Origin of the sequence: Comamonas sp. A7-5, assembly GCF_039581385.1 — a bacterium.
GTDB lineage: Bacteria > Pseudomonadota > Gammaproteobacteria > Burkholderiales > Burkholderiaceae_C > Comamonas > Comamonas thiooxydans.
The window spans coordinates 391666-446673 of sequence record NZ_JBCPWO010000005.1 but is presented as its reverse complement, the minus strand read 5'-3'; the positions used below and the strand labels follow the sequence as shown (position 1 = coordinate 446673).

55 protein-coding genes and 1 pseudogene (2 of these 56 cut by a window edge) are annotated in these 55008 nt (G+C 62.7%); 28 read left to right on the top strand and 28 right to left on the bottom strand.

The annotated features are described in order from the left end of the window. The 3 genes from AAIL67_RS12440 to AAIL67_RS12430 form a co-directional block, all read right to left on the bottom strand. Window positions 1-732 carry the 5' portion of an aspartyl/asparaginyl beta-hydroxylase domain-containing protein gene (locus tag AAIL67_RS12440; protein WP_080746150.1) on the bottom strand. 189 nt of this gene lie to the left of the window's left edge, so 732 of the gene's 921 nt are visible here — the first part of the coding sequence; it begins with the start codon at window positions 730-732; its stop codon lies beyond the left edge, outside the window. Window positions 733-865: 133 nt separating this feature from the next. Then, entirely contained in the window at window positions 866-2098 is a 1233-nt protein-coding gene (locus AAIL67_RS12435) for a DUF711 family protein (protein ID WP_034355228.1), read from the bottom strand. A 57-nt stretch (window positions 2099-2155) separates the two neighbouring features. Next, a complete protein-coding gene (locus tag AAIL67_RS12430) occupies window positions 2156-2494 on the bottom strand; it encodes a tRNA-binding protein (RefSeq protein WP_003068205.1) in 339 nt (112 codons plus the stop codon). A gap of 179 nt (window positions 2495-2673) precedes the next feature. On the opposite strand from AAIL67_RS12430, the gene AAIL67_RS12425 reads away from it, so the two are divergent. Continuing rightward, complete coding sequence (locus tag AAIL67_RS12425) at window positions 2674-3972, top strand: THUMP domain-containing protein (protein ID WP_343484126.1); 1299 nt, start codon at window positions 2674-2676, stop codon at window positions 3970-3972. Beyond that, entirely contained in the window at window positions 3969-4460 is a 492-nt protein-coding gene (locus AAIL67_RS12420; RefSeq protein WP_063663457.1) for a PIN domain-containing protein, read from the top strand. The genes AAIL67_RS12425 and AAIL67_RS12420 overlap by 4 nt, the downstream gene beginning before the upstream one ends. 122 nt (window positions 4461-4582) lie before the next feature. Here the strand turns inward: AAIL67_RS12420 and fos are convergent, their stop codons facing one another. Together fos and AAIL67_RS12410 are read right to left on the bottom strand one after the other, a co-directional pair. Continuing rightward, on the bottom strand, window positions 4583-4993 hold the full coding sequence (gene fos / locus AAIL67_RS12415; protein ID WP_063663907.1) for a fosfomycin resistance glutathione transferase: 411 nt from the start codon (window positions 4991-4993) through the stop codon (window positions 4583-4585). A 52-nt stretch (window positions 4994-5045) separates the two neighbouring features. After that, on the bottom strand, window positions 5046-5849 hold the full coding sequence (locus AAIL67_RS12410) for an SDR family oxidoreductase (protein WP_063663460.1): 804 nt from the start codon (window positions 5847-5849) through the stop codon (window positions 5046-5048). 240 nt (window positions 5850-6089) lie between these two features. Between AAIL67_RS12410 and AAIL67_RS12405 the strand changes: the two genes are divergently transcribed. Next, window positions 6090-6407, top strand: a complete 318-nt coding sequence (locus AAIL67_RS12405; RefSeq protein WP_034355212.1) for a multidrug efflux SMR transporter — start codon at window positions 6090-6092, stop codon at window positions 6405-6407. A gap of 68 nt (window positions 6408-6475) precedes the next feature. Continuing rightward, entirely contained in the window at window positions 6476-7612 is a 1137-nt protein-coding gene (locus AAIL67_RS12400) for a 3-deoxy-7-phosphoheptulonate synthase (RefSeq protein WP_034355209.1), read from the top strand. A gap of 112 nt (window positions 7613-7724) precedes the next feature. On the opposite strand, the gene AAIL67_RS12395 is transcribed toward AAIL67_RS12400, so the two are convergent. The 5 genes and pseudogenes from AAIL67_RS12395 to ureE form a co-directional block, all read right to left on the bottom strand. Further along, window positions 7725-8240, bottom strand: coding sequence for a GNAT family N-acetyltransferase (locus AAIL67_RS12395; protein ID WP_034395953.1), 516 nt, complete (start codon window positions 8238-8240; stop codon window positions 7725-7727). A 624-nt stretch (window positions 8241-8864) separates the two neighbouring features. Then, complete coding sequence (gene ureG, locus AAIL67_RS12390; RefSeq protein WP_003068221.1) at window positions 8865-9524, bottom strand: urease accessory protein UreG; 660 nt, start codon at window positions 9522-9524, stop codon at window positions 8865-8867. A gap of 32 nt (window positions 9525-9556) precedes the next feature. Beyond that, the gene (locus AAIL67_RS12385; RefSeq protein WP_343484134.1) at window positions 9557-9889 is read right to left on the bottom strand and encodes an antibiotic biosynthesis monooxygenase; all 333 of its coding nucleotides are present in this window, start codon (window positions 9887-9889) and stop codon (window positions 9557-9559) included. Between the two features lie 13 nt (window positions 9890-9902). Beyond that, on the bottom strand, window positions 9903-10619 hold the full coding sequence (locus AAIL67_RS12380) for an urease accessory UreF family protein (protein ID WP_059440625.1): 717 nt from the start codon (window positions 10617-10619) through the stop codon (window positions 9903-9905). After that, window positions 10606-11124 (bottom strand): annotated as a pseudogene (gene ureE / locus AAIL67_RS12375) (urease accessory protein UreE); the annotation flags it as partial. The gene AAIL67_RS12380 and the pseudogene ureE, both read right to left, overlap by 14 nt. Before the next feature lie 109 nt (window positions 11125-11233). On the opposite strand from ureE, the gene AAIL67_RS12370 reads away from it, so the two are divergent. Further along, window positions 11234-11740, top strand: a complete 507-nt coding sequence (locus AAIL67_RS12370; protein ID WP_034355195.1) for a gamma-glutamylcyclotransferase family protein — start codon at window positions 11234-11236, stop codon at window positions 11738-11740. Here AAIL67_RS12370 and ureC read toward each other — a convergent pair. From ureC to AAIL67_RS12345, 5 genes are all read right to left on the bottom strand, one after another. Then, on the bottom strand, window positions 11725-13467 hold the full coding sequence (ureC, locus tag AAIL67_RS12365) for an urease subunit alpha (protein WP_224649192.1): 1743 nt from the start codon (window positions 13465-13467) through the stop codon (window positions 11725-11727). The two genes, AAIL67_RS12370 and ureC, sit on opposite strands and share 16 nt — an antisense overlap. Window positions 13468-13490: 23 nt before the next feature. Continuing rightward, window positions 13491-14162 carry a LysE family transporter gene (locus AAIL67_RS12360; protein ID WP_034404636.1) on the bottom strand — a complete coding sequence of 224 codons (672 nt, stop codon included), beginning with the start codon at window positions 14160-14162 and terminating at the stop codon, window positions 13491-13493. Between the two features lie 6 nt (window positions 14163-14168). Beyond that, window positions 14169-14492, bottom strand: a complete 324-nt coding sequence (locus AAIL67_RS12355) for an urease subunit beta (RefSeq protein WP_034355186.1) — start codon at window positions 14490-14492, stop codon at window positions 14169-14171. 54 nt (window positions 14493-14546) lie between these two features. Then, a complete protein-coding gene (locus AAIL67_RS12350) occupies window positions 14547-15164 on the bottom strand; it encodes a HupE/UreJ family protein (RefSeq protein WP_059440608.1) in 618 nt (205 codons plus the stop codon). A 64-nt stretch (window positions 15165-15228) separates the two neighbouring features. Further along, entirely contained in the window at window positions 15229-15531 is a 303-nt protein-coding gene (locus tag AAIL67_RS12345) for an urease subunit gamma (RefSeq protein ID WP_003068240.1), read from the bottom strand. A 246-nt stretch (window positions 15532-15777) separates the two neighbouring features. On the opposite strand from AAIL67_RS12345, the gene AAIL67_RS12340 reads away from it, so the two are divergent. The 7 genes from AAIL67_RS12340 (at window position 15778) to urtE (ending at window position 25255) form a co-directional block, all read left to right on the top strand. Beyond that, window positions 15778-17889 carry a TonB-dependent receptor gene (locus tag AAIL67_RS12340; protein WP_343484125.1) on the top strand — a complete coding sequence of 704 codons (2112 nt, stop codon included), beginning with the start codon at window positions 15778-15780 and terminating at the stop codon, window positions 17887-17889. 14 nt (window positions 17890-17903) lie between these two features. Next, entirely contained in the window at window positions 17904-18635 is a 732-nt protein-coding gene (locus tag AAIL67_RS12335; RefSeq protein ID WP_343484124.1) for a DUF4198 domain-containing protein, read from the top strand. 480 nt (window positions 18636-19115) lie between these two features. Then, a complete protein-coding gene (urtA, locus tag AAIL67_RS12330) occupies window positions 19116-20384 on the top strand; it encodes an urea ABC transporter substrate-binding protein (RefSeq protein ID WP_063663486.1) in 1269 nt (422 codons plus the stop codon). Window positions 20385-20490: 106 nt separating this feature from the next. Further along, window positions 20491-22104, top strand: coding sequence for an urea ABC transporter permease subunit UrtB (gene urtB, locus AAIL67_RS12325; RefSeq protein WP_063663489.1), 1614 nt, complete (start codon window positions 20491-20493; stop codon window positions 22102-22104). Between the two features lie 166 nt (window positions 22105-22270). Continuing rightward, on the top strand, window positions 22271-23479 hold the full coding sequence (urtC, locus tag AAIL67_RS12320) for an urea ABC transporter permease subunit UrtC (RefSeq protein WP_063663492.1): 1209 nt from the start codon (window positions 22271-22273) through the stop codon (window positions 23477-23479). Next, window positions 23476-24351: an urea ABC transporter ATP-binding protein UrtD gene (urtD, locus tag AAIL67_RS12315; RefSeq protein ID WP_034355169.1), complete on the top strand. Its 876-nt coding sequence runs from the start codon at window positions 23476-23478 to the stop codon at window positions 24349-24351. Before urtC ends, urtD begins: the two co-directional genes overlap by 4 nt. A 211-nt stretch (window positions 24352-24562) precedes the next feature. Next, window positions 24563-25255, top strand: a complete 693-nt coding sequence (urtE, locus tag AAIL67_RS12310) for an urea ABC transporter ATP-binding subunit UrtE (protein ID WP_034377378.1) — start codon at window positions 24563-24565, stop codon at window positions 25253-25255. Between the two features lie 77 nt (window positions 25256-25332). Here urtE and AAIL67_RS12305 read toward each other — a convergent pair whose 3' ends face one another. Next, window positions 25333-26322 carry a TauD/TfdA family dioxygenase gene (locus tag AAIL67_RS12305; RefSeq protein ID WP_082877355.1) on the bottom strand — a complete coding sequence of 330 codons (990 nt, stop codon included), beginning with the start codon at window positions 26320-26322 and terminating at the stop codon, window positions 25333-25335. Window positions 26323-26349: 27 nt separating this feature from the next. Further along, window positions 26350-27417, bottom strand: a complete 1068-nt coding sequence (locus AAIL67_RS12300; protein WP_231905880.1) for a tripartite tricarboxylate transporter substrate binding protein — start codon at window positions 27415-27417, stop codon at window positions 26350-26352. A 166-nt stretch (window positions 27418-27583) separates the two neighbouring features. On the opposite strand from AAIL67_RS12300, the gene AAIL67_RS12295 reads away from it, so the two are divergent. Continuing rightward, window positions 27584-28414 (top strand): urease accessory protein UreD, encoded by an 831-nt coding sequence (locus AAIL67_RS12295; RefSeq protein WP_343484123.1) that lies wholly within the window; start codon window positions 27584-27586, stop codon window positions 28412-28414. Between the two features lie 28 nt (window positions 28415-28442). Here the strand turns inward: AAIL67_RS12295 and AAIL67_RS12290 are convergent, their stop codons facing one another. From AAIL67_RS12290 to AAIL67_RS12280, 3 genes are all read right to left on the bottom strand, one after another. Further along, a complete protein-coding gene (locus tag AAIL67_RS12290) occupies window positions 28443-29687 on the bottom strand; it encodes a hypothetical protein (RefSeq protein ID WP_231905881.1) in 1245 nt (414 codons plus the stop codon). 180 nt (window positions 29688-29867) lie between these two features. Beyond that, the gene (locus AAIL67_RS12285) at window positions 29868-32219 is read right to left on the bottom strand and encodes a cytochrome P450/oxidoreductase (protein ID WP_063663504.1); all 2352 of its coding nucleotides are present in this window, start codon (window positions 32217-32219) and stop codon (window positions 29868-29870) included. A 103-nt stretch (window positions 32220-32322) separates the two neighbouring features. After that, a complete protein-coding gene (locus tag AAIL67_RS12280) occupies window positions 32323-33309 on the bottom strand; it encodes a tripartite tricarboxylate transporter substrate binding protein (protein WP_063663506.1) in 987 nt (328 codons plus the stop codon). A 230-nt stretch (window positions 33310-33539) separates the two neighbouring features. On the opposite strand from AAIL67_RS12280, the gene AAIL67_RS12275 reads away from it, so the two are divergent. After that, a complete protein-coding gene (locus tag AAIL67_RS12275) occupies window positions 33540-34382 on the top strand; it encodes an IclR family transcriptional regulator (RefSeq protein ID WP_034355361.1) in 843 nt (280 codons plus the stop codon). A gap of 3 nt (window positions 34383-34385) precedes the next feature. Here the strand turns inward: AAIL67_RS12275 and AAIL67_RS12270 are convergent, their stop codons facing one another. Next, on the bottom strand, window positions 34386-35213 hold the full coding sequence (locus tag AAIL67_RS12270) for an IclR family transcriptional regulator (protein WP_063663509.1): 828 nt from the start codon (window positions 35211-35213) through the stop codon (window positions 34386-34388). A 147-nt stretch (window positions 35214-35360) separates the two neighbouring features. Here AAIL67_RS12270 and AAIL67_RS12265 point away from each other — a divergent pair, with 147 nt between their 5' ends. Then, on the top strand, window positions 35361-36317 hold the full coding sequence (locus tag AAIL67_RS12265; protein WP_034395925.1) for an MBL fold metallo-hydrolase: 957 nt from the start codon (window positions 35361-35363) through the stop codon (window positions 36315-36317). 102 nt (window positions 36318-36419) lie between these two features. Here the strand turns inward: AAIL67_RS12265 and AAIL67_RS12260 are convergent, their stop codons facing one another. Next, window positions 36420-36572, bottom strand: a complete 153-nt coding sequence (locus AAIL67_RS12260; RefSeq protein WP_165570837.1) for a hypothetical protein — start codon at window positions 36570-36572, stop codon at window positions 36420-36422. Between AAIL67_RS12260 and AAIL67_RS12255 the strand changes: the two genes are divergently transcribed. The 4 genes from AAIL67_RS12255 to AAIL67_RS12240 all read left to right on the top strand — a co-directional run bounded on the left by AAIL67_RS12255 (window position 36571) and on the right by AAIL67_RS12240 (window position 40486). Next, entirely contained in the window at window positions 36571-38241 is a 1671-nt protein-coding gene (locus AAIL67_RS12255; protein WP_343484122.1) for an FAD-dependent oxidoreductase, read from the top strand. The genes AAIL67_RS12260 and AAIL67_RS12255 overlap by 2 nt on opposite strands. A 164-nt stretch (window positions 38242-38405) precedes the next feature. Beyond that, the gene (locus tag AAIL67_RS12250) at window positions 38406-38669 is read left to right on the top strand and encodes a DUF2783 domain-containing protein (RefSeq protein ID WP_063663511.1); all 264 of its coding nucleotides are present in this window, start codon (window positions 38406-38408) and stop codon (window positions 38667-38669) included. A 96-nt stretch (window positions 38670-38765) separates the two neighbouring features. Then, complete coding sequence (locus AAIL67_RS12245; RefSeq protein ID WP_229227758.1) at window positions 38766-39740, top strand: tripartite tricarboxylate transporter substrate binding protein; 975 nt, start codon at window positions 38766-38768, stop codon at window positions 39738-39740. 107 nt (window positions 39741-39847) lie between these two features. Then, window positions 39848-40486, top strand: a complete 639-nt coding sequence (locus tag AAIL67_RS12240) for a response regulator transcription factor (protein ID WP_343484121.1) — start codon at window positions 39848-39850, stop codon at window positions 40484-40486. Window positions 40487-40612: 126 nt separating this feature from the next. Here the strand turns inward: AAIL67_RS12240 and AAIL67_RS12235 are convergent, their stop codons facing one another. From AAIL67_RS12235 to AAIL67_RS12220, 4 genes are all read right to left on the bottom strand, one after another. Beyond that, window positions 40613-41047: a GFA family protein gene (locus AAIL67_RS12235; RefSeq protein WP_231905882.1), complete on the bottom strand. Its 435-nt coding sequence runs from the start codon at window positions 41045-41047 to the stop codon at window positions 40613-40615. 7 nt (window positions 41048-41054) lie between these two features. Further along, a complete protein-coding gene (locus tag AAIL67_RS12230; protein ID WP_231905883.1) occupies window positions 41055-41468 on the bottom strand; it encodes a hypothetical protein in 414 nt (137 codons plus the stop codon). 112 nt (window positions 41469-41580) lie between these two features. Continuing rightward, complete coding sequence (locus AAIL67_RS12225) at window positions 41581-42117, bottom strand: DUF2867 domain-containing protein (protein ID WP_063663517.1); 537 nt, start codon at window positions 42115-42117, stop codon at window positions 41581-41583. Window positions 42118-42295: 178 nt separating this feature from the next. After that, the gene (locus AAIL67_RS12220; protein ID WP_343484120.1) at window positions 42296-44959 is read right to left on the bottom strand and encodes a PAS-domain containing protein; all 2664 of its coding nucleotides are present in this window, start codon (window positions 44957-44959) and stop codon (window positions 42296-42298) included. Window positions 44960-45174: 215 nt separating this feature from the next. On the opposite strand from AAIL67_RS12220, the gene AAIL67_RS12215 reads away from it, so the two are divergent. Further along, window positions 45175-46491, top strand: coding sequence for a dicarboxylate/amino acid:cation symporter (locus tag AAIL67_RS12215; RefSeq protein WP_003068289.1), 1317 nt, complete (start codon window positions 45175-45177; stop codon window positions 46489-46491). A 117-nt stretch (window positions 46492-46608) separates the two neighbouring features. Here the strand turns inward: AAIL67_RS12215 and AAIL67_RS12210 are convergent, their stop codons facing one another. Together AAIL67_RS12210 and AAIL67_RS12205 are read right to left on the bottom strand one after the other, a co-directional pair. Continuing rightward, the gene (locus AAIL67_RS12210; RefSeq protein ID WP_343484119.1) at window positions 46609-47427 is read right to left on the bottom strand and encodes an RIO1 family regulatory kinase/ATPase; all 819 of its coding nucleotides are present in this window, start codon (window positions 47425-47427) and stop codon (window positions 46609-46611) included. Between the two features lie 68 nt (window positions 47428-47495). Then, window positions 47496-49244 (bottom strand): FMN-binding glutamate synthase family protein, encoded by a 1749-nt coding sequence (locus AAIL67_RS12205; protein WP_343484118.1) that lies wholly within the window; start codon window positions 49242-49244, stop codon window positions 47496-47498. 194 nt (window positions 49245-49438) lie between these two features. Here AAIL67_RS12205 and AAIL67_RS12200 point away from each other — a divergent pair, with 194 nt between their 5' ends. The 8 genes from AAIL67_RS12200 to AAIL67_RS12165 all read left to right on the top strand — a co-directional run. Further along, entirely contained in the window at window positions 49439-50236 is a 798-nt protein-coding gene (locus tag AAIL67_RS12200; RefSeq protein ID WP_003076152.1) for a YecA family protein, read from the top strand. Between the two features lie 181 nt (window positions 50237-50417). Further along, window positions 50418-50732: a helix-turn-helix transcriptional regulator gene (locus AAIL67_RS12195; protein WP_034355129.1), complete on the top strand. Its 315-nt coding sequence runs from the start codon at window positions 50418-50420 to the stop codon at window positions 50730-50732. A gap of 419 nt (window positions 50733-51151) precedes the next feature. After that, window positions 51152-51358, top strand: coding sequence for a Flp family type IVb pilin (locus AAIL67_RS12190; protein WP_034404597.1), 207 nt, complete (start codon window positions 51152-51154; stop codon window positions 51356-51358). A gap of 13 nt (window positions 51359-51371) precedes the next feature. Beyond that, window positions 51372-51836: an A24 family peptidase gene (locus AAIL67_RS12185; protein ID WP_131394466.1), complete on the top strand. Its 465-nt coding sequence runs from the start codon at window positions 51372-51374 to the stop codon at window positions 51834-51836. Window positions 51837-51858: 22 nt separating this feature from the next. Next, entirely contained in the window at window positions 51859-52395 is a 537-nt protein-coding gene (locus tag AAIL67_RS12180; RefSeq protein ID WP_034404595.1) for a TadE family protein, read from the top strand. 48 nt (window positions 52396-52443) lie between these two features. Further along, complete coding sequence (gene cpaB / locus AAIL67_RS12175; RefSeq protein ID WP_343484117.1) at window positions 52444-53424, top strand: Flp pilus assembly protein CpaB; 981 nt, start codon at window positions 52444-52446, stop codon at window positions 53422-53424. A gap of 3 nt (window positions 53425-53427) precedes the next feature. After that, window positions 53428-54792 carry a pilus assembly protein N-terminal domain-containing protein gene (locus AAIL67_RS12170; protein ID WP_224649158.1) on the top strand — a complete coding sequence of 455 codons (1365 nt, stop codon included), beginning with the start codon at window positions 53428-53430 and terminating at the stop codon, window positions 54790-54792. Between the two features lie 28 nt (window positions 54793-54820). Continuing rightward, on the top strand, window positions 54821-55008 hold the beginning of the coding sequence (locus AAIL67_RS12165; protein WP_224649156.1) for a histidine kinase. It continues 1150 nt past the right edge of the window; 188 of the gene's 1338 nt are visible here — the first part of the coding sequence; its start codon is at window positions 54821-54823; its stop codon lies off the right edge, out of view.

The following is a 55008-nucleotide window of genomic DNA, read 5'->3' as shown; positions in this document are numbered from 1 at the left end:
CACCACGTTCTTGCCCAGCCAGTGATTGAGCCACTGGGCAAAGCCATTGGTCATGGGGCGCTCCACATCGCAGAACAGCACGATGCGGTTGCCTTCCGAGCGGTTCTCGGCCCAGTGCATAAAGGTCTCGTCGAAGATCACGCCTTCGCCTTCGCGCCAGCTATAGGGCTGGCCGTCGACCTCGATCATGCAGCGGTCGTCGTTGGGGGCTAGCACGGCCAGGTGATAGCGCAGCGAGCCCGCGTAGGGGTCGCGGTGCAGATTGAGCTTGGCGCCGGGCGGCAGCTCGGCAAACATGGCGGCCTTGACGCTGGGAATCGACTTCACCAGGGCCGTGGTCTTGGGGCACAGCTCCATGGCCGAAGGGTGGGCGTCGCCGTACCACTTGAGGTAGAAGCGCTTCCAGCCGGTCTTGAAGAAGGAGTTGAAGCCTGCGTCGTCGTTGTTGGCGGCGGCCTTGATCTGCATGTTCTTTTGCAGATTGACGGCTTCCTCGCGGATTTCACGCCAGTTGGCCTGCAGCGGCGCCAGCTCGGGGAAGGTGCTGGTGGGCAGATAGGGCGTGCGCGGCACCTTGCTGAACATCAGCATGAAGACGTTGAACGGCGCTGTGAACGTGGAGTGGTCAAACAATTGCTTGACCACCTTGTGGCGCACCTTGCCGCGCAGATGCATGTACAGCCCGCAGCCAAAGAAAAGCAGCACCAGTGCCAGAACGATTATTTTTGCCATAAGGGCCAATTTTACCGGGGGCACCCCGGCGGCCACCATGGGGGCAGGTCAAACAGAACCGGGGTAGGGGAATATCAAAAGCAATAGCTGCCGGCGCTTGACGGCCAAGCGCAGCAGCCCGCTTGTTAGATGTTCAAGGCAGAGCCAGCACGGCGCAGTTGCACAGATCCGCGCTCTCGAACGCAGTTGTGTCGCCCGCTTTGAGCCCCGGCACGGGGAATAGCCGCACCGTCAGCGGCTTGTTGAGGCGAAAAGCCATGGTGCCCGTATCGCGCATGACGGCGGCGATCTGCTCGGCGCTGCTGTCGCCCGGCACCGGCACGGTATCGAGGCCGATGCCGCAGACGCTGCTGTAGGTCAGCAGGGCGCGGATATCGAATTCGTCATTCAGACTGGCCTGGGCCAGGCCTTGGTCCTCGGTCACGGCCAGCATCAGGCCACTGAAGCCGATCTGTGTCACGCCGTTGACCGATTTGAAGACGCGGGTCAGCAGGGCCGACGCCTCCACCGTGCCGCTGGCGCCGAAACAGGGCACGCCCAGCAGTTGGTAGACATCGACCATGGAGGCGCAGGACTTGGACGGCGCGGCCGAGGTGTCCATGCCCGCGATATGCCAGCCCTCGGCCAGTTTCACGCCGTCGGCACAGCGCTGGATGGCAGTGGCATGCTCGTTCAGGGTCTGGCTCAGGCGCTCGAATGCGAGCCTGAACCACGCCGCGTGATCGAGCTGCAGGCGCTGCTGCTGCAGCTCCTGCAGTTCAGCCACCATGAGGTCTGGCGTTTCCAGGCCCAGCACCAGGGCGCCGTGGTGCTGGCCGCGGTGGTAGCTGGCCGGGAAATAGGGAATGCCGGGCGCGCAGTTGAAGTTGACCGTGAAGTTGAAGTTGCCTTCGCCGCGCGGCGTGGTGCGCGCGATCTGCTGAATTGCCTGCACGCTATGGGCCAGCAAGCCGGTCTGCAGAAAGCCATGTTCATCCAGATCGATGTTTACGCAGGCGTTGCACAGGTCGCCATAGGCGGCAATCAGCTGCGGCAGCAGGGCCACTTCCTGCGCATTGCGAGCCTCGCCCACGGCAAAGCGGATGCGGCGTTTGCCGGTGTTGATGGCCTTGAGCGTTTCGGCAATGCGCTGCAGGCCGGCTTGGGCGCTGTCTGCGCTGGAGACATCCAGATATTCGCCAAACGGGTTGCTCACGATGCGGATGGACTGCACCTGATAGCCCCGGGCCTCGATGGCATCGGCCACGGCATCGCATTGCTGCTTGGCCTGGGTCAGGTCGGCCTGCCACTGTGCCTCATCGGCGCTCAGGTTGACAAAGGCGGTGACGGTGCGCACGCGCACCAGCGGGTTGAAGCTGATATTCATAGCAGTATCCGTAGGCGGGAGAATGGCTGGCGGCCATTTTGCCTCTGAACACGCCGATTACAGCAGGCGCGTGCCCAGCGGCACCTCCTTGTCGGGCACGCACAGGGCCACGGCTCCCGTGGCATCGTGAAAACCGGTCACAAGACATTCGCTCATCAAGGGCCCAATCTGCTTCTTCGGAAAGTTGATCACGGCCACCACCAGCCGTCCTATCAGCTCCTCGGGTTGGTAATGCTCGGTGATCTGCGCGCTGGACTTGCGCTGGCCCAGCTCGGGACCCAGGTCCACCAGCAGCTTGTAGGCGGGCTTGCGGGCCTCGGCAAATACCTCGGCCTGCAGCACGCGGCCCACGCGCAGCTCCACCTTCATAAAGTCGTTCCAGCTGATTTCTTCCATGTCGTCATTGCTCCTTGGCCTGGCATCATGCCTCGGGCCCTGCGAGCATCTGTAGAGCAACGCTTGTCGTGCGCGGGCACCGGAAAAGGCCTAGCGCGTATGCTTATGCCCTGTAAAGCGCACAACAGGCTCCCGTGAGCGTCCGGCGCCTGCGCCGTTGCTGGCGCGCACTGATTTCTATGAACCAACTGCATTTGTTTCTGCCCTGCGCCGCCGGCGTCGAGGGCTTTCTGGCCGACGAGGTCCACGCTATCACCGGCGTCAGCGGGCAGGACCTGCTCGTGGGCCGGGGCGGCGTCATGCTGCGCGGCATGTGGCGCGATGCCATGCTGCTCAATCTGCACAGCCGTCTGGCTCAGCGCGTGCTGATCGAGCTGTCGCACACCATGTACCGCAGCGAGAACGATCTGTACCGTGCCGCCAGCGAGGTGGCCTGGGAGATCTGGTTCACGCCCAAGGAAACCTTCAAGATCGAAGTCACGGCCCAGCACAGCCCGCTGACCAGCCTGAACTTCGCGGCGCTCAAGGTCAAGGACGCGATCGCCGACCGTTTTCGCGCCAAGCGCAACGGCGTGCGCCCCAGCGTCGAGACCCATCACCCCGATGTGCGCGTGCACCTGCACCTGACGACCGACGGCGCCACCATCTATATCGACACCTCGGGCGAGGCGCTGTTCAAGCGCGGCTGGCGCGAGGACAAGGGCGATGCCCCGCTCAAGGAAACCCTGGCCGCGGCCATGATTGCTGCCTCGGGCTGGAACCCGCATGGCGACAATCCCCAGCCGCTGTACGACCCCTGCTGCGGCAGCGGTACCCTGGTGATCGAGGCCGCGCAGATCGCGCGCAAGATTCCAGCCGGCATTCTGCGTCGCTTTGCGTTCGAGAAGCTCGTGCCCTTTCAGCGTCATGTCTGGGAAGCCATGCTGGATGAGGCAGAGAGCCAGATCCTGCCCGAATCGCCGGTGGGCATTTACGGCTCTGACATCGCCTTCCGCATGGTGGACTTTGCCCAGCGCAATGCCGAGCGCGCGGGTGTGTCCGATACCGTCAGCCTGCGCGGCGGCGATGCCTTGCAGCGCATGCCGCCCAGCGAGCAGCCCGGCATGATGCTGCTGAACCCGCCCTATGGCGAGCGCATCGCGGCCGCCGGCAGCGCAGGCCGCAATGCGGCCGAGCGCATGGGCCAGGTCGAACGCGCAGGCCGTGAAACCGCGCAGACCGAGGACGGCGGCGAATTCTTCAACCAGCTGGCCAGCCATTGGAAGAAGAACTACAGCGGCTGGAGTGCCTGGATGCTGACGCCCGACCTCAAGCTGCCCAGCAAGATGCGCCTCAAGGAGTCGCGCCGCACGCCCATGTGGAACGGCCCTATCGAGTGCCGTCTGTTCCGCTTCGACATGGTCAAGGGCGCGGTCAAGCCACGCAAGCCCGCAGACGATGCTGCTCAGAGCGGCAAGCCGGAAGGCCGGCCTCAATGAAGATCGCTCCCCTGCGCTGGCCGGCCTGCAACGCCGGCTACGACGGCCCTTTGCCGCGTCCCATGATTCTGGACACCAATGTGGTGCTGGACATGCTGATTTTTGACGATCCGGATATTCCTGCCATCCGCGAGCTGGTTGCCCGTGGCGAGGTGCGCTGGATTGCCGACGAGGCCCAGCGCATCGAGCTGGGTCGCGTGCTGCACTACAGCCAGATTGCGCCGCGCGTCAGCTACTACGGCAAGACGCCCGAAGGCGTGATGGCCGCTTTTGATGCAGCCGTCGAATATGTGTCCGCCGCACCTAAGATTCGCTTCACCTGCACCGATCCCGACGACCAGCATTTCCTCGATCTGGCCAGCCAGCACAAGGCCTTGCTGGTCAGCAAGGATAGGGCCGTGCTCAAGCAGCGCAAGCGCGTGGCAACGCACTATGGCGCGACGGTCGGCAATGTGGTGGTGATGGAAGAGGAGTGGCTGGCCGCCTAGTGTGGCGCAGCAAGGCGTGCACCCCGGTATCGACTGGCAGCGCTCCTTGGAGCGCTGCTGTGTCAAACAGGCTCTTGCACCTGTTTTTGCCTGAGTATTGCCACCGTTGCCTGCTCGTTGGCTCAGTCGAAAAACAGCATGCCCGCATAAGGCCGCAAGCGGCATTGCGCCAGGCGGCTTTCCAGCGAACCGACATGGGCTTCGAGCTGGTGGCCGTCCGGGTCCAGAAAGTAGAAGGAATCGCCTTCGCTGTGGTTGCTCTTCCACTCCCGGGCCCCGCATGACCTGGCATGCTCCACAAAGTGCGCGAAGTCCTGCTGAGCAATGGTGAATGCGTAGTGGGTGTAGCCAGAGGTGCGGGCCTGACTTCGCTGTTCGTCTGACGACAGGCACAGCCACAGATCGCCGAGTCCCAGATAGGCACCCGTATCCCACTGCGCGCGTAGACGAAACCCCAGCACGCGCACGTAGAAGTCCACGCTGCGCTGCAGGTGCGTGACGGCAAGCGTGAGGTGATTCAATCCGGTAAGCATGGTGGCGATGGGCATGAACAGCACAAGGCGTGGAGTGTGCCATTGCCATGCATCACTTCGTTCTGGGCAGCCACGGCACGCCGTTGATATGGCTGCCGCCATCGACAAACAGCGTATTGCCCGTGACATAACGGCAGTCTTCGCTGGCCAGGAATAGGGCTGCGCCGCCAATGTCCCGCTCGGGGTCGCCCATATGGCCCATGGGGTTCAGACGCAGCATGTCGGCTGCGTTCTCGGGCTGGCTCGCCGCAAATCTTTGATAGGCTTCGGTGGCCGCGCCGGGACACAGGGCGTTGCAGCAGATGCCAAAGGCCGCCCATTCGCGCGCGGCAGAGCGGGTGAGCGTGCGCAGCGCTTCCTTGGCCATGTTGTAGTCCACCGAATAAGGGTGGGCGTTGACGCCGTTGAGCGAGCACATATTGATGACCCGGCCCCAGCGTCGCTCCTTCATGCCGGGGAAGACTGCCTGCATGGCCCAGAGCGCCGATTGCGCACCTATGCGCCAGGCCCAGTCGGAATCGAGATCGCCGAGCGTTTCGACCCTGGCAAAGCCGGATTGGCTGCCGGGGCGCCGACCCCAGGCATTGTTGACGAGGATGTCGATGTGGCCGAACTGCGCCAGGGCGGCATCGACCATGCTCTGCACGGCGACATGCTCGCTCACATCGGCCACGGCATGTCCCACCTGAACGCCAAATTCGGCGCGGATTTCTGCGGCGGCCCTGGCACAGGTTTCGGCATTGATATCGGCCAGCCACAGGCTGGCGCCTTCCGCCGCAAAGCGGCGTGCCACGCCTTTGCCAATGCCGGCACCTGCGCCCGTGATCAGGGCTACGCGGTCTTGCAGTCGGTTCATTGTTCAGCTCTTCCTCGTTCCATGGACGAGTCACTGTGCGGTGTCGCCGGCGCTGCGACATCGTCGAATCGGACGAGAAATCGGCCCAAGATTGTGGCGGCCGAACCACCCATGGCTGGCCCGGATTTGCCCATGCGGATTAGGATTCATGCCGCAGGGACGACCTTGCTGGACCATGCGATGCATGGCCTGTATTTCTGCCGGGACGGCCTGGCCATTTGATCTTCAAAGAGGTTTTCTATGGCTTGGGTTTATCTGCTGGTGGCCGGCATTCTGGAAGTGGTCTGGGCCTTCACCATGAAGCAGTCCCATGGTTTCACCAACCTCAAATACAGCGCCATCACCATCGTGGCCATGATCGCCAGCTTTGGCCTGCTGTCGGTGGCCATGCGCACGCTGCCCCTGGGCACGGCATATACGATCTGGACCGGTATCGGCGCCGTGGGTGCATTCCTGGTGGGCGTCACGGTGCTGGGCGAGCAGCTCAGTGCCATGCGCGTGGGAGCGGCTGTCCTGATCGTCAGCGGTCTGGTGCTGATGAAGCTGTCGGCGGAATGAATGCCCGGGCGTGAATGGCGACGGGGGACGAACACGTGGGGTGAAGCGCATGGCGCGACAATAGCGGGATGACATCCTCCACGACGCCCCTGCATCCCAGCGCAGCTTCGGCCCGCAAGGCCCAGCCCAAACTGACCACGCTGGACAAGACCCGCATTGACGACACACGTATCAAGATCGTGCGCCCGCTGCTGACCCCGGCACTGCTGGAAGAGTGGTTGCCCGTGACCGAAGAGGCGCAGCAACTGGTCGAATCCAGCCGTGCCGCCATCTCGCGCGTGCTGCATGGCCAGGATGACCGGCTGGTGGTGGTGGTCGGGCCTTGCTCCATTCACGATCACGATCAGGCCATGGATTACGCGCGCCAGCTCAAGGTCCAGGCCGATGCGCTCAAGGACGATCTGCTGATCGTGATGCGGGTCTACTTCGAGAAGCCGCGTACCACCGTGGGCTGGAAGGGCTATATCAACGACCCGTACCGTGACGGCAGCTTTGCCGTCAATGAAGGGCTGGAGCTGGCGCGCCGCCTGCTGCTCGATGTGCTGGCGCTGGGCCTGCCCGCGGGCACGGAATTCCTGGATCTGCTGTCGCCGCAGTTCATCAGCGACCTGGTCAGCTGGGGCGCGATTGGTGCGCGCACCACGGAGAGCCAGAGCCATCGCCAGCTGGCCAGCGGTCTGAGCTGCCCTGTGGGCTTCAAGAACGGCACCGATGGCGGCGTGAAGGTGGCCAGCGATGCCATTTTGGCAGCCCAGTCCTCGCATGCGTTCATGGGCATGACCAAGATGGGCCAGAGTGCGATCTTCGAGACACGCGGCAATCAGGACTGCCACATCATCCTGCGCGGCGGCAAGGCTCCCAACTACGACGCGGCCCATGTTCAGGCCGCGTGCGAAGTGCTGGAAAAAGCGGGCCTGCACCCGCAGGTGATGATCGACTTCTCGCATGCCAACAGCAGCAAGCAACATCGTCGCCAGATCGATGTATCAGCGGATGTGGCCCAGCAGATTGCGGGGGGCGACACACGCATCACCGGCGTGATGATCGAAAGCCATATTCACGAAGGCCGCCAGGACATTGTCGAAGGGCAGGAGCTGCAATACGGTGTCTCGCTCACCGATGCCTGCATCAGCATGGAGCAGACTACCCCGGTGCTGGAGCAACTGGCAGCCGCCGTGCGCGCACGTCGCCTCAAGGCGGCCTGAGGCAGCCGGACGAGGCTGGATGAGCAAGAGGCGCTGCGGCGCCTCTTGTTCTTTGTGCTTTGTGCTTTTCAGGCATCCAGCCTTGTAGATCTTGGGGCGGCCGCTAGTGCTTTCAGAGATCCAGCGTCAGCTTGAGCATGTCCTTGTGCTGCACGCCGCGCTCCCACAGCGGGGTGGTGTAGTTCTGCAAAAAGAAGTCGCGCTCGATGTCGGTGACGCGAAACCCCAGGCGTTGATAGAACAGCAACTGGTCGCCAAAGCTGCCAGTTCCCACTTCCAGCTGTTGTACGCCGCGTTCGCGCATCTCACGGATGGCGCGCTGCAGCAGGGCCGAACCTATGCCCTTGCTCTGCCAGGCCGTGGACACGGCCATATTCATCAGCTCCCATCGGTGAAGGCCGTCGCCCTCGGGGACCAGCACGCATACGCCGATCAGGGCACCGAGGCCGCTGGGCGTGAACTGGGTCGTCTGGCGCGCTCCAAAACAGGTGGAGCCGGGCAGATAGCGCTTGACGCGCTCGCGCGAGGGGTCGGCCAGCAGCAGCAGATGCCAGGGGGCTTCTGCGGGGTTCATGGTGGTGATATGCCAGGAGTCGGTCGTGCCCGGGCCGGTCAGCGTGGAGCTCATGCGCGCACTCCCTTGCGGCGGAAGGCGGGCGCTGCATATCGGCCGGGCTGGATGTCGGCATTCACTCGATGGGACGTAAGCCCGTCCATCTGCTGCAAACCACAATCTCGCGCCATTTCCACTTTCCACCTGCGGGAGTTGTGAGCCCGCCACAAATATTGTCAACAGGCCATAGAGTAGCAGTCGGAGGGCAAATTCGGTGACCTACTGGTGAAAAGTACAGCGTTCTGCGGCAATTTTGATGCAGGAATCTCGCAAATATTGACCTGCACAGGCCTTGCAACTGCGTGAGCAAGTACTTCGAGTCAGTGCGCTGACGAGCCTGACGTCCTTTGCGCAGGACGTGCTTTGCAAAAACGGAGATAGTGGTTTATACTTATCCGCAAGGGTTAACCCTTAAGGTTTAACCCGCGAATGACAGTACATGAGATGCGTGCTGTCCATCGCTTGAAGTGCATCTCTTGATTTCATAGAAAGCTCATCATGCGCCAAGCTATCAACTCCCTGATCGAATTCATCCAAGAAGCTCGCGAGTTCCATCTGGACCTGGCCAACCAGTAATCACGCACTGGTTCGAGAAACAGCCGCCGCTCAAGGCGGCTTTTTTTCGTCCCGAAAGAGGTGTCAGGCCGCCAACAAGCCCTGTTTTTCTATGAAGGCCACCACCTCGTCCAGACCTTCCAGTGTCTTGAGATTGGTCATCACAAAAGGCTTGAGCCCCTTGGGCGTGGTGCGCTGCTTGATGGTGTCGCTGCGCATGATGTCCAGATTGGCGCCCACATGGGGGGCCAGGTCGGTCTTGTTGATGACGAAGAGATCGCTCTTGGTGATGCCGGGGCCGCCCTTGCGCGGAATCTTCTCGCCTGCTGCCACGTCGATCACGTAGATGGTCAGATCCGACAGCTCGGGGCTGAAGGTGGCCGCCAGGTTGTCGCCGCCCGATTCGATGAAGACGATGTCGGCATCGGGGAAGTCCTTGAGCATGCGGTCGATGGCTTCCAGGTTGATGGAGGCGTCCTCGCGAATCGCCGTGTGCGGGCAGCCGCCGGTTTCCACCCCCATGATGCGCTCGGCGGGCAGGGCACCACTGATGGTCAGCAGGCGCTGATCCTCCTTGGTGTAGATGTCGTTGGTGATGGCAACCAGGTCCCATTTGCCGCGCATGGCCTTGCAGAGCATCTCCAGAATCGTGGTCTTGCCCGAGCCCACGGGCCCGCCTATGCCCACGCGCAGCGGCGGCAGCTTCTTGGTGCGGTTGGGGATATGGTGCAGTGCGGTCGACATGGTGAGTTCTTTCGGGGGTGAGAGGGTTGCGATCAGCGGGCCTTGCCGTAGGCACGCTCCACCTTGGCAATGCGCAGCTCGAAATGCTGGTACCAGGTGGTGTGACCTTTTTCCTGGGCGATCTGGTGCTCGGCGTTGTGCTTCCATTGACGGATGGCTTCCTCGCTTTCCCAGTAAGACACGGTGATGCCGAAGCCCTGGGCATCGCGGGTGCTTTCAGCGCCCAGATAGCCTGCTTGCTGGCAGGCCAGCTCCACCATGCGGTCGGCCATCTCGCCATAGCCCCGGTCCTCCTGGGTGCGCAGGGAGGTGAAGATGGCGGCGTAGTACGGTGGCTGGGGTGTGGCGGCAAACAGTGCAGACATGGCGGACGAAGGTTCAGCTACGGAAAAGTCGAGAATACTGGTGTTCATGCTGGGCCGAGAGAATGGCCAGCATGGGCGAAAAAGCCTGTCTTGCGTTGTCCGGCAATGCCAGCGCGTATTCGACGGCGGCAGGAATCTCGGAAGTCAGTCGCGCCAGGATGCGCTGGCCGGCGCTCTGGCCCAGGGGCACGGCCTTGATGGCGGCCTGAACCATGTTCTCGGCCCAGCCAAAGGCATAGGCCAGCAGCGCATCGCGCGGCGTGGCTCCGGTGCATTGGGCCGCCAGCGAGAAGGCGATGGGGTAGCTGGCATCCTGCGCGGCCAGCCAGTGGGCGGAGGCCAGCGCGGCTGCTTCGTCGGCGTAGCGGTTTTTCAGCCACTCGGTCAGCGAGCGGCCCATCTGCTCGGTCTGCAGGCGCAGCTCGCTGGTTTCACGCGTGACTCTTACCCACTGGTTGAGGCTGGCGATGCGCGCCAGATCGGCGCCTTTCCAGGCCGGCATGGCCTGCGCAATCACGGCCATGTCCCCGCGCGACTGGGTCAGATGCAGCTGCTGCACCAGCCAGCCGGCGGCCTCTGCTTCCGTTGCGACCAGCGCCGCATTGATGGCTGCTTCAAGCCCTTCCGAGTAGGAAAAGCCGCCGATGGGCAGGGCCGGCGAGGCCAGCCACATCAGCTGCAGAAAGCTCTGCGCGCCAAGAGCCAGCAGTGGCTCAGTGGGCGTGGTCATGCGAGTGTCCATGGCCGTGATGATGGTGGCTGTGGCCGTCATTGGTCACATGGCCGCCATAGGCGCCTCCTTCGGGCTCGAACGGCAGATCGGCTTCGACCACCGTCATATGCATGCTGCGCAGCATATCGGCCAGCACATGGTCGGGTTCGATCTTCAGGTGGTCGGGCTGCAGCTCGATCGGCACATGGCGGTTGCCCAGATGGTAGGCCGCGCGCATCAGGTCAAACGGCGTGCCATGCTCGGCGCAGGCCGTGATATGCAGCACTTTTTGCGGCGCGGCCAGCACGCGGATCAGGCTGCCGTCTTCGGCCACCAGTACATCGCCGCCGCGCACAGCCTGGCCGCGTGGCAAGAAGACGGCCAGCTCGCGACCCTGGCTGTCGGTGGCGGCAAAGCGGCTCTTCTGACGTACGTCCCAGTCCAGTTCCACGGACGCGGCGCGTTTGAGGATGACGGCGGAAAGGCCCTGGCCCTGAAGCAGCAGTTTGTTGGCAGTCAGCATGGTGAACTCACAATGAAATAAAAGGCCCGGACCAGATTGGCGCGCATGTTGCATGTGCTGCGCATCTCAGTGATTTTTATGGACAACTCTTTTGGAAACTTCGACAGAAATGGCAGCCCCGACCTCTTTGCATGATGCGCCTGCCGACTGGCAGGGCTGTGGCGCAGCCTATGTGGCGGTGTATGGCACTTTGCGTGCCGGTGGCATCAACGATATTGCCAGGCTCCAGCCGGGCGTTGCCTGTGTCGGCAGGACCCAGCTGACCGGCACTTTGCATGACCTCGGTTGGTACCCGGGTCTGAGGCTGCAAGGCTCGCAGACCGTGCTGGCCGAGGTCTACCCCATGGACGCAGCGCTGGAGCGGGCCATGGATCGCATCGAAGGCCTGTGGCCCGAAGACCTGGGCGAATACACCAAGCGCATTCTGACCCTGCCCGTGATGCTGACCCAGGGCGGTCAGCAGTCCATCACTGTGCTGGTGTACGAGGCCTTGCCCGCCACCGTGAGCGCTGCGCCGGAGCTTGCCGTCAGTGACTGGCTGGCCTGGTTTGAGGGCAAGGGCATGCAGCATCCGGATTCGGAGTTTCAGCTCAACACCGCTCAGAACAGAAAGTAGCGCTGTGCCATGGGCAGGCTGACCGCGGGCTCGCAGGTCAGCAGATCGCCATTGGCGCGCACGGCATAGGTCTGGGCATCCACCTCCATATGCGGCGCCAGATCGTTGTGGATCATGTGCTGCTTCTTCACATTGCGTATGCCCCTGACCGCCGACAAGGTCTTGTGCAGCCCGAAGCGCTGGCCGATGCCGGCGGCAAGTCCTGCCTGGGAGACAAAGGTCAGCGAAGTTCTGGCAACCGCCCCGCCAAAGCTCGCGAACATGGGGCGGTAATGCACGGGCTGAGGCGTGGGAATGGAGGCGTTCGGATCGCCCATGGCCGCCATGGCGATGCTGCCGCCCTTGAGTATGCAAAACGGCTTGACGCCAAAGAAGGCCGGCTTCCAGATCACGATATCGGCCCACTTGCCCACCTCGATGCTGCCCACCTCGTGGCTGATGCCATGGGCAATCGCGGGATTGATGGTGTATTTGGCGATGTAGCGCTTGATGCGGAAGTTGTCGTTGCGCGCGCCGTCACCATTCAGGGCGCCGCGCTGCAGCTTCATCTTGTGCGCCGTCTGCCAGGTGCGCAGTATGACCTCGCCCACGCGGCCCATGGCCTGGCTGTCGGAGCTGAACATGCTGATCGCGCCGATGTCGTGCAGGATGTCCTCGGCAGCAATCGTTTCCTTGCGGATGCGGCTTTCGGCAAAGGCCAGGTCTTCGGCAATGCCGGCGTCCAGGTGGTGGCAGACCATGAGCATGTCCACATGCTCGTCCAGCGTGTTGATGGTGTAGGGGCGCGTGGGGTTGGTGGAGCTGGGCAGGACATTGGCCTCGCCCACCACCTTGAGGATGTCGGGCGCATGGCCGCCACCCGCGCCTTCGGTGTGGAAGGTGTGAATGGTGCGGCCCTTGAAGGCGGCCACGGTGTCCTCCACAAAGCCGGACTCGTTGAGCGTGTCGGTGTGGATGGCGACCTGGGTGTCGGTGTCTTCGGCCACATCGAGGCAGTTGCTGATCGCTGCCGGCGTGCTGCCCCAGTCCTCGTGCAGCTTGAGGCCGATGGCGCCGGCATTGATCTGCTCGTGCAGGCCGCCGGGCAGGCTGGCATTGCCCTTGCCCAGAAAACCCAGATTCATGGGGAAGGCGTCGGCGGCCTGCAGCATGCGTTCCATATGCCAGGGGCCTGGCGTGCAGGTGGTGGCGAAGGTGCCGGTGGCCGGGCCGGTGCCGCCGCCGATCATGGTGGTCACGCCGCTGGTCAGTGCTTCTTCGATCTGCTGCGGGGCAATGAAATGGATATGGGTGTCGATGCCGCCTGCGGTGACGATATTGCCTTCGCAGGAGATGATCTCCGTGCCCGGGCCGATGATGATGCTCACGCCCGGCTGAGTGTCGGGGTTGCCGGCCTTGCCTATGGCCACGATGCGGCCGTCCTTGAGGCCGATGTCGGCCTTGACGATGCCCCAGTGGTCCAGGATCAGTGCGTTGGTCAGCACGGTATCGACCGTGCCACCTCCGTCAGGGCCGGTTCCCGTCCCGTCGCGTGTGCGCTGGCTTTGCGCCATGCCGTCGCGGATGGTCTTGCCGCCGCCGAACTTCACTTCCTCACCATAGCCGCCAGCGGCCAGGGTGTAGTCTTTTTCGACTTCGACGATGAGCTCGGTATCGGCCAGGCGCAGACGGTCGCCCACGGTGGGGCCAAAGGTTTCTGCGTAGGCTCGTCGGTCCATGGTGGCCATTGAGGAATCTCCGATTCAGGTGTTCAGCGCAGGGACTGCTGCTGGGCTGCCGGTGGCAGGGCGGCGGGGCTTGTGCTGAGCAGGTCGCGCAATGTGCCCAGTGCCAGGGCCAGCAGCAGGGCAGCGCAGCAGCGGTAGGTAAAACGGCTCCAGTGCGCGGCAGCGCGGCGGAAAAGCCGGTCCACCAAGGCAGCGCAGACAAAGCACCAGAGCAGGGACGAAGTCATGAATCCCGCGAAGAAGACCCCGTAATCGCTGGCACCGGGCTGGGCCACGCCCACCGCCCCGAGGGCGCTGCCCATGGCGGCCCAGTAGGCCAGGTTCTGCGGGTTGGTCAGCGACAGGGCCATGCCGCGGCGCAGGGCCTGCTTCTGCGTGGCGGCGGCGGTGTTTGAAGCATCGAGCCGGTGTTCGGTACGCGCGGCCTGCCAGCTGTCCCAGGACAGCCAGAGCAGGTAGGCAGCGCCCGCCAGGCCAATCGGCCAGCGCAAGGCGTCGATCTGCATGACCAGACCAATGCCGGCCAGGCCCAGCAAGGCCCAGCTCGCATCGCCCACCAGGGAGCCCAGCTGCACGGCCAGCGCCGGACGATAGCCGCCGCGCACACCTTGGCGCACGGTCTCTGCAAACACTGCTCCGGGCGCTGCGTTGAACACCAGGCCCAGCACAAAAGCAGAAGCAAACAGCATCAGCATGGCAGGTCAGTCCCTGGAATCTGCGGGCAGTGGGCCCTGGACCAGACCGCGAAAGCCATAGATCTGGCGGTCGCCGCCGATCTCGACCAGCTCCACCGTGCGTTGCTGGCCCGGCTCGAAGCGCACGGCCATGCCGCTGGCAATATTCAGGCGCATGCCGTGGGCGGCGGTGCGGTCGAAATCCAGGCCCGCATTGGTTTCGGCGAAGTGGTAGTGCGAGCCGACCTGAATCGGCCGGTCGCTGGCATTGTTCACCACCAGCGTGAGCGTGCTGCGGCCGGGGTTGAGTGCATGGCTGCCCTCGTCAAGAATCAATTCGCCGGGAATCATCTTTCGTTTCCTTGCGCAAAGGCCTTGTGCTGCGCTGTGCCGAGGTGTGTCATATCAGACCAGTTTCGTCAGCATGAAAGCGCCGAGTGCGGCAGTGGCAGCACCGCCGAACCTGGCCAGCCACTGGTGGCGCTGCATGACGGCATGACCGAGCACCATGCCGGCGATATGCAGTGTGGCCGAGCCCAGAGCAATGCCCAGCAGTGCACCGAAGGCAGCCAGGCCGCTGTCTCCAGCCAGCTCAAAGCCGTGCGCAGCGCCGTGGAAGAAGGCAAACACCGCAGCCAGGGCGGCGGCTGCGCCCCAGGGCATTTTTTGCTGAACCAGCACCAGCAGGCCCAGCACCAGCACGGATGCGGCAATCATGGGCTCTACGCCCGGCACCCACAGGCCGGCAAAGCCGGCCACGGCACCCGCCACCAGCAGGGCCACAAAGGCCGCAGGTGCACGCCAGGCCGTGCGCAGGCTGGGCATGGTCAGTGCGCTCCAGGCGCCCACAGCCAGCATGGCGGCCAGATGGTCTGCGCCGGTAAACGGGTGGGCAAAAGCATGACCCAGACTGTCGAGAAAGTGGTGATGGCTGCCTGCATCGGAGCCCATATGTGCGAGAGCGGACAGGGGCAGTGCAGTCGCCGTGGCGGCTGTGGTGACAAGGAGCTTATTGAATTTCATAGCTATCTGCGCTTGATGGGTAAGGGTTTGATGGCTGAAAGGCTCGAAGTCTCTGGACGCTGCTTCAGGCGATGGGCTCATGCACGGTGACCAGCTTGGTGCCATCGGGGAAGGTGGCTTCGATCTGGATGTCGGGAATCATCTCGGGGATGCCCTCCATCACATCGGCGCGGGTCAGCACGCTGCGGCCTTCGCTCATGAGCTGGGCCACGGTCCTGCCATCGCGTGCACCCTCCATCACAAAGGCACTGATCAGCGCCACGGCCTCGGGGTAGTTGAGCTTGAGGCCACGAGCCATGCGCCTCTCGGCCAGCAGGGCCGCAGTGAAGATCAACAGCTTGTCTTTTTCGCGTGGTGTCAGTTCCATCTTCTTCAATCCCTCAGTCGGCACGCGCATCCGGCAGGGCTGAATGAACGCGAGGAGTCAGTTTCATGCCCTTTTATGTAGCAAGTGCCATGCCAAAGGCCAGTCTTTATTGCCAGCATGTAGGCAAGTCGCCGCAGGTGTTTTGCACCTTGTTGGTGCTGTCGGCACGCGGTTATGCACCACGGCGTATCGGCGAGGCAGCGATGGTGCTTTGTGGTGCATTGTCGAGCCGTAGCGGTGCATCGCATGGCACGAACTTTGCTGTTCTGGTGCATGTACAAAGGACCATTGAATAGGGGATGCGCTCAGGACCTGGGGGCCACGGCAAGACTCGGAGTGCTGGCCTTGGGCGGTACGCTGTGGATGGCTTCGGCCGTACAAGCGCAAACAGCCGAGGAAGGCGACAAGGTATTGCCCGAGGTGAGGGTGAATGCCCTGGTCAAAGGCCAGGCGCTGGATGAGTCACAACGCGCGTTTTCCGTCACCGAGTTCAGGCGCGACGAAATTCGCGAGCAACCCAGACAGGAGGTGGAATCGTTGTGGAGCCAGGTACCCGGCATGCATGTCAATCACTACCAGCTCAGCGGTGTGGCCAACGGGCTGGTGCTGCGCGGCTTTGCCGGCGGTGGCCACGGCGGTGATGTGGCGGCCACACTGGATGGCATCCCGCTCAACGAAGCCATGTCGCATGCGGATGGCTATTTCGATCTCAATGTGGTGGTGCCACTGGAGCTGGACAAGGTCAATGTCTATCGCGGTCCCGTGTCGGTGCTGCAGGGCAATTACAACCGCGCAGGGTTGCTGGAGCTGCGCACGCGGCGCAATGGCAGCTATGCGGAGTTCGATGTCAGCGCCGGCTCGCATGGCATGTTCGATGCACAGGCCGCTCTCGGGCGCGAGCTGGAAGGCGGCGATCAGCTCAACCTGGCGACTCAGCATGCACGCGGTGATGGAGCGCGGCCCGCCTCGCGCCATGAGCGCAGCACCATCAGCGGCACCTGGAAGCACCATGTGCATGAAAAGCTCGATATCTCGCTGTCCGGTCGCTGGCACGAGGCGCGTGGCGACTCGCCCGGCTATCTGACCGAAGCGCAGTGGCGGCAGGACCCACAGGGCAAGGACAGCCGCGTGGTGGGTGATGGTGCCAACAAGCACTTTGGCACGCTGCGCCTGGATGCGCAGTACGCACTGGATGCAGATACCCGGCTGCTGGGTTTTGTCTACGGCACGCAGCAGGATTTTGTGCGCTGGTTCACGCGCCCGCGCAGCGCCACCTGGATGCAGCGCGAGGAGCGCTACGACCGCAGCGTGCTGGGAGCGGGGCTGAATCTCAGCGGCAAGTCGCTTCTGGCGGCGCGCGAGCTGAACTGGATGCTGGGCCTGGAGCAGGTGCGCGAGTCCACGGACTATGGCTACTGGGATGGATTGCTGGATCGCCGGCGTACCGGCCCTGCATTGAATGATCGCAATACACGGCTCGACAACACGGCGATCTACGGCCAGGCTGGCTGGCAGCCAACGGCCTGGTTGCAGACCACGGCGGCCTTGCGCTGGGACCACTTTGACGGCAGTTGCAGTCTGCTGGGGGCAGAGGCCGGTGGCGATGAATGCAGGAGCATGCAGGGGCGCAGCCATGCCAGCCCCAAGCTGGGAGCCCTGGCGCAGCTCAATGCCCGGACGGCCGTGCGGGCCAACTGGTCGCAAGGCTTTGCGCTGCCCAGCGACTTTGCCAAATACGCGCTGCGCAACAGCGACCTGCATGCCAATGTCTTTCGCCAGAGCGAGCTGGGCGTGGAGTGGAAGCCATCGGTCCATTGGCTGATCGATGCCTCGCTCTACCGCATCAGCTCCAGCCATGAAATACGCAATACGGCACCTGGTGAGTATGAAAACCTGGGCGCGACCGTGCGCAAGGGTGCAGAGCTGCAGCTGCACTGGTTGCCCAGTCGCAACTGGCATGTGGAATGGACTTATGGCCACAATCGCTCCGAAGTCACGCAGAACGCGGATGCCGCACTGCTGGGCCGGCGCGTGGTGGCCGTGCCCGAGTACACCAGCACCTTGCATGCGCGCTGGATGCCGCGTGGCGATGTCACCTTGCATGGCGTGTTGCGCCATGTGGGGCGTGCGCCCATCAACGCCAGCAATACCGAATGGGCCGGCAGCTATCGCTGGCTGGACCTGGGTCTGCAATACCGATTGCCCGCAAGCCTGGCGCGCAATGCCAGCCTGAGCCTGTGGCTGCGCAACGCCGCCAACACCCGCTATGCCAGTACCACCACCATGATTGCCGGCCAGCGTCTGGTCGCCCCCGGCGCGCCGCGCAGCGTGCAGCTGGGCCTGCAGTTTTCCTTATGATTTCCGGAGCTCCCATGTCTGTTTGCAGCACACGTAAAAACATCATCGCGCGCATTCTGTGCACCACGGCCGCTGCCTGGCTGCTATGCGCCAATCCGGTCTCTGCCCATAACGTCTGGCTGGAGCCCGATGCGCAGGGTGGCTATGTCATGCAGTTTGGCGGTCATGAAGGCAGGACAGAAGCCTTCGATCCGGCCAAGCTGCAGCGTGTGCATGCCTATGACCTGCGCGGCCGTGAAGTGCCCGCCGCCGTACAGAATGTGCAGGGTGGCATCCGCATCAAGCCGGATGCCGGGGCTGCGCTGATCGCAGTGGAACTCGATAACGGCTATTTCAGCAGTGCCAGGGCTGAGGGCGCAATGCTGCCTCTGCCCATGGATCAGAACCCCGGTGCGGTGCGCGGCGTGCATGCGCGCAAGTTCCACAAGACCGTGGTGCGCTGGGGCGCCGTCATGCAAAAGCCGCTTGGGCAGATGTTCGAGGTGGTGCCGCTTCAGGGGCAGTCTCCCCATGCCGGTCAGCTGCTCAGGCTGCAGGTGTTGCTGCATGGCAAGCCGCAGTCTGGCGTGAGGCTGTCCTGGGGGGAGAACGGCTCTCCCACGATGACGGACGCGCAGGGTCTGGCGATCATGACGCCTGCTGTCGGCAGCAATACGCTGCAGGCCATACTGCGTCAGCCTGTGCAGGGCGACCCCATGACAACCGAGAACAGCTACGAGTATCTGCTGCGCTTTGCCGTGCATTGATGAAGCTGCGTTCCGTCGGCTTTCGCACCGGAGCGCAGATTCTGCAAGGCATCCGCGAGGCGGCGATTTGCCGTGCAGATGAGCAAGCTGCATGTCTATGCAGTGCAGGACGGCAAGGCCAGCAAACAACTCGATCTGCTTTGCTGCAGACCAAGGCCGCTCTCGATCCGTGGACTGGCAAGCTGCGCAGCGCGGCCTTGCCGGCATGCCTGCAGCCGGTCTGAGGCGACAGGCTGTCGTGCACTTCAATAGTGCTGGCTGGTTTGCGCGGTCTGCATCTGGTGCATGCGGCACTGCAATGGTGCCTGCATGTGGCCGATGCTGATCGCACAAAGTTGCATTCGGCCTGTGCTCGGCAAAAAAGCGGCAGCAGCGCCGCCGTATGCAGTGAGCAAGCCATGGCGGGTGGTGCTGGCACGGTAATTGCACTCCAGTTTTTGCGGTCAATGTGACCGAACAAAACCTCCTGGGAGTGCTGAAATGAATCGTCGCGGAACCCTCACAACACTGGCTGCATCCATGGCTCTGGGCCTGGGCTTGACTTCTCAGGTGCTGGCTGCAGACACCATCAAGGTGGGCGTGCTGCACAGTCTCTCGGGAACCATGGCCATCTCCGAGACCGTGCTCAAGGACACGGTGCTGATGGCCATCGACGACATCAATGCCAAGGGCGGCGTGCTCGGCAAAAAGCTCGAGCCCGTGGTGGTGGACCCCGCCTCCAACTGGCCGCTGTTTGCCGAAAAGGCCAAGCAGCTGATCACCCAGGACAAGGTGGCCGTGGTCTTCGGTTGCTGGACCAGCGTGTCGCGCAAGTCCGTGCTGCCGGTGTTCGAGCAGAACAACGGCCTGCTGTTCTACCCCGTGCAGTACGAGGGTGAGGAACTCTCCAAGAACGTCTTCTACACCGGCGCCGCACCCAACCAGCAGGCGATACCCGCTGTCGAGTACCTGATGAGCAAGGAAGGCGGCGGAGCCAAGCGCTTTGTGCTGCTGGGCACGGACTATGTGTATCCGCGCACCACCAACAAGATTCTGCGTGCCTTCCTCAAGTCCAAGGGCGTCAAGGATTCCGACATCATGGAAACCTACACCCCCTTCGGCCACAGCGACTACCAGACCATCGTGGCCGATGTGAAGAAGTTCTCCACGGGCGGCAAGACCGCCGTGATCTCCACCATCAACGGCGACTCCAACGTGCCCTTCTACAAGGAGCTGGGCAATGCCGGCCTCAAGGCCAAGGATGTGCCGGTCGTGGCCTTCAGTGTGGGTGAGGAAGAGCTGCGCGGCGTGGACACCAAGCCTCTGGTCGGTCACCTGGCGGCATGGAACTACTTCATGAGCGTGAAGAACCCGTCCAACACGGCCTTCATCAAACAGTGGGGCGATTACGCCAAGGCCAAGAACATCGCGGGCCACAAGGACAAGCCGCTGACCAACGACCCGATGGAAGCCACCTGGGTCGGCATCCATATGTGGAAGCAGGCCGTGGAGAAAGCCAAGAGCACGGATACCGACAAGGTGATCGCGGCCATGGCCGGCCAGACCTTTGCCGCACCCAGTGGCTTCACGCTGAAGATGGACGAGAAGAATCACCATCTGCACAAGCCCGTGATGGTCGGCGAGATCAAGGCAGACGGCCAGTTCAGCGTGGTCTGGAAGACCAAGGGCCCGGTCAAGGCCCAGCCCTGGAGCCCCTTTATCGAAGGCAACGACAAGAAGAAGGACGAGCCCAACGGCAAGAGCTCCTGATTCGCTCCCTAGGACTGGAGAGGTCTGGTGGGCTCTCCAGTCCTGAAGAGATAGCTGCTTGCGCTTTATTGGCAATGGATGCAGCGCTAAATATCCGAGATTTTTTATGAAACTACTGCGCAAGTCATGGCGGCTGGTATGGGCCGCCGGGCTGGGCTCCTTGCTGAGCTTTGCCAGTCACGCACTGACGACCGAGCAGGCCTATGCCATGGCTGCGGCAGATGACTCCGAGCAGCGCGTGCAGGCCATCAATCAGGCCGTGCTGGCACCCGATGCGCAGAGCGACGGCGGTCGCCTCGCGGCCTATCTCAAGGCGCTGTCCGACGACGAGGTGCGCGTGTCCCAGGGCAAGGCCTATGTGATGAACGGCGATGCGGTCACCGACCCGGTGACCGGCCAGGCCGCTCAACTCCCGGCGGATGCCGAGGAGGTCGTCAGCAACAATTACCTGCGCTCGGTCATCGATACGGCGCAGGCCGCGCTGGCGCTGGGCAGCAGCGATGTGCAGGCGCGCCGCAAGGCTGCCGAGCAACTGGCCTCCGAGCCTGATGCCGGGCGGCTTCCCCTGATCGAAAAAGCGCTGGCCGCTGAACAGGACGGGCAGGTCCGAGCCCTGCTGGAGCGCAGCCTGGCTGCCAGCCTGCTGGGCAGCGACGAGGTGCAGCAGCGTCTGAAGGCGGTGGAGCAGCTGTCGCGCCAGCAGACGCCGGAGACGCAGCTGCTGTTGAACCAGCGCCTGTCCGAAGAGTCCGATCCCGGCGTGCAAAAAGCCATCAAGGCCGCGCTGGTCGGCATTGCCGAAGGCCTGGCCTGGGGGGACAGGCTGGGTGCTGTTTTCAGCGGCATCAGCCTGGGATCAGTGCTGTTGCTCGCGGCTCTGGGTCTGGCGATCACCTACGGCCTGATGGGCGTCATCAATATGGCGCACGGCGAGCTGATCATGATCGGTGCCTATGCCACCTATCTGGTGCAGGTCGCATTCCAGCGCTGGCTGCCCGAGGCCTGGTTTGGCTGGTATCTGGTGGTGGCGATTCCTGTGGCCTTTCTGGCCTCGGCGCTGGTCGGCGCGGTGCTGGAGCGCGGCGTGATCCGCTTTCTCTACGGCCGTCCGCTGGAGACCCTGCTGGCCACCTTCGGCATCAGCCTGGTGCTGCAGCAGACCGTGCGCAGCATTTTCGGAGCGCAGAACGTGGGCGTGGAAAACCCGGTCTGGATGAGCGGCGGGATTGCGCTGCTGCCCAATCTGACGCTGCCCTACAACCGCATCGCCATCATCGTTTTTGCCTTTGCCGTGCTGGCGGGCGTGGCCTTCATGATCGCCAGAACGCGCCTGGGCCTGTTCGTGCGCGGCGTGACACAGAACCGCGCCATGGCTTCCTGTGTGGGCGTCAACACGGCGCGCACCGACACCTATGCGTTTGCACTGGGCTCCGGTATCGCCGGTCTTGCCGGCTGCGCCTTGAGTCAGATCGGCAACGTGGGCCCGGATCTGGGGCAGAACTACATCGTGGACAGTTTCCTGGTGGTGGTGCTGGGCGGTGTGGGGCAGCTGGCGGGCACCGTCTATGCGGCTCTGGGCCTGGGCGTGCTCAGCAAGCTGCTGGAAGGCTGGACCGGGGCTGTGCTGGCCAAGATCGCCGTGCTGCTGTTCATCGTGGTCTTCATTCAAAAGCGCCCGCAAGGCATCTTTGCCTTGAAGGGCCGCAGTGCGGAAACATGAAACACCCCCCTGAGTCGCTTCGCGCCTTCCCCCGCTCTCGCATTGCTGCGCGCTGCGGGCAGGGGACGACACCCTCGCTGCGGGGCGGCCCTTGCTCGGTGTCTCGTACCTGGGCCGCGCCAGTTGCGCAGGCCATGTGCCTTGCTCGACATGAGGGAAAACTGACATGACAACCCAATCCATATCCATCGAACTGCCCAAGCCCGCGCCGCTGCTATCCGCCAAGGGCTGGACGGCATTTCTGCTGGCCCTGACCATGGTCTGCGCCGTGGCTCCCGCACTCAATCTGTGGGTGCCCGAGGACAGTGCACTGCACCTTTCCGACTACATGCTGGGCCTGCTGGGCAAGTTCATGTGCTATGCCATCTGCGCACTGGCGATTGATCTGATCTGGGGCTATACCGGAATCCTGAGCCTGGGGCACGGCCTGTTCTTCGCACTGGGCGGCTATGTGATGGGCATGTACCTGATGCGCGAGGCCGTAGGCCCCGATGCATTGCCCGCCTTCATGGGGTTTCTGGACTGGAAGGAGCTGCCCTGGCACTGGGCGCTGTCGGGCAGCTTTGCCGCCACCGTGCTGCTGGTGTTTCTGGTGCCGGGCCTGATCGGCGGGCTGTTCGGCTACTTTGCCTTTCGCTCGCGCATCAAGGGCGTGTATTTCTCCATCATCACCCAGGCCCTGACTTACGCCGCCATGCTGCTGTTCTTCCGCAACGAGACCGGCTTTGGCGGCAACAACGGATTCACGGGTTTCAGGACCCTGCTCGGCTATTCGGTCAACTCGAAAGCCATGCATGTGCTGCTGTTCGCGCTGTCGGGGCTGGCATTGCTGGGCTGTTTTCTGTTCTCGCGCTGGCTGATGCGCAGCAAGTACGGCCGCGTGCTGCAGGCCGTGCGCGATGCAGAATCGCGCACCATGTTCTGCGGCTACAACCCGCTGCCCTACAAGCTGTCGATCTGGGTCATCTCGGCCATGATGTGCGGCCTGGCGGGCGCGCTCTATGTGCCCCAGGTGGGCATCATCAATCCCAGCGAAATGAGCGTGGGCAATTCCATCGAAATGGCGGTGTGGACGGCCGTGGGCGGACGTGCCTCGCTGGTCGGCCCGATCATCGGCGCGTTCGCCGTCAATGGCGGCAAGAGCTGGCTCACCGTGGCTGCCCCCGAGTACTGGCTGTACGTGCTGGGGGCGCTGTTCATCGTCGTGACGCTGTTCATGCCGGGAGGACTGATTCGCCTGCCGCAGCAGCTTCGCCAGTGGCGTGAGAAGCGCAAGGCCCAGGTCAAGGCACCGTTGAACCAGACTGCAGCCGCAGCTGCCAAAAACGCTGCCGAGCCGGCTTCTGCCGATGCCATCGAAGGAGTGCGCGCATGACCCCCGATCTGATGCAGGAAGGCGAGCAGCGCCTGGCCTCCTACCAGCAGCGCGAAGCCGCGCTGCGCACCGAATCCGGCGGTCGCAATGCCAGTCTGGCGCGCCCCGTGGTGGCCGGCGAAGTGGATGTGACCCACGGCCGAATTCTCTATCTCGAAGACGTGCATGTGAGCTTCGACGGCTTCAAGGCCATCAACGGTCTGAGTCTCGATATCGCGCCCGGCGAGCTGCGCTGCATCATCGGTCCCAATGGCGCAGGCAAGACCACGATGATGGACATCATCACCGGCAAGACCCGGCCAGACAGCGGCACGGTGTTCTTCGGCTCCACCATCGATCTGCTGCGCTACAAGGAGCCCGAGATCGCCGCCATGGGCATAGGCCGCAAGTTCCAGAAGCCCACGGTGTTCGAGCAGCTCAGCGTCTTCGAGAACCTGGAGCTGGCGCTCAAGACCCACAAGGGCATTGCCTCCTCCATGCTGTTCAAGCTCAGCGGCGCGCAGAAGGACCGCATTGCCGAGGTGCTGCACACCATTCATCTGGCAGGCAGCGTAACGCGCCAGGCGGGCCTGCTCAGTCACGGACAGAAGCAGTGGCTGGAGATCGGCATGCTGCTGGTGCAGGAGCCCAAGCTGCTGCTGCTCGACGAGCCCGTGGCCGGCATGACCGACGAGGAAACGGTGCGCACGGCCGAGCTGTTTCTGACGCTCAAGGGCAAGCATTCGCTGATGGTGGTGGAGCACGACATGAGCTTTATCGACACCATCAGCGAGAAGGTCACGGTGCTTTGCGATGGCTCGGTACTGGCCGAGGGAACGCTGGCCGAGGTGCAGGCTGACGAGCGCGTGATCGAGGTGTATCTTGGGAGATGACCCCCTGAGACGCTTCGCCTGAGCGGCCCCGCGCCTTCCCCCTCTCTCTACGCGCTTCGCGCTAAGGGAGGGGGACGACAGCTTCGGTGCTCGGCGGCGCTTCCTCGCTGTCTCTTTGATTGGGCAGCGCCAGTTTCAAACGTCATGCGCTCCGCAGATAGTCAAATTAGATAGCTGCTTGCGCTTGCTGTGTAAGCGTTAGAGGTCAAAAATGCTTAAAGTTCAGAACCTGCATCAGTATTACGGCGGCTCGCACATCCTGCGGGACGTGAATTTCACGGCCGAGATCGGCAAGGTAACGGTGCTGCTGGGCCGCAACGGCGTGGGCAAGACCACCTTGCTCAAAAGCCTGATGGGGCTGGTTCCCATCAGAAGCGGCGGCATTGAATGGCAGGGCCGCGATATCGCGCGCAGGACGCCCTATGAGCGCGCGCGCAGCGGCATCGGCTATGTGCCCCAGGGGCGCGAAATCTTCTCGCGCCTGTCGGTGGAAGACAATCTGCGTATGGGCCTGTCCTATTGCTCGGCAGGCACGCGGATTCCGGGTGAACTGTACGAGCTGTTCCCCGTGCTGGGGCAGATGCTGCACCGCCGTGGCGGCGATCTCTCGGGCGGGCAGCAGCAGCAGCTGGCCATTGCGCGCGCGCTGGCGCCGCAGCCCAAGATCCTGATCCTGGATGAGCCCACCGAGGGCATACAGCCCAGCATCATCAAGGACATCGGCCGCGTGATCCGCATGCTGGCCAATCGCGGCGACATGGCCATCCTGCTGTGCGAGCAGTACTACGACTTTGCCGAGGAGCTGGCCGACCACTATGTGGTGATGGAGCGCGGCGAGGTGATCGCATCGGGCCCGGGCAGCGAGATGCAGCAGAAGAATGTGCGCTCGCTGGTGGCGATTTGAATATCGGGCGAAGAAAAAAAGGTGCCGCAAGCGGCACCTCAAAGCCTCAGGCCATGCCCGGAGGACAACTCATTTCGTCAATACGCTGCGCCGTGCGCGGCCAGCACCGGATTGCCCTGTATGGCAGTGCTGGCGCGGCCGTCCGCGCCCAGGGGGACTTCGCCCACCAGCGTGGTGCGGTAGAGCTGGCGATCGAACTCCAGCGCAAAGATATCCTGTGGTGCCACATGGGCCGTGGAGCGGTTGTCCCAGAAGGCCAGCGAGCCGGGTTCCCACTTGAAGCGCACGGTGAACTCGCTGCTGACGGCATGCTCCCAGAGCAGCTCCAGCAGCACGCGCGATTCGCGAGTATTGAGTTCCACGATGGACTTGAGAAAGCCGGGGCTGATGTAGAGCACCTTCTCGCCGGTCTCGGGATGGATCGTGACCAGCGGGTGTTCGCTGATCAGGGTGTTGTCGCGCACCAGATCCAGATATTCCTGCGATGCGGTGGCTCCCTGTGGGGCGCTGAAGCGGTGCTCGCCACGCAGGCCCTGCAAAAAGGCCTGCAGCGGTCTGGAGAGCGCTTCGTAGGCAGCTGCCAGATTGGTCCATTGCGTGTCGCCGCCATAGGGCGGAATCGTCACGCCGCGCAGAATCGATGCGGCAGGCGGGTTGTGGGCAGCCGTCACATCGGCATGCCAGCCGGTCCAGGGGCGCTGTTCGGCCTGGCCGCTGTGGCGGTTGGCCTTGCGGTGCTTGGCAATCGAATACAGCTCGGGAAAACCTTCGACATGACCGAAGACGGGGTGGCCGGGCGTGAGCTCGCCAAACTGGCGCGAAAAAGCGATCTGCTGCTCATGGCTGAGGTGCTGGTCGCGAAAGAAGACCACCTTCCAGCGCAGCAATGCCGAGCGGATGGTGTGCACCTCGGCGGCACTCAAGGCCTGTTTCAGATTGACGCCGCTGATCAGCGCGCCGATATGCGCCGATTGCGGCGCGATGCGGATGTGTGGAGTGATGTGGTTGGCAGAGCTCAGACGCTGGTCCAGATGCTGCAGCGGAGCGTGGGGCAGGGGCATGTTCATGGGATTTTTCCTGATGAGCGCGGGGCTTCAACGCGCCTGGGCAATACGGGAGGCGCTGGGCGGCAGCAGGCCGAGTTCGTTCAGCAGAGCATGGCTGCGTTCGACCTGGGCATGCAGTGCGCGAGCCGTGTCCTGCGGGCCGAGGAAGATGGGCTCCCACTGGTTCAGCGCCACAAACTCCTTCCATTCCCGGGTTTCGGAAACCTTGCGCAGCGCATTCACCCAATACGCCTGTTGCGCGGTGCTGGCACCGGGTGCCGTCATCACGCCCTGAAACGAATCGCTGACATAGTCGATGCCCTGCTCCTTCCAGGTGGGCGACTGAGCGAACACGCCTTCAAGCCGCTTGTCGGCGGCAATCGCCAGCACGCGCACGCGGCCCGACTGCAGATAGGGCAGCAGGTTCGGCGTGGTGGCCGAAACCACATCGAGATGGCCGCCTGCCAGCGCCACCATGGATTCGGCGGAGGATTTGTAGGGGACGATGCGCAGCTTCTGGATATTCACGCCGCCCTGCTGCAAGGGCTGGGCCACGCCCAGATGGATGTGATTGCCCAGCGTGGTGGCGATGCCTATGGAGTATTTCTCGGGGTCCTTGCGCAGCTGGGCGATCAGGTCCTGGGCATTGCGCAGCGGCGAATCCGCACGCACGACCACGGTGGTGAACTCGCGCAGCAAGGTCACCAGCGGCGTGCCTTTCTGAAGGTGTGCGGGCAGGGCATTCTGCGCCAGGCTGTTGCCGTAGCTGGTGCTCAGCGTCATCAGCGTATGGGCGTCGCCAGGGTGGCGGTGCAGGCTTTCCAGCGCGGCGATCGCATGCGCGCCGGACTTGTTGCTGACCACGAACTGCGGTGCATGGCCATCGCGTGCCAGCAGCTCGGTGAGCTTGCGGGCCGCCAGATCCAGCGCCGCGCCGGCTCCGCTGGGGACAATGAATTCCGTGGACTTGCTGGGCTTCCAGGCCTGTGCTGCTGCGCCGCCGGCTTGCGCGGCAGCAGGGCCAGTTGCCAGCGTGCAGCACAGCACCGCCATCGATGTAAGCCACGGGGCCAGAGTGCGATGCAGGCGTGAATGCGTTACGGTAGCGACCGACATGAAAGCTCCTGAAATCAATCGCCATATGCTTGACAAGCTGGCGTGCGAGAGACTGTAGAAGTGCTGCTGCGATACAACAACGAATGAATTTTCATGAGTTAGTAAGCAAAAGAGCTGAGCTATCCCGGCCTGAACGGCAGGCCTGCTTGAAGAGGCGAGAAAGACAATGACCTGGCATGCGCAACTGGTGCTGAACTATTCCCTGCAGGCCGGCAAGACCTCGGTGCATTTCACGCACGATGGTCCGCTGCGCATCCTCAAAAGTCTTTATCCCGAAGGTCCTGTCATCTGCCACAACGTGCTGGTGCATCCGCCTGGCGGGCTGGTGGGTGGGGATGTACTGGACATTGATGTCCATGTCGCAGAAGGTGCGCATGCGCTGGTCACCACGCCCGGTGCCACGCGCTTTTACAAAAGCAACGGGAAGCAGGCCATGCAGCGCACCCGGCTGCGTCTGGACCCCGGTGCGAGGCTGGAGTGGCTGCCGCTGGAGGCGATTGCCTACAACGCCTGCGATGCCGTCAACCAGCTGGAGTTCGACCTCGCCGAAGACGCGCAACTGCTGACCTGGGATGTGACGGCACTGGGCCTGCCGCTGGCCGCCCAGCCCTATGCCTGCGGCAGGTTCGAACAGCACATCGAATGGCCGGACCGTTTTCTGGAGCGCGGCGTGATCGATGCACAGGACGAGCTGCTGCTCAACGGCGATCTGGGGCTGGCCGGGCATCGCTGCCTGGGCAGTCTGATCTTTGCCAGCGGCTCAGCCATGGCGCGTCATCAGCGCGAAGCCTTGCTGGAAGGCACGCAGGAGCTGCTTGCAGAGGCTGCTCCGGCGGTGTTGAGCGGTGTCACCGCTCCCAATGAAAACATGCTGGTTCTGCGCTGTGCATCACCTGTGGTGGAGCCTGTGATGATGTTGTGGAAAACCGTGTGGAGTTTTTGGAGAAAAGAACTCTGGGGCTTGCAGGGCGGCACGCCGAGAATCTGGTCCATGTGATCGCTGTTGCACGGGCCCAGGCCCCGTTTCAACGCACCAGCTGTTTTCTGCATCGGGCCAGCTCGGCCTGGGTCCAGTTCAGGCGTTCGCGCAGTTGGGGGCAGGCGGCACCGGCGTTTTGCGGCTCGCGTTCCGTGCAGTGCTCCTCGACCATGGATATCAGGGTGCGCGTGTGGCGGTTCTGCTCCAGGCTGCAGGCGCGTGTACCTGCTTCGGCTCGCGTTCCGCCTTGCGAGCGTGTGCCGGGCGGCACGGCCGTCCAGCCCCGGTTGTGCCAGGGCGAGAAGGAGGCTGACGGCGTGATCTCTATGCCGCTCACGCGTCCTTCCAGGCCGGGAAATGTGGACAGCATGGCGGCTGCCACCAGGGCCGGGTCGCTCATGCCTCCCAGGGCGGTATCGCAGTCCATGACATCGGGATTCAGGCCCGGCGGCAGCAGCCTCAGCACGCCATAGATGCGGGTGGCATCGGTTTCCAGTTCCTTGACGCTGCGTCCACTGCTGCCCGGCACCAGTCCCATGCCGACCAGTTGGTACTGCGTGTCGCGCAGGGCGGTATCGGGGCCGGTGTGGATCTCGACCTCGCCCGAGGCCCGGCCCGCGAACATGAGCAGTCTGAAGGCATCCGTGGAGAACAGCGCCTGCACCTCCAGATGGCAACGGGCAGGCGGGGCCGGACGCAGCACACTTGACCAGTCCTTGGCAGCGTCGCGGTGGACCAGCATGGCCGTGCGTGGCAGCATCTCCACGGTTATCCGTGCCTTGTCCAGGTTTACGGTGGCCGCCACGCTGGCGTCAATCGTGCTGGCTGTGGGAAATTGCGCCAGTGCCTTGAAGCCGGGCTGCATCACGGACAGTCTGTCGTTGCCGACCACACCGCCTGTGGCGATCTCCAGGCGCCCGTCCGCAAAGCGGTAGTAGCTGGGCACTTCGTCGGTCTCGGTATAGCTGCCGTGGCGCGTGGAGACGCGGTAGCGGATCTCGCGTCCGCCCATTTCCATGAAGGGGCGCAGCGTCTCCAGCAGGTCCTGGCGTGTGGCGGCATCGTCCTGGCGCAGTGTGATCTCTACGCGTGTCGAGCCATAGCCCAGCAGCTTGTCGAACGCATGGCGCATGACGGCCTGATTCGGAAAAGTGATGACTGCCCCCACCATGCCCGCCAGGGCCGCGACGCCGCCCAGCACCAGCGGCCAGGTCGAACGCTCGTCAGCGCGAGTGCCAGTCATGGCGCTCCAGATGGCTTGCGCGCCATGGCTCAGCCAGGTGGTGGCCATGAAGGCGATGAGCGCTGCAGTCGGCGCCCACACAAGAATTAGCAGTATTTGCAACAGGCCCATATGGGCAGTGATTCTAGGCAGAAGCCATGCATGGCCTGGCTGCAGCAGCTCGCCTGGGGCTGCCCGCCCGGGGCTACCCGCCCGGGGCTACCCGCCCGGGGCTGCCCGCTGGGGACGCTACAGCGCCAGAACGATTCTGGACTCCTGCGTCCTGGCGCGCGAGCAGCAGCTCATCATCTTGGTGCAGGCCGTGCGCTCGGCACGGGTCAGCACCATGTCGCGATGATCGATATCGCCTTCCAGCACCGGCACCTCGCAGGAGCCGCACAGGCCTTCGCGGCAGTCGCTCTCGATATCGATATTGGCGCTGCGCAGTGCATCGAGCAGGGTCTCGTCATTGCGCACCTGCAGCGTGATGCCGGATTCGCGCAGCTCGACTTCAAAGCCGTGCTCCTTGTCCGGGTCCAGCGCTCCCAGGGTGCTGGAGAAATGCTCCACGCGCAGACTGTCCTCGGGCCAGTGGCGACTGGCCTCGGCCAGCCCGTCGAGCATGCGCTGCGGACCGCAGGCATAGATCTGTGCGCCGGGCCTGACCTCGGCCAGCAGTGACGCGTAATCGGCGCGCCGGCCTTCCGCGCCCACATAGATCTGCAGACGCTCGCCATGCATTGCCTGCAAGGCATCCAGGAGCGCCATGCGCTCGCGCTGGCTGCAGCTGTAGTGGATTTCATAGGGGATGCCCAAGGCCTGGGCGCGAGCCGCCATGGCCGCAACCGGCGTGATACCTATGCCGCCTGCGACGAGAATCAGCTGCTGCGCGCCTTCGTCGAGCCTGAAGTGGTTGCGCGGGCCGCGCATCTGCACCTTCATGCCGGCCTGCAGTGCCCCATGTATCCAGGCCGAACCGCCACGGCTGTGCTCCTCGCGCAGCACGGCGATCTCGTAGGTATCGGCTTGCTGCGGATCACCGCATAGCGAGTACTGGCGCGAGATGCCGGTGTCGCCGCAGTGCAGGTCGATATGCGAGCCCGGGGTCCAGCGTGGCAGCTCGCGTCCGTCGGGCGCCTTGAGGCGCACGCGCAGCACGTCCTGCGCAATCAGCTCGGTGCTGTCCACCAGCATGCTGCGGCTGACGCCGCCCTGCGAGGATTCGCCGATGCGCACCGGCTGTTGCTCGGCCAGCACGGCGGGGTTGGCGCGCTCGGGGTTGCGGCTCACATCCCATTGAACCCACAGATGTTCGGGGCCGCGGAACGAGGTGTTGGGCACATAGGTGAAGCGTTGCTCGGCCAGCTGCATATGGGGCAGGCGGCGCGTGAATTCCTCGAGGAAGATCTGCATTTCCATGCGCGCCAGATTCTTGCCCATGCATTGGTGAGAGCCGTAGCCGAAGGTCAGGTGATCGCTGGCATTGTCGCGGTGGATGTCGAACAGGTCGGCATCGACAAAATGCTGCTCGTCGTGGTTGGCCGAAGAGGTGACGATGAGCAGCTTGCTGCCGGCCGGAATGGCCTGGCCGCCGATCACCACATCCTTGGTGGCCAGGCGCCGCCAGGCGGCTACCGAGCCGTTGTGGCGCAGGCATTCCTCCACGGCATTGGGGATCAGCGAGGGATCGGCGCAGATCTCCTGCCAGACCTTGGGGTGCTGCAGCAGCAGCTTGACCGCATTGGCGGTGGCGTTGGCCGTGGTCTCGTGGGCGGCGACGAGGCCGGCCATCATCATGGAGTGCAGATAGGAGTCGGTGACGACATCGGGCAGTTCCTTCTGCTTGCGAATGCCGTATTGCATCCAGCCTTCGGCATCGGGGTCGGCGCGCATCTTGTCGAGAATCCGGCCCGCGTGCTGCCAGAAATTGCCCACGGCATGGGCCACGGCCACCTGCTCCTCGGCCCGGGGGCGCCCCCAGGTGTTGACGGTGTGGGCAATGCTGTACTGGCGCAGCGTGTCCATATCGTCTGCGGGCACGCCCAGGAAATGCATGGCCACGGTGAGCGGCACTTCCCACAACATCTGATCGACGAGATCGGCGCGGCCGTCGTCGATGAAGCGGTCCACATATTCGCGGGCCAGCCGGCGCACCATGGGCTCGTGGTGCTTGAGCTCTTCGGGCGTGAAGGGCTGCATCAGCGCTCGTCGGCGCGGCATGTGGGCGGGCTCGTCCTCGTTGACCAGAGTGCGGTTCAGCGCAAAGCCATAGCTGGCGAGCACGGCATTGGCTTCATCGCCCGTGGGCGTGATCTTCTCCAGCGCGATCGAGGGGCTGAAGGTCAGGTTGTCGCGGAAGATGGCCTTTATGTCGTCGAAGCGCGTGACCACCCAGTAGCCCAGCTGCGGGCTGTAGAACACGGGCTCCTGTTCGCGTGCCCAGCGCACATACTCGGGCGGGTCCTGCTGGTAGCCGTCGGCAAAGGGATCGAAGCCGGCGGCACCGTGGCTGATGGGGCAGCCCGTAGGGCCGCTCTGGCCGCTGGGCTTGCCGAACTGGCTGTGATCGATGGGGCAACGGCTGGGGGTGGAAACGGTCATGGCTCGCTCGCAAACGCAAAGAGGCAGGAGATGGCTTGCGCCATCGGACGAGAGTGCAGAGGCGGCCTGCCGCCAGCCTCTGCGGCATGGATCAGCGGGGCAATCAGTCCAGCGTGATGTTCAGATCCTTGATCAGCTTTTGCCAGCGTGCGCTTTCGCTGTGGATCAGTGTCTGGAACTGCTCGGGCGTGTTGCCCACCGGCTCCACGCCAAAGTCGATGAGCTTTTGCTTGACGGCAGGCTCGTTGATGGCGGCGACCACCTGCTTGTTCAGCGCCGTGACGACGTTGGCCGGTGTCTTGGCCGGTGCCACCATGCCGACCAGGGCCGCAGCCTGCACGCCAGGCAGGCCCAGCTCGCCGAAGGTGGGCACATCGGGCAATTGGGGCAGGCGCGTGGCATTGGCCACGGCCAGCGGACGCACCTTGCCACCCTTGATGAAGCCGGCGCCGGCGGCCAGGTCCACCATCATCACGGGAATCTGACCGCCTGCCACATCGGCCAGCGCCGGAGCCGCACCGCGATAGGGCGCATGGGCGAGCTTGAGGCCGGCCTCGGACTTCAGCAGTTCCATGGCCAGGTGATGGGGGCTGCCCGCGCCGGCGGAGCCGTAGTTCACGCCCTCGGCACTGGCCTTGGCGGCGGCAATGAACTCCTTGGCGGTCTTGGCCTTCTCGGCGGGGCCGGCCACCAGAATCATGGGAAAGCGGCCCATGAGCGTGACGGGAGTGAGGTCCTTGCCGGGGTTGTAGCTCAGGCTCTTGTAGAGCACGGGGTTGAAGATCAGCGTGCCGTTGTCGGCCGACAGCACGGTATAGCCGTCGGCCGGTGCGCGCGCGGTCTCCGATGCGCCTATGGCTGTGTTGCCGCCCGGGCGGTTGTCCACGACGATGGGCTGATGGGCGTGGGCGCCCCAGGCCTGGCCTATGGTGCGGGCCAGGAAGTCCGAGCCACCGCCGGCGGCGTAGGGAACGATCCAGCGCACGCTCTTGCTCGGGTACTTGTCCTGGGCCACGGCGGTGCCAGGGGCTGCGGCCAGCCAGAGCATGCTGGTGGCCAGAACCGAGGCGGTGAAGAGGCGTTTTTTCATTGAGGGTGTCTCCTGGGCTGTGGTGTTGTTTGCCTGCGGGTTAACCAAGCTTCACTCCGCCTGCGGTTCCGCTTTAATACGGAAATTGCTTTGCGTAATTTTTATACGCATAGCGTAAATATGCTTCAAGGGATTACCCGAGAGCCAGCACGAGACATGCGTGAAAATGCCTTCAACGGCTTACGAGACAGGCGCAACCAGCTATGAAAATCGAGAAGAAGACTTTGGCGATGGCGAAGCGGCAAGCAGCCAGCCCCGCAGCAAGAGTGGCGTCGCAGAATGCCCGGCAAGAGCCGGATCAACGTCGCCAGCGTGTGCAGGCAGCGGAGACCTGTCTGGCCGTGCTCAAGGCACTGGCCGGGCTGGGCGGTCGTGCCAGTCTCACGGCCATCGGCGCTGCCGTCGATGAAAGTCCGGCCAAGGTGCATCGCTATCTGGCCAGTCTCATGGCCGAGGGCCTGGTGGAGCAGGATCGTGGCGGCACCCAGTACGCGCTGGGACGCGAGGCCATCCATATCGGCCTGGCTGCGATGCGCCAGAACGATCCTGTGCGCATGTCCGAGCCTGCTTTGCAGCATCTGCGCGAGTCCTTGCAGGTCACGAGTTTTGTCGCGGTCATGGGCAATATGGGCCCCACCATCGTGCGCTTTGAAGAGCCCAGCCTGCCCATTACCGTCAATGTGCGTGTGGGTTCGGTCATGTCCATGCTGTGGTCGGCCACGGGGCGGGCATTCTTTGCCTTCATGGAGCCGCAGCCCGAGGTCGAGGCGCTGCTGGCGCGCGAGCTGGAGGCAGCCAGCCCCGAGCATCGCCGTCTGTTGCATGCGAGCAAGCCTCTGGAGCAGCTGCGCAGCGAGATTCGCGCAGCGGGCTGTGCGGCGATCCGGGACCTGAATCTGCCTGGCATCAGCGCCGTTGCGGCGCCCTTGCTCGACTACAACGGTCATGTGGTGGCCGTGCTCTGCGCGCTCGGGGCCAGCGGCGGCTTCGACCCCGATCCGCAGGGCCGCATTGCCCAGGCTGTATGCGAAGAGGCGCGCAGTATCAGCGCTTCGCTGGGCTACCGGGCCTAGGTCTCAGGCCCCGGTCAGCACAGCCGGGGCTCCGAGGCGCAGGGATAGCTGACGGGCCTGGGCCTGCAGTTTCTGGGCCGGCAGACCAGCGGGGTCCAGCGTCAGCGTGACCGAAGGGCCGATGGCGGCAATCGCCAGCACCAGTTGGCCGAAGCCGTCGAACACCGGCACCGCCAGCGCGCTTACGCCCGACAGCAACTGGTTCTCGACCACGCTCAGGTGGTTGCGGCGAATGGCGTCCAGCTCCTTGGCAAACGCCGGTTCGTTCAGGCTGTGGCCTTCTGCCTGCAGCAGCGGTGCGATACGGGCCGGGTCGCCAAAGGCCGCAAAAATCTTGCCCGTGGCGGTATGGCGCAAGGAGGCCGGCGTGCCGTGGCGCATGGCCACATAGACATGGGTCGGGCCTTCCTCGACGCGGATGATGGTCGGCCCCTGGCCGCTCCACATGGAAACCGACACGGTGTAGCCCACCTCTTGCGCCAGGGCGGGCAGCTCGGCAATCGCCATGCGCACGGGATCTGCCTGCTGCAGGCTGATGAGTCCCATCTGAATGGCCAGCGGCCCCAGGCCGTAGTGGCCGCTGACGCGATCCTGCTCCATCAGGCCCAGCTTGCAAAAACTCACCAGATAGGGGTGGGCCTTGGCTGCCGTCATCTCCGCCTCGCGTGCCAGATCCTTGAGCGCCATGCGCCGGCCCGTGCGCGCCAGCACCTTGAGCAACTGGCCGCCGACTTCCACGCTCTGTATGCCGCGCGGTGCGCGCGCGGGTTCGTCGTCACTGGATTCGAGCATCAAACGGGCGTCGGTCGAAGAAGAGTTGGCATGAGGCATGACGGCATTGTGACGGTGGAAAAGCGGCTGGAAAGTCTCAAGGGTTTTTCACTATGACAAATCGATTGTGCAATGTTGAATTTATATCTAGCATTCAGAAATTCGATAAAGCTGAATGCATTTGTTTAAAACAAAGAGATTGCAACGATGAGCACCAAGACCTTTGCCTCCGCCGCCGACCTTGAAGTCAAGAAGGTGAGCTTCGACAAGCTCTCCGAACATGCTTATGCCTACACGGCCGAAGGCGACCCCAACACCGGCATCATCATTGGCGACGACGCCGTGATGGTCATCGACACCCAGGCCACGCCCGTCATGGCCGAGGACGTGATCCGCCGCATTCGCGAGGTCACGGACAAGCCCATCAAATACGTCACGCTGTCGCATTACCACGCGGTGCGCGTGCTGGGTGCCTCGGCCTATGGCGCCGAGCACATCATTGCCAGCCAGGACACCTACGACCTCATCGTCGAGCGTGGCGAGCAGGACAAGGCCAGCGAGATCGGCCGCTTTCCGCGCCTGTTCCAGAACGTCGAGAGCGTGCCCGAGGGCATGACCTGGCCGACCATGACCTTCACCGGCAAGATGACGCTGTGGCTGGGCAAGCTCGAGGTGCAGATCCTGCAGCTGGGCCGTGGCCACACCAAGGGCGATACCGTGGTCTGGCTGCCCCAGGAGAAGGTGCTGTTCAGCGGCGACCTGGTCGAGTTCGATGCCACGCCCTATGCCGGCGACGCCTATTTCCAGGACTGGCCGCAGACGCTGGATGCGATTGCCGCCCTCAAGCCCGAAAAGCTGGTGCCCGGCCGCGGTGCGGCGCTGCAGAACGCGGCCGAAGTGCAGGCCGGCCTGGCGGGCACGCGCAATTTCATCAGCGACCTGTGGGCCGAGGTCAAGGCCGGCGCCGATGCGCGTCAGGACTTGCGCAAGGTCTACGAGGCAGCCTTTGCCAAGCTGCAGCCCAAATACGGCCATTGGGTGATCTTCAACCACTGCATGCCGTTTGACGTGACACGTGCCTATGACGAGGCATCGGGCCACGCCGACCCGCGCATCTGGACTGCCGAGCGCGACCGCGAGATGTGGCTGGCGCTGGAAGGCTGATCGCCTCCTGGGCCGCCCAGCCGGCAGTCTCTTGCGCAGGCGCGGCGGTCTACTGCAAAGCTATCTAAAACAGGAGCTGCTTGCGCTTTGATTTCAACGAATTCAAATAGAAACAGCGTTGAATTCATTGAATGACAAGCGGTAACAGCTATCAAAAAACAGAGTTTGAATCCGACCGCAAAGAGCCGGAGGGGCGGCTTTTGCCCCAAGAAACAGATCCACGCTTTTCAAGGTTTGCGCACCGATGAACGCCATGTCCACCACCGCCATTTCTCTTGACGCCCTGCGCGGCAGCGCCGCCGACATCCAGTCCATCCAGATTCCTTATCGGCGTCATGCGGACCAGGATGCCGATGCGCCGGCTCGCCACCCCGTGGTGGTCGTCGGCGCCGGGCCCGTGGGCCTGTCGCTGGCCATCGATCTGGCGCAGCGCGGCCAGCCGGTGGTGGTGCTCGACAACGACTGCAAGCTGTCCACGGGCTCGCGCGCCATCTGCTTTTCCAAGCGCACGCTGGAGATCTGGGACCGCCTGGGCGTGGGCCAGCCCATGGTGGACAAGGGCGTGTCCTGGAATCTGGGCAAGGTGTTTGCCAGGGATCAGTCGCTCTACCAGTTCGATCTGCTGCCCGAAGCCGGTCACGAGCGCCCGGCCTTCATCAATCTGCAGCAGTACTACGCCGAAGCCTATCTGGTCGAGCGCGCCCTGCAGTTGCCGCTGATCGACCTGCGCTGGCACAACAAGGTCACGGCGCTGGCGCCGCGCGCCGATGGTGCGCTGCTGACAATGGAAACGCCCGAGGGCGAGTACCGGATCGATGCCCAGTGGGTGCTGGCCTGCGACGGCTCGCGCTCGCCCTTGCGCGGCCTGCTGGGCCAGGAAAGCCATGGCCGCATCTTCCGCGACCGTTTTCTGATTGCCGATGTGAAGATGCATGCGGACTTCCCGACCGAGCGCTGGTTCTGGTTCGATCCGCCGTTCCATCCGGGCCAGAGCGTGCTGCTGCACCGCCAGCCCGACGATGTCTGGCGCATCGACTTCCAGCTGGGCTGGGAGGCCGATCCCGAGGAGGAGAAAAAGCCCGAGAACATCCTGCCGCGCATCCGCGCATTGCTGGGCAAGGACGCGCACTTCGAGCTCGAATGGGCCAGCGTCTACACCTTTGCCTGCCTGCGCATGGACCGCTTCGTCCACGGCCGTGTGGTCTTCGCGGGCGACAGCGCGCATGGCGTCTCGCCCTTCGGCGCACGCGGCGCCAACAGCGGCGTGCAGGATGCCGAAAACCTGGCCTGGAAGCTCGACCGCGTGCTGCGCGGCCAGGCCGATGCTGCGCTGATCGCGACCTACGGCGCCGAGCGCGAATACGCGGCCGACGAGAACATCCGCAACTCCACGCGCGCCACCGACTTCATCACGCCCAAGAGCGAGATCAGCCGCCTGTTTCGCGATGCGGCGCTGGAGCTGGCGCGCGAGCATGAGTTTGCGCGTCGCATCGTCAACAGCGGGCGTCTGTCGGTGCCGGCCACGCTGCATCACTCGCCGCTCAACACGCCGGACAGCGAGGCGTTCGCGGGTTCGCAACTGCCCGGCGCCGTGCTCAGCGATGCGCCCATGCGCCGTCCCGGCGACAGCCAGACCACCTGGCTGCTGCGCGCCCTGGGCCCGGACTTCACGCTGCTGCATTTCGGCCCAACGCCGGCCTGGGCGCGCGAGCTGACCGGTGTGCTCAATCTCTCGATAGCCGCCGAGGGCGATGCCGGGGCCGCGCAAGCCGATCTGCTGGATGCCCAGGGTCTGGCCGCGCAGCGCCTGGATGCGCGCCCCGGCACCAGTTACCTGCTGCGCCCCGATCAGCATGTCTGCGCGCGCTGGCGCCGTCCCGACGAGGCTGCCGTGCGTGCCGCGCTGCAGCGCGCCGGCGGTTGAAATGAAGGCTTCCCCTGAGGCGTCCTCTCTTGCTACGCGGGAGAGGGCATGCGGGCAACCGACGACAGCTTCGCTGCGGGGCGGTGCAGTCGGCCTAGGCCCTTGCTCGCTGTCTCTGGTGGAGTACGCATCCAGAGAATTCACCTCTTTTTAAGGAGACCGCCATGCTGTCCACTCACCCGAATCTGCAGGCCTGCGACGATTTCTATGAAGCCCTGATCGCCACGCATCAGGGCCTGGAAACCGCGCAAAGCCACGCCCTCAATGCCCGCCTGGTGCTGCTGCTGGCCAATCACATCGGCCATCAAGAGACCTTGCTGCATGCGCTCGAACTGGCCCGCGCCAGCGCAGGATTCGCTCCTGCCGGTGCGGACCCGGCCGAGCGCGGTGCCGTGACACCGGTTGCCCCGGTACACGCTGCCGCTTGAGATGCAGCAAGCCGCCGGCCTGGCGGCAGCTGCGCCATCCCCTAAAGGCCCCGTCACCAAAATCTATTCAAGGGGCCATGAATCAAGGAGACAAGGATGATGCAACGAAAAAAATTTCTGGCCGCACTGGCCTGCTCGACGCTGGCATGGGCTGCAGGGCCGGCCGCCATGGCCCAGGAAAAGCCCCTGGAATGGGTCATAGGCTACGCCGCAGGCGGGGGCTCCGACGTGGTGGCCCGCGTGATTGCCGAAGCCATGGGGCGCAATCTGGAGCGCCCCATCGTCATCAACAACAAGCCTGGTGCGGGAACCAATATCGCGGCCGAGTACAGCGCGCGCTCGCATGACTACGGCAACCTGATGTTCACGGCCGACTTCGCCACGCTGGCTGCCAATCCGTTTCTGTTCCGCAAGCTCAACTACAACGCCGAAAAAGACTTCAAGCCCGTGGGCATGCTGGTGCGCTTTCCCATGCTGCTGGTGGTCAACAACGACGTGCCGGTCAGCAATCTGAGCGAGTTTGTCGCCTGGGCCAAGCAGCAGAAGACCGGCGTGAGCTGGGGCTCGGCCGGCCTGGGCAGCCCTCATCATCTGGTTGGCGAGCTGTTCCGCGAAGAAGCCGGTCTGGGCAATATGACCCATGTTCCTTATCGCGGTGCTGCGCCCGCAGTGCAGGATGTGATCGGCGGCCAGATACCTGCCATGTGGGCCGATAGCGCCACCATTATTCCCTTCCTCGGCGAGAAAAAGCTCAAGGCCATAGGCGTGGCCAGCCCGGCCCGCATCGATGTGCTGCCCAAGGTCGCCACCTTGCAGGAGCAGGGCCTCAAGGGCTTCGAAGGCTATGCCTGGCAGGGCATCGTCGTGCCCAAGGGCAGCTCGGCCGAGGTGGTCAAGAAGTTCAGCCAGTCGCTGCAGTTTGCGTTGGCCGACACGCGCACCAAGGCCCGTCTGGCAGCCATGGGGGTCGAGCCCATGCCCGGCAGCTCCGAGCAGATGGAGAAATTTGTCAGCAACGAACGCAGCAAATGGGGGCGTGTGATCACGGCCAACAACATCAAGCTCGATTGAGAACCGGACTCAGTGGGCCGCAGCTTGGGTGACGGACAGGCACGGGCGCTGCGGGATATGCGTTTTTGCAGATGCAGCGCCGTGCCAGCCGTGGCAGACTCCGGGCCATGTTCGAGCCCACTCTTCTCGTTGCCGACGATCACCCGCTGTTTCGCGCAGCGTTGATCCAGGTGCTGCACGACCGCTTTCCGCAATTTCGCATTGTGGAGGCGGCCAGCGCCCAGACCTTGGGCGCAGCGATGCAGGAGAATCCTGAAATCGAGCTGGTGCTGCTGGACCTGGCCATGCCCGGAGCGCGCGGCTTCTCGTCCCTGCTGCATCTGCGCGGCGAATATGCGCAGGTTCCGGTGATCATCATCTCGTCCAATGACGACCCGCGCATCATCCGCCGCGCCCAGCAGTTCGGGGCGGCAGGCTTTATCTCCAAGTCTGCGGCGGCAGACGATATGAGTGCCGCCATTGACGATGTGCTGAGCGGGGATATCAGCTTTCCCTCCATGGTTGCCGAGCGCTCGGAGGCCGATGCGGCCCTGGCCGCTCGCCTGGCCCAGCTCACCCCCCAGCAGTTTCGTGTGCTGCTGTGCATTGCCGACGGATTGCTCAACAAGCAGATCGCGCACGAACTGGGCCTGGCCGAGAACACCGTCAAGGTCCATGTGACGGCGATTCTCAAGAAGCTCGAATGCTATTCACGCACCCAGGCGGCAGTGCTGGTCAAGAGCCTGGAAAACGATCACGAGGTTTGATTGCCCTGGTGCCTCAAGAGCTCTCTGTTTCGATAGCTTGCTGCGCTTTGTTGGTCATGGATTGAGGCCTTTCTGACCTCATTTCTGCGCAGCTTGCCGCTGCAAGTCGTCATCGCAGTTCGATGGCTACAAGTGCGCGAAAAACTCCGGCGTCGCGTCCCAGCGATCGTGCATGCCATCGACATACGTGACGGGAATTCGCGACAGCTCCTCCTCCGAAAGATCTTCCAGGCAGCCGATATTGATGCCGTACATCTGGCCTATCGGCGTGTCGTGGCCCACGCCAAAGACGCGGATGCCGCAACGTTTACAGAAGAAATGCTGGTTCTTTTGCGAGCCAAACACATAGAGGGTGAGTTCCTTCTCGCCCGTAATAAGGCGGAAATTTTCGGGGCTGGCGATGGCGGGCCAGAACCGGCTGCGCCTGCAGATGGAGCAGTTGCAGCGATAGCTGGGCTGGCTCAGGTCCAGGCCGACTTCAACCTGAACCCGGCTGCAATGGCAGCTGGCACGATAGGATTTCAGCATCTGGCGACCCCCTGTGTTGAGACGGGCTGCCATCGGGATGTCAGCCTTGATCGAAGCTTAGATAGTTCAGATGCTCCTGGCTATGCCAGACCGCACACCATGCATTGATATCGCTGCCGTGGGAGAAAAAGATCTCCCAGCGATGATCGACCTGGTCCTGAAAACCCTGTCTCGCCGCATTGATGAAGCGATGACAATGGGCTTGGAGCGGGCCTTGGGCATCTTGTGCATCGATCAGCCAGAGGAAATCCTCTTGCCAGTCGGCGTCGCACGATACTTCATGCACGGATTTCAGACGCAGCCTGCTGACCACATCGGGCCAATGAGCAAGATCGATCCGGCAGCGCACAGCCAGGCGGTCGTCAATGCCGCTGCCTCCGGCATAAAAGCCCAGCGCATAGTGCAAGTCTTCCTCTGCGGGTGCAAAGCCGATCAGATTGGCAATGAGTGACATGGGCTTTTCCACACACATGTCTTTGCTGCTGTGTCGATGAATCAGGCTGTCGTAGTCGCGCATGTCTTTGGCAACCGTCTAAGGAAGAGCAGGCATGAAGAGGTGTGTCTCCTTAGGCAGCATGGGTTCGTCCTCCCAGGGAGGACAGAACGGCAGGAGCGATCAGCCTGTGCATGGGTTTGACGGGCAGCATGTAGAGGTGCCCCAGTGCGTTCTTGACATGCACGACGGTTGTGACCGTGATGACGGTGTCCAGGGAACTGATGTCGCTCTTGCGGTGAATGCTGAGCACGACTTTCAGATGCTTGTCGTCGTCGCCGATCAGGGCTTCATCAAAGGTGTTCTCGAACACTGTGAAGATGCCGACCCTATCGCCGGGGCCGTAGCTGGCGGCTGGTTTTCCGGGCTTCAGGGCCGACAAGGTGCCCAGGTTCTTGAGCCCCACCAGACCGCCGACCAGATTGCGCGCACGCATGCAGATTTCAATCCAGCGCGGGGTTTTGCGCGCGGCAAGAATGAAGTGCTCCAGTGCAGACAGACCTGTGGCGTCCGAGACGATGCTCCAGGAGTCGTGAAAGCTGGCCCCGGCCAATCGCTGTGCGATGCGGCTGCCGGGCGGAACGGCGGATTCAACGGGATGATGGTGCATGCTGTCTCTGTCAGGGTTGAACGGCCCGCGTGCCTGAAAGCCGCAGAGGCTGATGCAGCATATCGAAGAATCCGCCACCCGGCTTGTACAGTCATGGCGTGCAGACCGATTTGGCTCCTGAATTCATAGCTATAGCGCAATTCACTGAAAGCGCTGCAGTTGGAAGTGACTTTGGCTTTCAGGCGCTGCCGCCTTCTCGTCCGCGCAGAAACGTCTGGCTCATCAGCGCCCGCAGCGCCGGCGGTCTGACCGGCTTGGCCAGAAAGCCCCAACCGCGTTCAGCAGCCTGGCGGCGCAGGGTGCTATCGCCTTCAGCGGTCAGCAGGATGACCGGAGGCTGCTGCCCCCAGCGCTCGCAGAGCTGGGCATAGATATCGGGGCCGTAGAGCTGGCCCAGATGCACATCGAGCAGCACCAGTTGCGGGGCATTGCCGGGCGCTGCATAGGCCAGGGCTTCGGGGGCGTTGGCGGCCAGCGGCACATCGCAGCCCCAGCGCTCGAGCAGGGCGCAGGTGGCGTCGCGGGTGGCGGGGTCGTCCTCCACATACCAGACGGTGCCGCCCTGCAGCGGACTGTCCACACGAGCGCTGGGAGAAGGCTGCTGCGATACCGGCGTCAATGCTGCAGCCTGCCCTAATGGAACCTTGACCCAGAAGACGCTGCCCTTGCCCAGGGTGGAGCGCAGGCCGATCTCATGGTCCAGCAATCTGCCCAGGCGTTCCACGATGGCCAGGCCCAGGCCGGTGCCGCGGTCGTCGGCATGGCCTTCGTCGAGGCGGCGGAACTCTTCGAAGATCTCCTTTTGCAGGCTCTGGGGAATGCCCGGTCCCTGGTCATGCACCTCGATGCGCACCTGGTCGCCCTGGCGGCGACAGCCCACGACGATACGGCCCTTGCGCGTGTAGCGGATGGCGTTGGAGACAAAGTTCTGCAGTATGCGGCGCAGCAGGGCTTCGTCGCTGCGCACGATCAGCCGGCTGGGCATGCAGTGAAGGCTCAGGCCCTCGCTTTCGGCCTGCAGCGCAAAATTGTTGTGCACTACTTCCAGCAAGGAGCTGAGCGCGAAGTCACGTACGCGGACTTCGAGCTGGCCCGATTCCATGCGCGAGATGTCGAGCAGGCTGGTGAGGATGGCGTCCTGAGAGGCCAGTGCCTTGTCCACCCGCTGGGCCAGTTGGCGGCCGGCCTCATCGTGCAGATAGGTGGGCAGCAGGCTGGTGAAAATGCGCGCCGCATTCAGCGGCTGCAGCAGGTCATGCACGGCCGAGGCGACAAAGCGGGTCTTGTAGCGGTTGGCGCGCTCGGCCTCCTGTTTGGCCTGGGCCAGGTCCCGGGTGCGATCGGCAATGCGCTTTTCCAGCGTATCGGCGAGATTGCGCAGCTCGCGCGCCGTGTTCTTGTAGCTGGTGATGTCGGCATAGCTGGTGACAAAGCCGCCATCGGGCAGGGGGTTGCCGCGAATCTCCAGCACCGTGCCGTCGCCCTTGGCGCTTTCGTGCAGATGGGGGCTGCCGCTGCGCAGATGCTGGAGCCGGCGTTGGATCGCAGACTCCACATCGCCCTTGCCCAGCAGGCCGCGCCTGGCGTTGTGGCGTATCAGAGCCTCGATGGGCTGGCCCACATGCATCAGCTCGGGCGGGTAGCGGAACAGCTCCACATAGCGCGAGTTCCAGGCCACCAGCCGCAGCTGTGGGTCCACCACCACCACGCCTTGCGGCAGATGCTGCAGGCTGCGCGAAAGTCCGGTGTCGGCCTGCTTGGCGGCCTGGACAATGCCGTCCTGGGCGGTGCGCAGCTCCTGCGCATGCTGGTGCAGCACGGTCTCCAGCTCCTTGCGGCTGCGCTGGCGCAGGGCCGCCAGGCGCTGGCGCTGGCGGATATAGAGCACCAGCAGCGATGCGGCCAGCCACAGGCCGCCAGCGGCCACTGCCGCCCAGTGGCTGGCTGTCTGGCTATGGACGATGTCGTGCAGCAGGTGCAGCTGCCATTGGCTTTCGGGGAGCTCCATGCGCAGCCAGAGCATGGGGTCGACCAGGGGAGGCTGGCTGAAATGGGCCAGCATTCCGATGCCAGCAGGCTGGCGGCTGGTGCGGTAGCCGAGCGGAATCAGGGCCTGGCCCGCGTATTGATGGGTGTCCCGCACCTCCTGCTGGTCGCTGCTGGACAGCGGCTCCAGCAGGCGGTAGCGCCATTCGTCGCGGTTGGAGAGAAAGACCACGCCATGCTCGTCCGAGGCAAAGACGATGTCGGGCGACTGGCTCCACTCGCCTTCGAGCTCCTGAAACAGGATCTTGATGGCGATAAGCCCAAGCACCGAGCCGTCATCATCATGAATGGCCTGAGAGAGAAAGTAGCCGGGCAGTCCCGTGGTCATGCCGATGCCGTAGAAGCGGCCACTGCCCTGGCTCAGCGCCTGGGTCACATAGGGGCGAAAGCTGTAGTCCTCGCCCACATTGCTGTGCGAGTCGCGCCAGTTGCTGGCGGCCAGGGCCTTGCCGCTTTTGTCGATGAGGGTCAGCGTGGAAGCTCGGCTGGCGCCGTTGGCCTGCTCCAGCTTGTGGTTGAGCCTGTCCACCTCGGTGGCGCTGAGCGGGTGGCTGAGCGCGTTCTTGAGTTCGGCATCGAGCGCCAGCACCTCGGGCAGGGTGCGGTAGCGGTCCACGCGCTGCACCATGGCCTGGGCATAGAGCGTGAGCTGGCGTTGCACGCTTTCGCTTTCATCGTGCAAAGAGGTTTGCAGCGCGACGCGACTGGCGGCCCACATGCTCAGCAGCATGCCGCTGAGCACGATGACAAGGGTCAGAAACAGTCGGTTTCGGGCAAGGTTTCGCGCAAGACGCATGACGAGAGTGGGTGATCAAGGAGTCCAGTGTGGCTCTGGAGCAGGTTCAGTGCGGATTCTGAAGCCTAGGGATTTCCCTGAGTTGGTGCATGCTCTCCCAGGGAGCGCGTACGGACCTAATACCAATGGGTTATCGGCACAAAAAGGGCGCGGGAGTACAAACGGCAGCAATTCGGCGCACCACGGTGGTGCGCCCGCAATTTTGGAGATGCAGCGTGCACACTCTGCCCACAGAATCTGCTCCGCGCGAGCACTTGCCGTTCTACCGTCAGCTCTACTTCCAGGTGGTGTTCGCCATCATCGTGGGCGTGCTGCTGGGGCATTTCGAGCCCGCCTACGGCGAGGCCATGAAGCCCTTTGGCGATGCCTTCATCAAGCTCATCAAGATGATCATCGCGCCGGTGATCTTCCTGACCATCGTCACCGGCATCGCCAGCATGACGCACCTGAGCGCCGTGGGGCGTGTGTTCGGCAAGGCCATGGCGTATTTCCTGACCTTCTCCACGCTGGCGCTGGTCGTGGGCCTGATCGTGGCCAATGTCATGCAGCCCGGTGCCGGCATGCATATCAACCCCGCCGATCTGGACCAGACGGCCGTCAAGGGCTATGTGGCCAAGTCGCACGAGATGACGCTGACCGGCTTCGTGATGGACATCATCCCCAAGACGCTGATCAGTCCGTTCGTGGGCGACAACATCCTGCAGGTGCTGCTGGTGGCCGTGCTGTTCGGCGTGTCCCTGGCCATGGTCGGCGAGGCCGGCAAGCCCGTGCTGAACTTCTTTGAAGCCCTGACCAAGCCCGTGTTCAAGCTGGTCAACATCGTGATGAAGTTCGCTCCCATCGGTGCCTTTGGTGCCATGGCCTTCACCATCGGCAAGTTCGGTCTGGGCTCGCTGGTCAACCTGGCCGAGCTGGTGCTGACCTTCTACATCACCTCGGCCCTGTTCGTGCTGGTGATCCTGGGTGCAGTGGCGCGCTTTTGCGGCTTCTCCGTGATCAAGCTGATCAAGTACCTCAAGGACGAGCTGCTGCTGGTGCTGGGCACATCGTCTTCCGAATCGGCCCTGCCTTCGCTGATGCACAAGATGGAAAAGGCCGGCTGCAGCAAGTCCGTCGTCGGTCTGGTCGTGCCTACCGGCTACTCCTTCAACCTGGACGGCACCAATATCTACATGACGCTGGCTGCGCTGTTCATTGCCCAGGCGACCGACACGCATCTGACCCTGGGCCACCAGATCGCGCTGCTGCTGGTTGCCATGCTGTCGTCCAAGGGCGCGGCGGGCGTGACGGGGGCTGGCTTCATCACCCTGGCAGCGACCCTGGCTGTGGTGCCCGAGGTGCCCGTGGCCGGCATGGCACTGATTCTGGGTGTGGACCGCTTCATGTCCGAATGCCGTTCGCTGACCAACTTCATCGGTAACGCCGTCGCCACCGTGGTGGTCTCCAAGTGGGAAAACGCGCTGGACTACGAAAAGCTGGATGCTGCTCTGGCAGGCAAGGAAGAAAACGAGGCGGTGTCCGCTCACGCCTGAGCGCGCGCATAGGCCTCAATCCAAAAAGCCCCGACCTGATGGTCGGGGCTTTTTTCATGGGTTTCAGGCTTCAAGCCCAATCGGGGAGAGTGCTGGTAGCTATTGATTTGATTGCGTTCAGGCGGAGAGCGGGGGCGCTGTCAGCAAGTCATGGGCAGCCAGCACGCGCAGGGTGTCGCGCCCCAGGCTCTTGCTGCGGGGCAGACAGCGCACCCAGCTCAGTTTGTTGACGGTGCGCTCCAGCACCTGCCGGGCCTCGGCGGGAAGCTGCTGCACAAACTGCTGCCAGGCCTCCCGGGCCTGCTCCAGCGCACCAGCCTGCTGCAGGAACAGCGCTGTGGATTGGGCATAGTTGAGCGCATCGCGCGCCATGCAGACGGCTTGCGGTAAATGGGCTGCAGGGTCGTCTTCAAAGTCGATGAAGCCTATGACCCCGTCGGCGCAGACCACCATATTGCGCGCCACGGCCTGACTCAGCACCTCGCCGCGGGCATGAGCCTGCTGGATGGCCTCCAGGCCTTTTCGCCAGAGCTCCAGCGTGGGCTGCGCGCCCCGGGCAATCGCATCTTCGATGGCATTGCTCAGCGATGGAGCTTCTTCGCCCGGGCGGCCCAGATGGCGCATCACAAAGGCCTGGTCGTCCGTGGCCAGCACTTGCGGCACGCGCAGCCCCTTGGCCTTGAAACTGCGCAGGCGGCGCACCTCGGTTTGCAGGGACTCGGTCCCTCCGGGGTTGGGCACGGGCTGCAGCACGGCGGCCCTGAACAGCTTGGCCAGCGTGCTCAGCAGCCAGTAGTTGAGGGCCGGATTGCCTTTGTTGGCGCGCTTGACCCAAAGGGTTTCATGCGCCAGTTCATAGCGCATGATGCTGTGAGGCTGGTCCAGATGCTCGCGCAGAAATGCCTGGTAATCGATGGCGTTCTGCGCAGAGGGCATCTGCTCTTGGGCGGAAATATCCTGAGATGGCACGGCGTGGGATCTGTCGGGCGCGAGGCTCTGGCTTCTCAGGTCCAGATACCGTTGCGTTGGGGAAAAGCTTGCGATTGTGCCGTGTTGTCGGCGCCGCCCGCAGCTGATGGGCGCAATACAGGTTCATGCAGGGGCTGAAAGCTCTGTGCCGTGGCCAGCGGCCAGTAGTTCTGGAAGACCTTGTGCTGGCGCTCCAGGTTCTGGAGCAGGCAGCCTGGTTCCACGCGCAGTATCAGGTTGGACAGCAGACTGACCTGGGTGTCGTCCAGCCGGCGCACGATATGGTGGGCTGTGATCTCGTTGGGATGCCTGAGGCCGGCGGCTTGAACCAGCTCCTGCAGCGCATGCAGGGTGTTGCGGTGGAAGTTGGCGACGCGCGTGGCCTTGTCGGGCACGACCAGCGCCTGCTGGCGCACGGTGTCTTGCGTCGTGACGCCCGTGGGGCAGGTGCCGGTGTGGCAGCTCTGTGCCTGAATGCAGCCCAGCGCCATCATGAAGCCACGCCCCGAATTGCACCAGTCGGCACCCAGGGCCATCATGCGGGCAATGTCAAATGCCGTGATGACCTTGCCTGCCGCACCGATCTTGATGCGCTGGCGCAGGTTCACGCCCAGCAGGGTGTTGTGCACCAGCAGCAGGCCTTCCTGCAGAGGCACGCCCACATGGTCGACAAACTCCACAGGCGCTGCGCCCGTGCCGCCCTCGGCACCGTCGACGACGATGAAGTCGGGCGTGATATCGGTTTCCAGCATGGCCTTGACCATGGCAAACCATTCCCAGGGGTGACCGACGCAGAACTTGAAGCCCGTGGGCTTGCCGCCTGAAAGACGGCGCAGCCTGGCAATGAACTGCATCAGCTCCACAGGGGTGGAGAAAGCGCTGTGACTGGAGGGCGAAATACAGTCCACGCCAATCGGTATGCCGCGTGCTGCTGCAATTTCGGGAGTGACCTTGGCGCCGGGAAGCATGCCGCCATGGCCGGGCTTGGCGCCCTGGCTTAGCTTGATCTCGATCATCTTGACCTGCGGATCGGTGGCGTTGGCGACGAATCTTTCTTCGCTGAACGTGCCGTCCGCATTGCGGCAACCGAAATAGCCCGAAGCCACTTCCCAGATCAGATCGCCGCCATGCATGCGGTGGTACTGGCTGATCGAGCCTTCGCCCGTGTCGTGGATGAAGCCGCCCATCTTCGCGCCCTGGTTCAGCGCCTGGATGGCGTTGCCCGACAGCGCGCCAAAGCTCATGGCCGAGATGTTGAAGACGCTGGCGTGATAGGGGCGGGTGCAGGGATCCACTCCTTCAGCTGGTTGCTCCTGCGTGCCGCCAATCCACAGGCGAAAGTCATGAGAGCTGAGCTTGGTGGGTTGCAGGGAGTGGTTGACCCACTCATAGCCCTGCTGACTCACGTCGAGCTGGGTGCCGAACGGCCGATTGTCGACCTGACCCTTGGCACGCTGATAAACCAGCGAGCGCTGGGCGCGCGAGAACGGCTGGGCCTCGGTATCGCCTTCGATGAAGTACTGGCGAATCTCGGGGCGTATGAACTCGAAGATGAAGCGCATATGCCCCATGACGGGATAGTTGCGCAGTATGGCGTGCTGCTTTTGCAGCAGATCCCAGATGCCGAGAAGCACCAGCAGCAAAGACGCAATCAACCACCCAAGCCCCTTGCCTGCCGTGGTCAGCGTGTAGAGCGAAATGCCTAGCACGAGCGCGAAAATGAAGAGGGCGCCATAGCGCAGGGGCAGACTATTGAAGAAGCGATGCACTGCAGATACTCCCATGGCAGGGTGTGTTGATGGCGGCCCGCTAAAATTCAGCCTGTACGGGGGCATCCATCCAGGATGCTTTGTCCCCTTGATCCATCGCCCGGCCCTGCACTTCGATAGTGATGAAATGGTTCGGGCCATCATAAAAGCCTTTCCCTATGCAAGAACAAGCACCTAACTCCGCCGCAGAAGACGCGGCTCTCGCCGACATGCCCGAGGGCGCGCTGAGCAATGATCAGCTCGAAGAGCTGGACGCGCTGCTCGACGAGCTGCGCACCCGCGGCGACGAAATTCCCCAGTGGGAATTCTGTGACGGTTTCCTGACCGCTCTGGTCTGCACACGCCGTCCCATTGCCGCTGCCGAATACATGCCCATGCTGCTGGGCGATGGCGAAGCCCTGCAAGTGGCCGAAGGCCAGCCTCTGCCCAAGCTGGAAGTCTTCAAGGACGAGGCCCAGCAGGCACGTTTCATGGAACTGTTCGAGCTGCGCCTGGCCGAAGTGCGCGAGCAACTGGATGCCGACATCAAGTCCCTGGCCGACGACGCGGCCTTCCAGCCCGAGGCGCTGGACACGCGTGGTGCCATCGCCATCCTGCCCGAAGCCGAACAGGCCGAGCTGGCTGGCGAAGAAGTGCCGTCGTTCTCTCAGGTCTGGGCGCTGGGTTTCATGTTCGTGGTGGAGAACTGGGCCGACGAATGGGCCGCGCCACGCGACAAGGAAGCAGCCCAGTTGCTGGACGCGGCCATGGAGTTCATCGTCAACCTGACCGAGGACGACACGGACGAGCCGGCTCTGAATCTGTACGACGAAGCCGGTCCTGCCTCGACCAGCCAGGAACGTGTGGATGCCTTTGGCGAAGCCATCTGGGCCGTGTATGACCTGTACCGTCTGTGGAAGAGCATGGGCCCACGCCAGGAAACCATCGTCAAGGGCGAGCAGCCCGGCCGTAACGACCCTTGCCCCTGCGGTAGCGGCAAGAAGTTCAAGAAGTGCCACGGAGCCTGACCAGAGCCATCGCCTGAGGCGCTTTGCGCTTTCCCCCAAGGGGCGCAGGGCGGTCTTTGCTTGCTGCCACCGAGTTAGGGTTGCAAAGGCCTTCTATAAAAGCGTCTCGGTTGTTGGGGTGCTCAAAAAGTCGCGCGATATTTGCGCAGGCATTTGCGTGCAGTGTGAGTTAGTGGGATAGATGACGCATTTAGGTGAACGCATACGCGCCCGGCGACAGGCGCTGGGTTTGAGTCAGGGGCGCCTGGCGCAGATGGCGGATGTCACTGCATCCGCCATCTCGCAGATCGAGTCGGGAGCCATTCGCACTCTCAAGAATGACACGCTGGCAAGACTGGCCGTCGCGCTGCAGACCACGGCGCTGGAATTGATGGCAGGCCTGCATTCCGAGACCGCATCGCTACCCAGCGATGAGCAGCGCTTGCTCGACTCCTATAGAAAACTGCAGCCACCGCTGCAGGACATTGCTCTCAAATTGATTAAAGCTCTGCAGTGATTTCCGAATCACTTTATTGAGCAATCTCTTTTGTTTCAGAAAGGCCTGCTATCTGCAGGCCTTTTTGTTTTTTTTCATTTAAAAACAAGGGTTAACCCGATTATTGAATGTAGGACGAAATCTATTAATCTGTAGGAAATAAATGAAGATTGCGTAGATTGAACCGGAAGACATATGTGAGGGAAGAGTCAAGAAAATTGCAGATGCGTCTCGGTGTTTTGTGAAGTCTTTGTTTTTATTGGGGTTTTTCTGTGGGAGTACTCGCTTGCACATTGATTGAAATTGCCGAGAACTATGCTGCATAGTTGTTGATAGCTATTTCAAATATTTCAAGATGTTTCTGGCTTCGTAAGATTGGTTCCGCGGTGGTCGAAAACAGCCACAGCGATCTACAAACCTGATTGTTGAAGGAGCTAGTCATGAAAGACCAAATCATCAAATTCTGGCGTGATGAAGAAGGTGCAACGGCGATTGAGTACGGCCTGATCGCCGGGCTGATTGCAGTAGGTCTGATCGTCTCCTTGGAGGGAGTTCGTAATGCAATCGGTAATCTTTTTACGCGAATCACCGATGTTTTAGGAACTGTTGCTGTCACCAGTGGAGGTGCTGGCACTGGAGGCAACTAACGTGTTAGTTGGCATGACATTTCTGCTGTGGCTTTGCATAGCCGCAGCAGGAGATGTTGTCTATAGAAAGTGTTTTAACTGGATTGTGCTTGCTGGTTTTTTATTAATATTAATTGTATTATTAACTAATATTAAATACGATTTCATAGACATATCTGTAAAAGATAGATTGATAGGTGCAGGTTCGGCATTGGTTATTCTTTTGATTTTTCATTCAATAGGAATGATGGGCGCTGGCGATGTTAAATTTGCAACTGTTCTCGGTGTTTGGGTAGGCTGGAGTTTATTATTGTCCATATGGGCCTTGAGTTGCGTATTTGCGGTGGTTCATGGCCTAGTGGTGCGAAGTGATTCGAAGTATTTTTATGTTCCGGCAGTAAATTTGAGTGATAGTCGCCAGGAAAATAGGAGAAGATTCATTCCTTATGTTACCTATCTATCGTTGGCGACGGTAGTTGTTCTGATGCTTAATAAATAGCAAGAAGAAGAAAGGAGGGGACATGCAATTAAAGCAACAGCAAGGTGCAGCCGCAATTGAATTTGCCATTCTCTTTCCCATCTTCTTTCTGATCTTCTACGCCATCATTACTTATGGCCTGATCTTTGCTGCACAGCAGACTCTGACTTTGGCTGCCGCCGAAGGGGCAAGAGCCGCAGTGCGCTATCCAGCACCGTCCTCTGGCAGTTCGGCGACTAAGGAGAAGCAGTTGCTGGATCGTCTTGCTGCGGCCTGCGCTAGTGCGGCTATAGCGACTGATTGGCTTTCCCAAATCGGTGCAGGCCTTGGCTCTGCGACCTGTGGCTCAGGTCTCAGCAATGCAGCGGGCTTGTATGCCACCTCTGGTCTGTGTGGTACCGGATCTGCGTCCTTCACAGCTAGCAGCAATACCAGTCAGGTGAACTGCGTGACCATGCAGGTGAATTACAACTATGCCTCTGCTCCGCTGATTCCCAGGTTGCTAGGGCCCTTGCTGAGCCTGCCCACTCCCAATTTGTTGCAGGGGCAAGCGGTCGCACAGATTAGCTTGATTGACTGAGAACGATAAAGCTTTGCTCTTTGAAGCCAAGTAATAAGAGGGAATGTTATGGTGAATGTCGCAAAGATCGCGGTCGGGGTTTTGCTGGCAGTGGCATTGGCTCTGGGCGTTTATGGATGGATGCTCGCCAGGGCTCCTCAGCCTCAGGCTCCTGCTTCCGCCAGTGACAGCAAACCCAATGTCGGCATGAGCGTGGTGGTGGCTGCACAGGCTATTCCAGCGGGTCAGACACTCAAGGCCGAGGATCTGCAGCTCACGCAGTTGCCCGTCAAGCCCGATGGTGCTTTTGGCGAGATTCAGGCTGCTATTGGCTCCGTTCCCGCGGTGGACGTTCCCAAGGGCGCGCCTGTACTCCAAGGGCAGATGGTGACGGGCCTTGCCCTCAAGGTTGCAGAAGGTGAGCGTGCCGTCGCCATCAAGGTAGATGAAAGCATTGGCGCCGGCAATCGCATACGCCCAGGGGACTTTGTCGATGTCTTCTTTGTACTGCGCCGCGATGGCAATGAAATCGACCAGAGCCAGGCGCGCTTGCTGCTCTCGCGCAAGCGTGTGCTGGCCTATGGCGCTGCGTCAGTCGATGCACTGACTACGGCTGAGAAAGCAGAAGGCAAGCAGGCCAATGGCCCCGACAACGCCCGCACTGCAGTGCTTGCAGTACCTGTAGCAGAGGTGAGCCAACTGGCCTTGGGAGGCTCTAACGGTAGCTTGGTACTTGCACTGCGCAATCCGACGGATATGACAGAGCCGGATATGGAAAAGTTTGCGCCGCTGCCCGGCGTGCTGACTGTGGCCATGCCCAAAGGCGCTGTTGCAGCGCCGCTGGAAGGTGCTGACGCAGCGCAGGCCGGTGTGGCCATGAGCAGCCTGGCAGGTTCTGCAGGTACTTCGATAGCGCGCATGAATGCGGCCAAGCCCATGACAGCCGGGGTTGCCAAGCCTGCTGTGCCGCGCACACGTACCGCTTCCGCAGACTCTTCCCTGCCCGTTGAATTCGTGCGTGGCGCCAACTCCCAAACAGTGCGGTACTGATCTATGAACAACAAGACTGTTTCAATCGCATCCCGCACCTTTTCGCTGAAGCCGCTGTATCTGCTCTGCGGCCTGTCCTTGAGTGTTGTCACTGTCCCGGCCCTTGCGCAGCAAGTGCCCAATGCAGGCGAAAGCAGAGCGCAGCAAGCGACAGCAGCCAGGGAAATCAAGCTGGTGATGGGCGCTCAGCATGAGTTGAACCTGCCCGGCGGAGTGGAGCGCATTGCAATCGGCGACGACACGATTGCGGCGGTGCATATCAAGCGCGCGGGCAAGGGGGCTGCCGCCAAGATCCTGCTGAGCCCGCTCAAACCTGGCAGCACTTCGTTCATGGTCTGGCCGCGCGGTGAAGCGCAGGCGCAGACCTATATGCTCAATGTGCAGCAGCGAGTGGAATTGCGCACAGCCAAGGCCTCCAGCCTGATAGAGCAGCAATTTGCCGGCGAGCTGGCGAACGCGCAGTCCGCCGACAAGGCCAAGACCGTCGATCTCTCCAGCGTCCAGCTCAAGAGCAATGTAGTGCAGGTCGATGTCAAGGTGGTCGAGTTCAACAAGACCCAGATGAAGAAGGTAGGCCTCAACCTGTTCAGCACAGCTCCCAACAGCTCGGGTTTCAGCTTTGGTATTTTTGGACGTGGGTCCTATGGAACTGGCGGCGGAAGTTCCACGACGGGCGCGGCCGCAAACCCTTTGACCCAGGCCTTCAACTTGCTGATGCAGTTCGATAAGGCCGGAATTGGCGTCAACATCGGCATGCTTGAAGGCAACAATTTGGCGCGAGTGCTGGCGGCTCCAACGCTGGTGGCTCTGTCGGGTCAGAGTGCCAATTTCTTGTCGGGCGGGGAAGTGCCGGTTCCCGTGCCTGCTGGCACGGGTATGGTGGCCATTCAGTACAAGCCTTACGGCATTGGCTTGACGGTCTCACCCACGGTGCTGTCCAACGATCGCATTGTGCTCAAGGTGGCGCCGGAGGCCAGCGAGCTGGATTACGCCAACACCATTGTTCTGAATAGTGCGACTGTCCCCTCGATTACCACCCGCCGTGCCGATACCACGGTGGAGTTGGGCGACGGCGAAAGCTTTGTGATTGGCGGCCTGGTCAGCCGCAACACCACATCAGGTACCGACAAGGTTCCTTTGCTGGGCGATATTCCGATTCTGGGCGTGCTGTTCAAGCGTCAGGAGTTTCAGCAAAAGGAGAGCGAGCTGGCGATTGTGGTGACGCCGCGCCTTGTCAAACCGCTGGCGCGCGATGTGAATGTGGAGCCGCTGCTGCCCGGGCGCACCGAGCAGCGTGATCCTGCGGTGTGGGGTCCATGGGTGGCGGGTGGTCTGTCGTCCAGCGTGGCGCCGGGCTTCTCGCGCTGAGTGTCCGGGTAGAGGCATGAATATGCGCATGGACTCATCCCAACTCAATACCGCACAGCCAGGGGCGGCGAGAGGCAATGCACGAGTGGTGCTGGTCACCCAGTCGCCATCGCACGCTTTCTGGCTGGCGAGTGCTCTGGGTAGCGATGCGGAAGTGATACCGGTGGCAGGCGATCTGGCTGCGCTTCATACTGCGATTTCGGCGCCAGGGCTTGG

Excerpts from the sequence above, each read along its gene's own strand:
- AAIL67_RS12435 (WP_034355228.1), bottom strand. The coding sequence starts at position 2,098 with ATGAATATCAGCTTCAACCCGCTGGTGCGCGTGCGCACCGTCACCGCC.
- AAIL67_RS12430 (WP_003068205.1), bottom strand. The coding sequence starts at position 2,494 with ATGGAAGAAATCAGCTGGAACGACTTTATGAAGGTGGAGCTGCGCGTG.
- AAIL67_RS12425 (WP_343484126.1), top strand. The coding sequence starts at position 2,674 with ATGAACCAACTGCATTTGTTTCTGCCCTGCGCCGCCGGCGTCGAGGGC.
- AAIL67_RS12420 (WP_063663457.1), top strand. The coding sequence starts at position 3,969 with ATGAAGATCGCTCCCCTGCGCTGGCCGGCCTGCAACGCCGGCTACGAC.
- fos (WP_063663907.1), bottom strand. The coding sequence starts at position 4,993 with ATGCTTACCGGATTGAATCACCTCACGCTTGCCGTCACGCACCTGCAG.
- AAIL67_RS12410 (WP_063663460.1), bottom strand. The coding sequence starts at position 5,849 with ATGAACCGACTGCAAGACCGCGTAGCCCTGATCACGGGCGCAGGTGCC.
- AAIL67_RS12405 (WP_034355212.1), top strand. The coding sequence starts at position 6,090 with ATGGCTTGGGTTTATCTGCTGGTGGCCGGCATTCTGGAAGTGGTCTGG.
- AAIL67_RS12400 (WP_034355209.1), top strand. The coding sequence starts at position 6,476 with ATGACATCCTCCACGACGCCCCTGCATCCCAGCGCAGCTTCGGCCCGC.
- AAIL67_RS12395 (WP_034395953.1), bottom strand. The coding sequence starts at position 8,240 with ATGAGCTCCACGCTGACCGGCCCGGGCACGACCGACTCCTGGCATATC.
- ureG (WP_003068221.1), bottom strand. The coding sequence starts at position 9,524 with ATGTCGACCGCACTGCACCATATCCCCAACCGCACCAAGAAGCTGCCG.
- AAIL67_RS12385 (WP_343484134.1), bottom strand. The coding sequence starts at position 9,889 with ATGTCTGCACTGTTTGCCGCCACACCCCAGCCACCGTACTACGCCGCC.
- AAIL67_RS12380 (WP_059440625.1), bottom strand. The coding sequence starts at position 10,619 with ATGACCACGCCCACTGAGCCACTGCTGGCTCTTGGCGCGCAGAGCTTT.
- AAIL67_RS12370 (WP_034355195.1), top strand. The coding sequence starts at position 11,234 with ATGGCAGCCCCGACCTCTTTGCATGATGCGCCTGCCGACTGGCAGGGC.
- ureC (WP_224649192.1), bottom strand. The coding sequence starts at position 13,467 with ATGGCCACCATGGACCGACGAGCCTACGCAGAAACCTTTGGCCCCACC.
- AAIL67_RS12360 (WP_034404636.1), bottom strand. The coding sequence starts at position 14,162 with ATGCTGATGCTGTTTGCTTCTGCTTTTGTGCTGGGCCTGGTGTTCAAC.
- AAIL67_RS12355 (WP_034355186.1), bottom strand. The coding sequence starts at position 14,492 with ATGATTCCCGGCGAATTGATTCTTGACGAGGGCAGCCATGCACTCAAC.
- AAIL67_RS12350 (WP_059440608.1), bottom strand. The coding sequence starts at position 15,164 with ATGAAATTCAATAAGCTCCTTGTCACCACAGCCGCCACGGCGACTGCA.
- AAIL67_RS12345 (WP_003068240.1), bottom strand. The coding sequence starts at position 15,531 with ATGGAACTGACACCACGCGAAAAAGACAAGCTGTTGATCTTCACTGCG.
- AAIL67_RS12340 (WP_343484125.1), top strand. The coding sequence starts at position 15,778 with ATGGCACGAACTTTGCTGTTCTGGTGCATGTACAAAGGACCATTGAAT.
- AAIL67_RS12335 (WP_343484124.1), top strand. The coding sequence starts at position 17,904 with ATGTCTGTTTGCAGCACACGTAAAAACATCATCGCGCGCATTCTGTGC.
- urtA (WP_063663486.1), top strand. The coding sequence starts at position 19,116 with ATGAATCGTCGCGGAACCCTCACAACACTGGCTGCATCCATGGCTCTG.
- urtB (WP_063663489.1), top strand. The coding sequence starts at position 20,491 with ATGAAACTACTGCGCAAGTCATGGCGGCTGGTATGGGCCGCCGGGCTG.
- urtC (WP_063663492.1), top strand. The coding sequence starts at position 22,271 with ATGACAACCCAATCCATATCCATCGAACTGCCCAAGCCCGCGCCGCTG.
- urtD (WP_034355169.1), top strand. The coding sequence starts at position 23,476 with ATGACCCCCGATCTGATGCAGGAAGGCGAGCAGCGCCTGGCCTCCTAC.
- urtE (WP_034377378.1), top strand. The coding sequence starts at position 24,563 with ATGCTTAAAGTTCAGAACCTGCATCAGTATTACGGCGGCTCGCACATC.
- AAIL67_RS12305 (WP_082877355.1), bottom strand. The coding sequence starts at position 26,322 with ATGAACATGCCCCTGCCCCACGCTCCGCTGCAGCATCTGGACCAGCGT.
- AAIL67_RS12300 (WP_231905880.1), bottom strand. The coding sequence starts at position 27,417 with ATGTCGGTCGCTACCGTAACGCATTCACGCCTGCATCGCACTCTGGCC.
- AAIL67_RS12295 (WP_343484123.1), top strand. The coding sequence starts at position 27,584 with ATGACCTGGCATGCGCAACTGGTGCTGAACTATTCCCTGCAGGCCGGC.
- AAIL67_RS12290 (WP_231905881.1), bottom strand. The coding sequence starts at position 29,687 with ATGGCCACCACCTGGCTGAGCCATGGCGCGCAAGCCATCTGGAGCGCC.
- AAIL67_RS12285 (WP_063663504.1), bottom strand. The coding sequence starts at position 32,219 with ATGACCGTTTCCACCCCCAGCCGTTGCCCCATCGATCACAGCCAGTTC.
- AAIL67_RS12280 (WP_063663506.1), bottom strand. The coding sequence starts at position 33,309 with ATGAAAAAACGCCTCTTCACCGCCTCGGTTCTGGCCACCAGCATGCTC.
- AAIL67_RS12275 (WP_034355361.1), top strand. The coding sequence starts at position 33,540 with ATGGCGAAGCGGCAAGCAGCCAGCCCCGCAGCAAGAGTGGCGTCGCAG.
- AAIL67_RS12270 (WP_063663509.1), bottom strand. The coding sequence starts at position 35,213 with ATGCCTCATGCCAACTCTTCTTCGACCGACGCCCGTTTGATGCTCGAA.
- AAIL67_RS12265 (WP_034395925.1), top strand. The coding sequence starts at position 35,361 with ATGAGCACCAAGACCTTTGCCTCCGCCGCCGACCTTGAAGTCAAGAAG.
- AAIL67_RS12255 (WP_343484122.1), top strand. The coding sequence starts at position 36,571 with ATGTCCACCACCGCCATTTCTCTTGACGCCCTGCGCGGCAGCGCCGCC.
- AAIL67_RS12260 (WP_165570837.1), bottom strand. The coding sequence starts at position 36,572 with ATGGCGTTCATCGGTGCGCAAACCTTGAAAAGCGTGGATCTGTTTCTT.
- AAIL67_RS12250 (WP_063663511.1), top strand. The coding sequence starts at position 38,406 with ATGCTGTCCACTCACCCGAATCTGCAGGCCTGCGACGATTTCTATGAA.
- AAIL67_RS12245 (WP_229227758.1), top strand. The coding sequence starts at position 38,766 with ATGATGCAACGAAAAAAATTTCTGGCCGCACTGGCCTGCTCGACGCTG.
- AAIL67_RS12240 (WP_343484121.1), top strand. The coding sequence starts at position 39,848 with ATGTTCGAGCCCACTCTTCTCGTTGCCGACGATCACCCGCTGTTTCGC.
- AAIL67_RS12235 (WP_231905882.1), bottom strand. The coding sequence starts at position 41,047 with ATGGCAGCCCGTCTCAACACAGGGGGTCGCCAGATGCTGAAATCCTAT.
- AAIL67_RS12230 (WP_231905883.1), bottom strand. The coding sequence starts at position 41,468 with ATGTCACTCATTGCCAATCTGATCGGCTTTGCACCCGCAGAGGAAGAC.
- AAIL67_RS12225 (WP_063663517.1), bottom strand. The coding sequence starts at position 42,117 with ATGCACCATCATCCCGTTGAATCCGCCGTTCCGCCCGGCAGCCGCATC.
- AAIL67_RS12220 (WP_343484120.1), bottom strand. The coding sequence starts at position 44,959 with ATGCGTCTTGCGCGAAACCTTGCCCGAAACCGACTGTTTCTGACCCTT.
- AAIL67_RS12210 (WP_343484119.1), bottom strand. The coding sequence starts at position 47,427 with ATGCCCTCTGCGCAGAACGCCATCGATTACCAGGCATTTCTGCGCGAG.
- AAIL67_RS12205 (WP_343484118.1), bottom strand. The coding sequence starts at position 49,244 with ATGGGAGTATCTGCAGTGCATCGCTTCTTCAATAGTCTGCCCCTGCGC.
- AAIL67_RS12200 (WP_003076152.1), top strand. The coding sequence starts at position 49,439 with ATGCCCGAGGGCGCGCTGAGCAATGATCAGCTCGAAGAGCTGGACGCG.
- AAIL67_RS12195 (WP_034355129.1), top strand. The coding sequence starts at position 50,418 with ATGACGCATTTAGGTGAACGCATACGCGCCCGGCGACAGGCGCTGGGT.
- AAIL67_RS12190 (WP_034404597.1), top strand. The coding sequence starts at position 51,152 with ATGAAAGACCAAATCATCAAATTCTGGCGTGATGAAGAAGGTGCAACG.
- AAIL67_RS12185 (WP_131394466.1), top strand. The coding sequence starts at position 51,372 with ATGACATTTCTGCTGTGGCTTTGCATAGCCGCAGCAGGAGATGTTGTC.
- AAIL67_RS12180 (WP_034404595.1), top strand. The coding sequence starts at position 51,859 with ATGCAATTAAAGCAACAGCAAGGTGCAGCCGCAATTGAATTTGCCATT.
- cpaB (WP_343484117.1), top strand. The coding sequence starts at position 52,444 with ATGGTGAATGTCGCAAAGATCGCGGTCGGGGTTTTGCTGGCAGTGGCA.
- AAIL67_RS12170 (WP_224649158.1), top strand. The coding sequence starts at position 53,428 with ATGAACAACAAGACTGTTTCAATCGCATCCCGCACCTTTTCGCTGAAG.